Genomic DNA, 57,671 nt, shown 5'->3' with positions numbered 1-57,671 from the left:
GCGACTTCGGGGTCTGCTCCAGGTAGTCGATGGCCACGTCTTCCAGCACATAGCCATTGAGGTCGTTGCCGATCACCGCGATGATCTCGTCGCGGAATTCCTGGCGCTTCTCGAACAGTTCGGTGAAATCGAACTTCTTGCCGACCGTCTTCAGTGCTTCGGAGAACTTGGCGTTGAACAGTTCATCGACGGCGTGCTTGTCCGACGCGCGGTCGGCGCCGATGGCCTTGGCCACGCGCAACACGTCGGCCTGGGTCTCGTTGACGCGCAGGTAGAACGCCACCGCGATGTCGGCGCGCATGTTGTCGCGGCAGATCAGGCCTTCCTTGCCGCGGCGGTCGATCTGCAGGGTGATCAGGCTGATCCGCATCAGCTCGGCGCGGTACAGCACGGGAATGATCAGCGCGCCGGTGAAATGCACCTTCGGGGTGGAGCTCATGTCGTTGACGATCAGGGCCACGCCCTGGTCGACCTTGCGATAGAACGCCTTGAACAGGCCGGCCACGCCGAGCAGGAGGGCAAGCACGCAGCCCACGATGAAGAGGAAGGGGAGCACGGAAGCCAACGTCATTGATGATTCTCCTTGTTGCCCGGAAGCAGGTTGTCCTGGAAGTCGAGGGCGACCGCGTCGGCGCGGACCACCCGGTAATGGTGTTGTGCAGCCACATGCTCGACCAGCACGATGCGCTCGCCGCGCTGCAGTTCGATGTCGCTGCGGATCTGCAGTACCAGGCCGGCACCGCCGTCATCGACGGTGGCATGGCCACTGCGTGCGTCGACCTTCGGCGAGGCGACCACGCCGACCCGCCCCAGCAGCGAGGCCTGCGGCACCGGGCGCAGGCGCAGCAGGAAGCGGCGGATGGGACGCAGCAGCAGCGCGGTGACCGGCACCGCCGGCAGTGGTGCGAGCACCGCCACGACGGTGCCCAATGACCAGCGCAGCAGGTCGGGCAACGGCAGCAGCAGGTACAGATGGATGAAGTAGGTCAGGGTCCAGGCGAACAGGCTCAGCAGCGTCACCACCACCATGAGCGGCACACCGCCCAGCCCCCAGCGCGCCAGCAGGGCTGACAGACCGCTGAGATGGGCATCGCCTTCAAGGGCGCCATCGGCACCGGCCTCGCCGAAACCGTCATCGACCAGGCCAAAAGCGGCAATCCCCCAATACAGAACCGCCACCGCCAGCGCGACGCTGTACGGGAGGGTCGGATAACCGAGCACGACGGTTAGAAATTCCTGCATCGTTTGCCTTCCTGGGCGGGGGCGCCAGGCGCCGTTCGGGGCACGCCAACAGCGGCTCCGTCGATCCTCGTGCCGGCCCTCATGGCCAGCACGCCTGGGATCATCCTATGTGAAGAAGGTGTGCAGACTCAAATGTGAAGGCCGGACACGTTAAAAACTGACAGTGGTTCAATCCAGCACGGCGCAATCGGAGCGGCGGACTTCTTCCACGAACGTACGCATCTTGTAGCCGTCCTTGATGCCCGGCTCCAGTTCGATGCCACTGGACACATCCACGCCCCACGGCAGGGTGGCCAGCACAGCGTCATGTACGTTGTCCGGGGTCAGCCCGCCGGCCAGCAGGAACGGCCGGTGCAGACCGGTAGGGATACGCGACCAGTCGAAGGCCACGCCGGTACCGCCACCGCCGCCCGGAGCATGGCTGTCGAACAGGAAGCCGGCGGCGCTGGGGTAGCGCAGCTGCAGGGTGCGCGCATTGGTCTCTTCGCGCCCGCCCATGGCGATCGCCTTCAGGTATGGCATGTTGAAGCTGCGGCAGAAGCTCTCGTCTTCCTCGCCATGGAACTGCAGCAGTGTCGGCCGCACGGTGCGCAGCACCTCGCGCACTTCTTCCTTGCCGTTGTTGCGGAACAGCGCCACCACGTCGACCATCGGTGCGATCGCCTGGCGCATCGCGCGCGCTTCGGCAGGCGCGACCCGGCGGCTGCTCTCGCGGGCGAAGATGAAGCCCACCGCGTCCACGCCCAGCTCGCCGGCCAGGCGCACGTCGCCGGCGCGGGTCATGCCACAGAACTTGATGCGGGTACGGTAGTAGGAGCGGCTCATAGCGTTACCTCGGCGGGCAGATGCCAGTTGTCGGGGTACAGCGGCCCCAGGAACACCAGTCCCTGCGCAGGAGCGGTGGGACCGGCTACGGTTCGGTCGCGCCCGGCCAGCAGTTCGGCGATCCACTCCACCGGTTTCTCCCCACTGCCAACCAGAATCAACGAGCCGACAATATTGCGGACCATGTGATGAAGGAATGCATTGCCGCGCACCGCCACCTCGATGACGTCGTCGTGGCGGCTGACCTGCAGTGACTGCAGCTCACGCCGCGCATGCAGGGCCTGGCACTGGACCGAGCGGAAGGCGCTGAAGTCGTTCTCACCCAGCAGAGCCTGCCCGGCCAGGTGCATGCGCTCGGCATCGAGCGGGCGGCGCTCCCAGCTGAGGGTCTGCCGGCCCAGCGCCGGGCGAACTTCGCGGTTGAGCAGGCGGTAGCGATAGCGTCGTGCCCGCGCGGAAAAACGGGCATGGAAGTCATCGGCCACCGGCACGCACCAGCGCACTGCGATCGAACGCGGCAAGCGGGTGGTGGTGCCGAGCATCCAGGCGCGCGGATCACGCACCACGTCGGTCTCGAAGTGCACGACCTGGCATTGGCCATGCACGCCGGCATCGGTACGGCCGGCGCAGACCACCTGCAAGGGGGTATCGGCCACCGACGAGAGGGCCTGTTCCAGGCTGGCCTGGACACTGGGTCCACCCTCGCCCAGGTTCTGCCATCCCCTGAAATCGCTGCCGTCGTACTCGACGCCGAGCGCGTAACGCATGTGCTACCTCGATGTTGCGGGTGGGGCGGCGCTCAGGCCGGGTCGCGCTCGGACCAGACCGCCAGTTCGTTGCCACCGGGTTCGACGAACTGGAAACGGCTGCCGCCGGGAAAAGAGAACACGGTTCGCACGATCTGGCCACCGGCCGCACGCACCGCCGCTTCCATCGGCGCCAGCTGATCGGCATACAGCACCAGCAGTGGCGCGCCTTCGCTGGCACGCAGCGGTTGGCCGCGGAAGAAGCCTCCCTGCAGGCGGCCGTCATCGAAGGCGGTGTAGTCGCTGCCGTAATCGACAAATGACCAGCCGAAAACGTCTTCGAAGAAGACGCGACTCGCAGCCGGGTCGCTCGAGGCGAATTCAACGTAGTCGAGACGGCGTTCGCGGGTCATGGCAGACGGGCCAAAAGTTCGCGGGCCTGCGCCTGGCAATGCAGATCGCCGCCTTCGGCCACCTCGTGCAGCAGGGTGCGCGCAGTCTGCGCGTCGCCCAGATCCAGATAGGCGATGGCCAGTTCCAGCCGTTCCTGGCCGACACGCGGGGTCCAGTCATGGCCATTGCCTGCTGGAGACCCGACGACGTCCTCGTCGGCATCATGGTCATGGTCGTCGTGCAGGCCGACCAGTGCAGCCGTCTCATGCTCATGCGGTTCGGCAGGCAGATCGAACACACCGCGGAACTGCGGCTCCTGTTCGGCCTGCAGCGCGTATTCGGGTACGGCCACGTCGGCGGCCTCGATCGGCGTGACCGGGGCTGCAGCATCGTCCCAGCGCGGCAGATCGTTCACCGCAGCAGGCAGTTCAGCCAGCGCGTCTTCATCAAGCTCACCCGCCCGCCACTCGGCCGGCGAGGCATCCTCACGGATTTCCGCATCCGGCGCATCATGGCCGGCGGTGCTGGCCCAGGCCGGCATCGCCGGTTCCTGACGTCCGCCTTCGGCCGCGAAACTCACCCCGGCGTCCTGCTCGGCCAGGGTATCGAGCGCGGCACCTGCCGGCAGTGCTGCGGCCAGGCCGGCGGCATCGTGTTCCTCGCGCAGCGGCGGCAGCGGCGAGGGCTTGCGACGACGCAGCAACCAAGCGCCCAGGGCAACCAGCACGAGCAGCGGCAGGCCCAGCCAGTACCACGGCGTACCGGCACCCGGCGCACCCGGCGCCTGTGCCAGGCGCTGCTGCGCGGCGGCCAGGTCATTGTCCTTCATCGCGATCAGTGACTGCTGCTGCTCCTTGAGCTTCTCCAGCTCAGCCACGCGCTGCTTCAGATCGCCGATCTCGGCATCGCGGGTGGCGATGTCCTCCTTGGCCTGGCGCAGTTGTTCGTTGCCCAGCATGTCACCCTCGCTGCCGGCAGTGGTGCCGGTGGTTGTGCCTGCGTGCGCGGCGTCGGATGCCAGCGCCGGGGCGATTTCAAGTCGTGCCCCTGTGGCCGCAGCCGGGGAAGAAACGGTGCCATCGGCCTTGGCCACCGGCATCGGGGCGCCAGCCGGCTGCGGCACGGTACGTGCCTGCCGCCACTGCGCGGCGTGTTCGCGAACCAGCGCGGCGGCCTCGGCCGCATCCACCGCGGCCAGTGCGGTATCGCCCGGCATGCGCAGCACCGCGCCCTGCTTGAGCAGGTTGACGTTGCCTCGGATGAAGGCTTCGGGGTTGGCACGCAACAGTGCAATCATCGCCCGGTCGCGACTGATCTGATTGCCACGGGCCAGCGAACCGGCAATCTGCGAAAGGGTCTGTCCGCGCTGCACGGTCACGCTGTCGTCTGCGGCCAGTGCTGGTGCTGGTGCAGGTGCCGCCGCGCGCGGGCGCGGTGCCGCCGGTGCGGCTGCAGCCTCGACAGGTGCCGGCTCGGCTGTGGTTGCAGCGGCGGCAGGCGCATCGCGGACGATGGTGTCCGACAGCACGCCGGCCGGCGCGACGATCTCCGGTTCGGCCACGGCCAGTGCACTGGCCGGTGCATCAACCAGCGCCGAGTACTCACGCACCAGCCGGCCCTGGCCCCAGTCGGCCTCGATCAGGAAGCTCAGCGACGGTGTTTCCACAGGCGTCTGCGAGGTAACCCGCACCACCGCCCTGCCCTGTGCGTTGCGGGTCAGCTCGAACTGCAGCTCGCTGACCAAGCCTGCCGGACGCTGCAGGCCAACGCGCTCGAAGGTGACCGGCGAGGCGAGCGCGACGCGCAGGTTCTCGAGTTCGGATGGATCGGCGGAGATCACCGGGATCTCGGCCAGCAACGGCTGTCCCGGCTTGGACAGGACCCGGATGTCGCCCAGGCCCAGGGCCATGGCCGAACTGCTGACCAGGGCCAGCAGCGCGGCGGAGAGACAGGTGAGCGGACGTCGTGCGCCCTTGGCTCGTTTATTCATGGGCGACACTATAAAGCGTGCGGACCAAGGTCCGCACCCACCGGGGAAGCGGCCTGCGATAGTGCCGGCCGCTGGCCGGCAGGCACGGGCATGCGCCGATAAGGCAATGCCGGCCAGCGGCCGGCACTACCGGTCATGCAACAGCGGCGATCAGCGCTTCTCGGCGGCGACCAGCTCGGCCAGCTGCACCGCGTTGAGGGCAGCACCCTTGCGCACGTTGTCCGACACGATCCACAGGTTCAGGCCGCGCGGATGCGACAGGTCCTCGCGGATGCGGCCGACGTACACCGCGTCCGTGCCCGAGGCATGGGTGACCGGCGTCGGGTAACCACCGGCTTCGTGACGATCCACCACTTCGATGCCCGGCGACTGTTCCAGCAGCGCGCGCGCTTCGGCCACGGTCACCTTGTCACGGGTTTCGATCGCCACCGATTCGGAGTGGCCGTAGAACACCGGCACACGCACCGCGGTCGGGTTCACCAGGATGCTGTCGTCGCCCAGGATCTTGCGGGTCTCCCAGACCAGCTTCATCTCTTCCTTGGTGAAGCCGTTGTCCAGGAAGTCGTCGATGTGCGGGATCAGGTTGAAGGCGATCTGCACCGGGAAACGCTGCGGATCGATTTCCTGGAAGCTCAACAGCTGGCCGGTCTGCTTGCCCAGTTCTTCCAGCGCCGAACGACCACCGCCGGACACCGACTGGTAGGTGGACACATTGATGCGCTCGATGCCGTACTTGCGGTGCAGCGGTGCCAGCGCGACCAGCATCTGCATGGTCGAGCAGTTCGGGTTGGCGATGATGCCGCGCGGACGGTTGCCGATCTGGTCCGGGTTGACCTCCGACACCACCAGCGGCACGTCATCGTCGTAACGGAAGGCCGAGGAGTTGTCGATCACCACCGCGCCAGCGGCGGCGAACTTCGGGGCGTATTCCTTGGACACGCTGCCACCGGCCGAGAACAGGGCGATGTCCACGCCACTCGGGTCGAAGGTAGCCAGGTCCTGGATCTTGACCTTGCTGCCGTTGAACTCGACTTCGCCGCCGGCCGAGCGCTCGGAAGCGAGCAGGCTCAGGGTGCCGACCGGGAAATCGCGCTCGGCCAGGATGGCCAGCATGGTCTCGCCGACCGCACCGGTGGCGCCGACGATGGCGACGTGGAAGCTGCGTTGTGCATTGCTCATGGGGGAACTCTCACGAAAACGGGAAGGGGGGAAAACTCACGCACGACAGCTGGGTTCGGGGAGCCTCCTCGGATGGATGCGCGGAGGTTCCCTATCGTTTCCCGCTTTTTTTATCCATCGAGGCGCGCGCGGCAAGGGCCGCGTCGGCGTTGATCGCGCTCGGCATGCGCGCCGGGCTGCCGTCCAGGCCAAGCCCGGCCAGCAGATTGTCCACGGCCATCTGCACCATGGCCGTGCGCGTAGCCAGCGAGGCGCTGCCGATGTGCGGGGTTAGCACGATGTTGCGCAGGGCCAACAGTTCCGGCCGCACGTTAGGCTCGCCTTCGTAGACATCCAGACCGGCCGCCGCCAGACGACCGTTGGCCAGTGCATCGGCCAGCGCCAGTTCGTCGACGATGCCGCCGCGGGCGATGTTCACCAGCGTGGCCGACGGCTTCATCTTGGCCAGCGCGGCGGCGTCGATGATGTGGTGCGAAGCAGTGGTGTACGGCAGTACGGTCAGCAGATGGTCGGACTGCGCCAGCAGCGTGTCCAGATCCACATAGGTCGCACCGAGCACGGCTTCGGTATCGGCCGGCAGCCGCGAACGGTTGTGGTACAGCACCTTCATGCCGAAGCCGTGCGCACCGCGACGGGCGATGCCCTGGCCGATGCGGCCCATGCCGAGGATGCCCAGCGTGCTGCCGTGGATGTCGGCGCCGAGCATGGTCTGGAACGACCACTGCCCCCATTTCCCCTCACGCAGCCAGCGCTCGGATTCGGTGATCCGGCGTGCGGTGGCCATCAGCAGGGCGAAGCCGAGATCGGCAGTGGTCTCGGTGAGGACGTCCGGGGTGTTGCTGGCGAGGATGCCGGCGGCGCTGAGCGCGTCGACATCCAGATTGTTGTAACCGACCCCGACATTCGCGATCACCTGCAGCTGCACGGCATCGGCAACCTGGGCCGCACCGATGCGCTCGTTGAGGGTGATGATCGCGCCGTCAACGTCAGCCAGCTGCGCGGCGATCTGCTGCGGCGACCAGGCGGTGACGGTATCGGTGGTGCGCAGCTGCACACGATCACGCAGCGGCGCGATGGCCGCGTCGATCAGCGGCTGGCTCACCCAGACCGTCGGCCGCGCATCAGCCATCAAGCTGGCCGGGAATGCGCGGAGTGATGGTGCCGACGTCCCCGCACTGCGCGCGGTGGCGCAGCGCCTGGTCCATCAGCACCAGTGCCATCATCGCCTCGGCGATGGGGGTAGCGCGGATGCCGACGCAGGGATCATGTCGGCCGGTGGTGACCACCTCCACCACATTGCCTGCCGTATCCAGCGACTCACCCGGCAGGCGCAGGCTGGAGGTCGGCTTGAGCACCATCGAGGCGACCACCGGCTGGCCGGTGGAGATGCCACCGAGAATGCCGCCGGCATGGTTGCTGGCAAAGCCCTGCGGGGTCAGCAGGTCACGGTGTTCGGTGCCCTTCTGCATGGCGCTGGCGAAACCGTCGCCGATCTCCACGCCCTTCACCGCGTTGATGCTCATCAGTGCGGCTGCAAGCTCGCCATCGAGCTTGCCGTAGATCGGCTCGCCCCAACCCGGTGGCACATTGTCGGCGACCACGTCCACGCAGGCTCCGACCGAATCGCCGGACTTGCGCAGCGCATCCATGTACGCCTCCAGCTCGGGCACCTGTGCGGCATGCGGCCAGAAGAACGGGTTGTCTTCGACCACCGACCAGTCGAAACCGGCCGGGGTGATCCCGCCCAACTGCGACAGGTAGCCGCGCACGGTGATGCCGAAGCGCTCGGCCAGCCATTTCTTGGCGATCACGCCAGCGGCTACGCGCATGGTGGTCTCGCGCGCCGAAGAACGGCCGCCGCCACGCGGGTCGCGGATGCCGTACTTGTGCCAGTAGCTGTAGTCGGCATGCCCCGGACGGAACTGCTGGCCGATGTTGCTGTAGTCCTTGCTGCGCTGGTCGGTGTTGCGGATCAGCAGCGCGATCGGGGTGCCGGTGGTCAGGCCTTCGTATACCCCGGACAGGATCTCGACCTCGTCGGCCTCGCGCCGCGCCGAGGTGTGCCGGCTCTTGCCGGTGGCGCGACGCTGCAGGTCATGGCTGAATTCGGCCGCATCCAGCGCCAGCCCCGGCGGGCAGCCATCGATCACGCAGCCGATGGCCGGCCCGTGCGATTCGCCGAACGTGGTGACGGTGAACAGCTTGCCGAACGAATTGGAACTCACGGGCGCTGTGCCGCCAGTTCGGTGATGCGTGCGCTGTGGGCGATCAGCTCGCGGCACTCGACCGCGAAGATGCCCATCTGGCCGACCTTGAACTCGACCCAGGCGAAATCGACTTCCGGCAGCAGCTTGATCAGGTGCTGCTCGGATTCACCCACTTCACAGATCAGCAGGCCGTCCTCGCTCAGGTGCAGCGGCGCGTCGCGCAGGATCTTCAGCACCAGGTCCAGGCCGTCGTCACCGGCACGCAGGCCCATGTCCGGCTCGTAGGAGTATTCCTGCGGCAGGGCATCGGTCTCGTCGTTGGTGACGTACGGCGGGTTGGTGACGATCAGGTCGTAATGGCGGCCGGTCAGGCCGTTGAACAGGTCCGACTTCAGCAGGGTCACGTTGTGTGCCTGCAGACGTTCCTTGTTCTCTTCGGCCAGCGACAGCGCCTCATCGCTGAGGTCCACGCCGTCCACTTCCCAGTTCGGGTAGTAGTGGCCCATGGCGATGGCGATGCAGCCCGAACCGGTGCACAGGTCCAGCGCGCGGCTGACATCGCGCCCGGCCAGCCACGGCTCGAAGCCGCACTCGATCAGTTCGGCGATCGGCGAACGCGGCACCAGGGCGCGCGTGTCGCTCTTGAAGCTGAGGCCGGCGAACCAGGCTTCACCGGTCAGGTAGGCGGCCGGGATGCGCTCGTCGATGCGGCGCTGGAACAGCTCCAGTACCGCCAGCTTCTCTTCCCGCAGCAGGCGCGCCTGACCGTAGGCCGGGCCGAGGTCGTGCGGCAGGTGCAGGCCGTGCAGCACCAGCTGGGTGGCCTCGTCCAGGGCATTGTCGTAGCTGTGCCCGAAGGTCAGGCCCGCAGCGTTGAAACGGCTGGTGCCGTAGCGGATCAGATCGATGATCGTATGGAGTTCGGCGGCCGTTTCAGCGGTCATGGCGGTACTGCGGGCAAAGTGGCCCCCGATTATAGGGGTTGCCGCCTGCGCCGGCATCCGTTGCGGCAGAAACGATCCAGTCGCAGCCGGTATGATGGTGGCCACTTCCTGCGGCGGAATCCCATGTTCAATCGCAACGTCGGCATCATCCTGCTGATCGCTCTGGCAGCGGGCCTTGGCCTGCTCGCCGCCCAGCAGGTGTTCGCGCCGAAGCCGCCGGCCGGGCAGCCGGCCACCGAAGCGATCACCCTGTACCCGCAGCCGCGCGCCCTGCCCGACTACAACCTGGCCCAGTCCGACGGCACGCGCCTGATTCCCGGCGAGCTGAAGGGCCACTGGACCCTGGTGTTCCTCGGCTTCACCTTCTGCCCGGACGTGTGCCCGACCACCCTGGCCGAGCTGGCCGGTGCGCAGAACCAGTGGGAAGCCCTGCCCGATGGCCTGCGCCCGCGCGTGCTGTTCGTCTCGGTCGACCCGGAGCGCGACACCGCCACGCGCCTGGGCGAGTACGCCCATGGCTTCCACAAGGACACCCTGGCGGCGACCGCCGACATTCCCTCGCTGGAGCGCTTTGCCACCTCGCTGGGGTTCGTGTTCCAGAAGGTGCCGGGCAAGCACTTCGACGAGAATCCCGAGGATTACACCCTCGAGCACTCCGCCAGCCTGGCCGTGCTCGATCCGCAGGGCCGGCTTGCCGGCCTGGTGCGGCCCCCGTTCAACGCGCCGGCGATCGCCCGCGACCTGCAGAAGCTGACCGAGAAATCCGCCCCATGAGTCTGACCACCGCCCTGACGTACGTCCTGCCCCACCGCCTGCTGTCCTCGATGGCGCGTTCGCTGGCGTACTCGGACAACCCGCGCGTATCGCGCTGGCTGATCGACACGGTCACCCGCAAGTTCAACGTCAACCTGGATGAAGCGGCCAACCCGGACCCGCGCAGCTACCCGACCTTCAACCAGTTCTTCACCCGCGCGCTGAAACCCGGCGCACGCGTGGCCGATGCCGATCCGCGCAGCCTGGTGATGCCGGCCGATGGCCGCATCAGCCAGCTCGGAAAGATCGACGCAGGCCGCATCTTCCAGGCCAAGGGCCAATCCTTCACTGCCGCCGAGCTGCTGGGCAGCGCCGAGGATGCCAAGCCGTTCAACGAGGGCCTGTATGCCACGGTGTACCTGTCGCCACGCGACTACCACCGCGTGCACATGCCGTGGGCCGGCACCCTGCGCGAAACCGTGCACGTACCCGGCCGCCTGTTCAGCGTTGGCCCGGCCGCGGTGAACAACGTGCCCGGCCTGTTCGCACGCAACGAACGCCTGGTCTGCCACTTCGATACCAGCTTCGGCCCGATGGTCAGCGTGATGGTCGGTGCGCTGCTGGTGTCGGGTGTGGAAACGGTGTGGAGCGGCGAAGAAATTCCGCATTACGGCGACCGCATCACCCGCAAGGATTACCGGGGCCGCGGCATCACCCTGCAGCGCTTCGAAGAGATGGCGCGCTTCAATTACGGCTCGACCGTGATCGTGCTGCTGCCGCCGGGCGTGGCCGAATTCGCTCCGCATCTGGATGCCGAGCATCCGGTGCAGTTGGGCCAGGCGCTGGCGAAGCTGCGCTGAGGTTCATGTAGAGCCGAGCCGTGCTGGGCTCACGCTTGGCCAGTAGATCCACGCCATGCGTGGATGGCTTCAACGGAATGCCGGCCAGCGGCCGGCACTACCGGGCACTACCGGATGCGGGCGTTACTGCAGGGTCGGCGCCGGGCCGACGTCCATGCCGTCGTAGTCTTCCACGCCCATCTGCGTGGCCAGCGCGCTCAGTTCCTGGTTGCGCTTGTCCAGTGAGGTTTCGTCGTGGACTTCCACGCGCTCCACATGCAGCACGTGGAATGCAGCGTCACCGTCCTCCGGCTCCTGCTCGAACATCTCCACCAGCACATAGCCCTGCGCCTGCAGATGGGTGGCCAGTGCCTGCAGCGGCTCGGCGGTGGAGTGCACGAAGAAGTACCCCCACAGCAACGGGGCATCCAGGTTCCAGTCGGTGTTCTCGCGGAGGTTGGTGAACAGGTTGCGGGTGTCTTCGAGGTCCATGCGATATCCAGAGTGCGGAGAGATTATTTGTCGCAGCCCTGCAGCTTCAGCACCTGGCCGTGGCGCAGGCTGTAGCCGGGGGCCTTGAGGCCATTGGCGCGGGCCAGCACCGGCACATCGCACTGGAACTTGGCGGCGATCCTGCCCAGGGTCTCACCCTTGCCGACCTTGTAGCTGCGGGCCGGCTTGGCACGGGGGGCCGGCGCCGGGCGCGGCGCAGCCACCGGCGTGGCGGGCGTGGTCGGCACGCTGCTGGCGGCATTGGGATCGGCCACCGGCACCACCCCGCCCACGGCCACGCTGCCGGTGTAGATGGCGGCGCTCGGGCGCACGATCGCGGCATTGAGGTCGGCGGTAATCAGGGTACGGGCCAGATCCGCACGCGGGCCGCTGACGCAGTTGCGCGTGTACAGGCCGGCGATGCGGTTGGTGGCGTTGATGAGGGTTCCTGCCGGAATCCAGCCATCGGCCTCATAGCGCGGGTTGAGGTTGCGCAATGCGCGCATGTAGCCATCGCGGGTGCCATGGCTGCCCAGGCAGATGGTCAGTTCGTAGATCGTGGTCGAGCGGGCCAGGCGGATGGTGGCCGGCTGCGCGTTGATCTTCGGGAACTCCACGCCGTACTGCTGGGGGTGCAGGAAGATCCAGGACGCGGCGATCACCATCGGCACGTAGTCCTTGGTTTCGCCCGGGAACTGGTTGTAGACGCTGTCCACCCAGAAGCTCTGGCCCGGGTACTGCTTGTAGACGCGCGCCGCGCGGCCCTCACCGCCGTTGTAGCCGGCCAGCGACAGTTCGACGTTATTGTTGAGTTCGCGCATGCGCTCGTTGAGGTACGTCGCGCTGGCTTCAGCGGCGCTGCGCGCATCGAAGCGGGTATCGAAACCGGTACCGTCCGGGCCCAGGCCGAAGCGGCGACCGGTGGCCGGCATGAACTGCATCAGGCCCGCGGCGCCCGCACGTGAGGACGCATGTACACGGCCATTGGATTCCTTGGCCATGATGCCAAACAGCAGCGCCTCGGGCAGGCCGCGCTTCTCCCATTCCGGCCACATCACCGCGCGCAGGTTCTGGTAGTTCTCGTAGGTGGTCATCAGCGCCGGGCGCATGTCGGTCAGCCAGCGGCGGATGCCGGCCTGCACGGCGGGGTTGTACTCGACCATGTTGTCGAAGGCATGGCGCTTGTCGTTCAGCAGCGCCGCTGCGCGGGCCGCCTCGGGCACGTCGGCAGCCAGCGGGCCGACATGGTCCGGGTCGGCTTCCAGGCGGTCGCCGGCTTCATCGGCCACGTCATCATCGGCGGCGGCATCGGCATCGTGCTTGAGCAGGCGCTTGTAGGTGGCCAGCATGTTGCTCATCTGGCAGCCCTTCTGCTTCACGCACTCGCTGATGACATCTTCCATGTCCTCCAGCGCGGCATCGGCCTCGTTGCGCCCCTTCGGATCGGCGTTGGCCACCAGCAGCACGGCATCGCTGTAGCGTTTCTCGGCTGCAGTCATGCGCTGTTGCAGTGCATCCACCTTCACCTTGTCCCGGGCCGAAACCCGCTGTGCGTGGGCCTCCGGTGCCAGGGAAACCAGGCCAGCCAGGGCCAGCAGCGGCCAGGTGCGGGAAATCAGGACAGGAACGGGCATTGGTGGCACTGTGTATGAAACAGGCAGGCAGAGTAGCGGCGCTGCCAAGGTCGGGGCAAGCCGACCTTCGGCCCGTCACTGTCGGCGGTTAACATTGGCACATTCATCACAAGGGCTGGACCATGGATCCGATTCTGCTCGGCAAAGGCATCACCGACGATGTGGCTGTCACCCTGCTGCCGAAACTCGGCAACCGCCATGGGCTGGTAGCCGGCGCCACCGGCACCGGCAAGACCGTGACCCTGATGACCCTGGCCGAGGGCTTCTCGCGGATCGGGGTGCCGGTGTTCCTGGCCGATGTGAAGGGCGATGTGTCTGGTCTGGCGGTGCCGGGTACCGGCGCTGAGAACCTGCTCAAGCGCGCGGCCGAGATCGGCGTGAGCGACTATACCCCGGCGGCCAGCCCCACTGTGTTCTGGGACCTGTACGGCAAGCTCGGCCACCCGGTGCGCACCACCGTAAGCGAGATGGGCCCGACCCTGCTGGCTCGCATCCTGGAATTGAACGACACCCAGGCCGGCGTGCTCGACATCGTGTTCAAGCTGGCCGACGACCGCGGCCTGCTGCTGCTGGACATGGACGACCTGCGCGCCCTGCTCGGCCTGGTGGCCGAAGAGCGCAAGGACATCTCCACCGAGTACGGCCTGGTCAGCGCGCAGTCGGTGGCGGCCATCCAGCGCGCCCTGCTGCGCCTGGCGCAGGACGGCGGCGAGCATTTCTTCGGCGAACCGGCGCTGGAACTCGCCGACATCATGCGGGTCAACCATGATGGCCGCGGTGTCATCGGCATCCTTGCCGCCGACCAGCTGGTGCTCAAGCCCAAGCTGTACTCCACCTTCCTGCTGTGGCTGTTGTCGGAGCTGTTCGAGCAGCTGCCCGAAGTGGGCGACCTCGACAAGCCGAAGCTGGTCTTCATTTTCGACGAAGCACACCTGCTGTTCGACGATGCGCCCCCCGCACTGGTACAGCGCATCGAACAAGTGGTGAGGCTGATCCGGTCCAAGGGCGTGGGCGTGTACTTCTGCTCGCAGTTCCCCGACGACGTACCGGCCAACATCCTCGGTCAGCTCGGCAACCGCGTGCAGCACGCGTTGCGCGCATTCACCCCGCGCGACCAGAAGGCGGTGAAGACCGCCGCCGAGACCTTCGTGCCGAACCCGAAACTGGATGTGGTGAAGGTGCTCAGCCAGCTCGGTACCGGCGAGGCGCTGGTGTCCACGCTGCAGGACAAGGGCGTGCCGATGCCGGTACAGCAGACGATGATCGCCCCGCCGCGCTGCCGCATGGGGCCGGTCACAGAAGCCGAACGTACGCAGGTGCGGGCCGGTAGTCCGGTCGGCACGCGCTACGACACCGCCATCAACCGCGAATCGGCCGCCGAACTGCTTGCCCAGCGCGCGCAGAAGGCGGTCGAGAAAACCGATGCGCCGGCCGCGCGCAGCCGTGAACAGGACGAGGCGCAGGAAGGTGGCTTCGGGCAATCGATCAAGGATGCGATCTTTGGCACCAAACGTCGCCAGGGCATGATCGAGACGATGGCCAAGCAGACCACGCGTACGGTCGGCACCAAGCTGGGCAACCAGATCGTGCGCGGCATCCTGGGCGGCATCTTCGGCGGCAAGCGCTGAGAGCCCCGGCAGCACCTTCGCGGCGCGCCGGCAACGGCGCGCCGTAGTTGTTTCATCCCGCACGAGAAGCCGCATTACATGTCGCGTTGGCGTCCCCCCGCAGAAAAGAGCACCGCGCTGATCACCGCCGCCGGCCATGCACGCTTGAAGTCCGAGCTGGATGAGCTGTGGCGGGTACGTCGACCCGAGGTGGTCAAGGCGTTGGCCGCGGCCGCGGCCGAGGGCGATCGTTCGGAGAATGCCGAATACACCTACCGCAAGAAGCAGTTGGGCGAGATCGATCGCCGCGTGCGCTACCTGACCAAGCGCCTGGAATCGCTGCGCGTGGTCGACACCACGCCGACCGATCCGCAGGCGGTGTTCTTCGGCGCGTGGGTGGAGCTGGAGAACGTGGACAGCGGGCAGACCAGCCGCTACCGCATCGTCGGGCCGGATGAGACCGATGCAGGGCTGGGCTGGATCAGCATCGATTCGCCGTTGGCGCGGGCCTTGTTGAAGAAGCGGCTGGATGATGAGTTTTCGGTGGAACTGCCCAGTGGTCATCACACCTTTGCGGTGATCGATGTCGAGTACGAGACTGCGGCCAAGGGCTGAGCCTCTGGCGGGCAGCGGCGATCAGCCGGGCACGGGCTCGGGTCTACGGCAGCGGCAGCGGCGGCGGGTAACGACGGCCTTCGCGCAGTGGGCGGAAGTAATCGTCGTTCACGTAGAAGGCTGATGTCTGATCGGTGTGCCAACCCGGAATGCCCGCCAATGGCAGCGGCCGCAGCTGCAGAGGATCGAGCAGCACCCTGCCCTCGTCGATCGCCTGCACAACCGCATCGATGCAGCCCGCATCGTCATCGCCCTGCAGCACGATGCATTTGCCCACCAGAAGCCGGCCCGGCAGCAGCGCCTGTTCCATCAAGGCGTGACCAAATACAGCGGCAATGGCGATCCGCCCTGACTGCCAATGGCTCGGTTCGAACAGCGCGCGCCAATCGTGAACATCCCAGGCTGCCAGCAATGCCCGGTCGCGCACCCGCACCACCATGCCGGTTTCATCGAACTGGGTCAGCGCGGCCTGCGCGCGGTTGCGCTGTCCTGCGGCCATGCGTTCGATGTGCCGGCATTGCTGCGTGTTGAGTGCGCGTTTGATTGGCAGGTAGCACGCCCAGACCAGGGCATTGAACAGGTCGTGCCAGTTGTCGGCACGGGTGGCGATACGCCCGTCGGCGATGCGCGCTTCATAGTGCAGGCCGTCGGCCAGCAGCGCCGCATCCTGTTCAACAAGGCGCTTGCCCGGCAGCGCCAGGCGCGCGTCCAGGTCGGACACGCGCGGCCAGTCCGCTGCGGTCAGCAGATCAGCGAATTCGGCGATACCGGCAAACAGCGGATGATCGAACACAGACCGATCCACCGCCGCGCGCAGCGGTGCCACGAAGCGGCGGGGGCCGCCATCAGCAGCCTCCGCCCCGGTCACAGCACCTTGAGGTCGAATGCCGGGCGCGTGGCCGGCGGCAGTGCGTCGCCGTAGAGGTCGTGCTCGTCGCTCTCGGTGATTTCCACGTCGACGAACTCACCCACGCGCAGCGCCACCTGGTCGGCGTTCTGGATATGCACCAGGCCGTCGATCTCCGGCGCATCGGCCCTGGAACGGGCCACCGCGATATCGCCTTCGATGGCATCGACCAGGCATTGCTGCACCGTGCCGATCTTGGCTTCCAGGCGTGCAGCGGAAATCTGCGCCTGCTTTTCCATGAAGTGCGCCAGTCGTTCCTGCTTCACTTCTTCCGGCACCGGGTCCGGCAGGTTGTTGGCCGTGGCGCCCTCGACGGGCGAGTAGGCGAACGCGCCGACGCGGTCCAGCTGCGCTTCGTCCAGGAAGGACAGCAGCTCTTCGAACTCGGCCTCGGTCTCGCCCGGGAAACCGACGATGAAGGTCGAACGCACGGTGATGTCCGGCGCGATGCGGCGCCAGTTCTGCACGCGCTCCAGGGTCTTCTCGACCGCGCCGGGGCGCTTCATCAGGCGCAGGATGCGCGGGCTGGCGTGCTGGAACGGGATGTCCAGGTAGGGCAGGATCCGGTTCTCGGCCATCAGCGGCACCACGTCATCGACGTGCGGATACGGATAGACGTAGTGCATGCGCACCCACGCATCCAGTTCAGACAGGCCTTCGCACAGTGCCTTCAGGCGGGTCTGGTAGGCCTTGTCGCGCCACATCTTCTCGGCGTACTTCACATCCACGCCGTATGCCGAGGTGTCCTGCGAAACCACCAGCAGTTCGCGCACGCCGCCACGCACCAGGCGCTCGGCTTCACGCAGCACGTCATCCACTGGACGGGAGACCAGCTTGCCGCGCATCGACGGGATGATGCAGAAGCTGCAATGGTGGTTGCAGCCCTCGGAAATCTTCAGGTAGGCGTAGTGACGCGGGGTCAGCTTGATGCCGTAGTCCGGCACCAGATCCACGAACGGGTCGTGCTTGGGCGGCAGCGCGGCGTGCACGGCTTCCATCACGCTCTGGTAATCCTGCGGCCCGGATACCGCCAGCACGTTCGGGTACGCCTCTCGGATCTGCTCCGGGCGCTTGCCCAGGCAGCCGGTGACGATGACCTTGCCGTTCTGGTTCATCGCCTCGCCGATGGCATCCAGCGATTCGGTCACCGCCGAATCGATGAAGCCGCAGGTGTTGACCACCACCACGTCGGCCGAATCGTAGGACGGGACGATGTCGTAGCCTTCCGACCGCAGCTGGGTGAGGATGCGCTCGGAATCGACGAGGGCCTTCGGGCAGCCAAGGCTGACGAAGCCGACTTTGGGGTTCAGCTGGGACATGGAATCGCGGGACTCTGGGGGCCTGGGCCCCTGCCGGCATGGCAGGGGGACCTGGGGGCCGGGGCCTGAAAGGGCGCCAGTATACCGGGGTTGGGGGGCGGCCTCTGAATCGTGTGAGCCGCCCGATCCCGCACAGCCGCTGACATCGCGCTAACCCGCCCAGCACCGACAATGCAGGCCTGTCCCCTGCAACGAGGTACCCCCCGATGTCCGAATGGACCACCCTGGACACGCATTACGGCCCGGTCCGCGCCTGGCAGGCACTGCCCGAGGGCAAACCCCGCGCCGCACTGGTGGTGGTGCAGGAAATCTTCGGCGCCAACCCGCACATCCGCAGCGTGGCCGAACGCTTCGCGGCCGAGGGCTACGCGGTACTGGCACCGTCGTTCTTCGACCTGGTGGACGGCCCCGAGGCCGACCCGGACGCCCTGCCCTACAGCCCCGAAGGCGTGAAGGATGGCCTGCAACGGGTCACCGCCCTGGGCATGGAAAAGGCGCTGGAAGTGATCCGCGCCGCAGCCACCCGGCTGGCCCCGCACGGCAAGGTGGGCACGGTCGGCTACTGCTGGGGCGGCAGCGTCGCGCTGCTGTCCGCGCTGCGCCTGGGCCTGCCCTCGGTGAGCTACTACGGCGCGCGCAACGTGCAGTTCCTGGATGAAGCGCCGAAGGCGCCGGTGATGTTCCACTTCGGCGCGCAGGACAAGAGCATCCCGCCGGAGGCGATCCAGGCCCATCGCGAGAAGCTGCCGCAGATGGCGACCTACGTCTATCCGGCCGACCATGCCTTCAACCGCGAGGTCGGACATGCGTATGATCCAGACAGCGCCGCCTTGGCGCTGCAACGCACCCTGGACTTCTTCTCGGAGCATCTTGGATGAGCGATTTCGAACTCGATTCACGCCTGGCCACCGATAGCGTGCTGGTGGCCGAAGGCCCGTTGTCGCAAGTGCGACTGATGAACGACGAACGATTCCCCTGGCTGGTGCTGGTGCCGCGCCTGGCCGGGGTCACCGAATGGATCGAGCTGGACGGTGAACAGCAGGACAAGCTGCGCACCGAGCTCAACCGCGCCTGCAAGGCATTGAAGGGCTCCGACGGGGTGGAGAAGATCAACATCGGCGCGCTGGGCAACATCGTGCGACAGCTGCACTTCCACGTCATCGGGCGTCATGACGGCGATCCGGCATGGCCCGGCCCGGTCTGGGGCAGCGGCCCGGCGCACCGCTATGAGCCGGCAGCGCTGGACCAGCATGTCGCCTACTGGAAGGAACGGCTAGGATATCCGGCCCATTCCTGAGCCAGTGCCGACCCGATGCGATTCAATATCGTTGCCGCCATCCTGCTGATCCTGATCGGCCTGTTCATGCTGGCCAGCAACCTGGGCTGGACCAACCTGAACCTGTCGCGCCTGCTGTTGACCTGGTGGCCGCTCGGCCTGGTGGCCGTAGGCATCGCGATCCTGTTCGGTCGCGGCAAATAAGCGAAGGCGGCGCATGCGCCGCCTTCGTGATCACGCAGAACGCCGGGCATCGCCCGGCGCTACCTTCAGGTGCGCGGCAGGGTCACGCCGGTCTGGCCCTGGTACTTGCCGCCGCGGTCCTTGTACGAGGTCTCGCACACTTCATCGGACTGGAAGAACAGCATCTGCGCCACGCCTTCATTGGCGTAGATGCGCGCCGGCAGCGGCGTGGTGTTGCTGAATTCCAGGGTCACATGGCCTTCCCACTCCGGCTCCAGCGGGGTCACGTTGACGATGATGCCGCAGCGCGCATAGGTGCTCTTGCCCAGGCACACCACCAAGGTGTCGCGCGGAATGCGGAAGTATTCGACCGTGCGCGCCAGCGCGAAGCTGTTGGGCGGAATGATGCACTCGTCGCCGACGATGTCGACGAAGCTGCCCGGATCGAAATGCTTGGGGTCCACGATCGTCGAGTTGATGTTGGTGAACACCTTGAACTCGCGCGAGCAGCGCACGTCGTAGCCGTAGCTGGAAGTGCCGTAGCTGACGATGCGCTCGCCATTGACCTGCTTGACCTGCCCGGCCTCGTACGGCTCGATCATGCCGTGCTGTTCGGACATCTGGCGGATCCAACGGTCACTCTTGATGCTCATGCTCTGTCCTGGGTGCAAGGGGGCGCGAGGATTCTAGCAGGGGGCCGGGCGTCGCCGCCGCAGCCCCGCCAGCGGGCCCTTACAGCAGCGAGGACAGGATCGGGATCGAGGCGCGCGGGCGCTTGCCCACCTCCTCGACCAGACGCTGGGCAGCGCGATGGTAGGCTTGGGCCGCGGCCGAATCCGGCTGCGCGGCGGTGATCGGGGTGCCGGCATCGCCCTGCTCGCGGATGCCGATCTGCAGCGGCAGCGAGCCCAGCAGCGGCACGCCGTACTGCGCCGCCATGCGCTCGCCTCCCCCCTCGCCGAACAGGTGCTCCACGTGCCCGCAGTTGCTGCAGGTATGCACGGCCATGTTCTCGACCACGCCCAGCACCGGCACCTCGACCTTCTCGAACATCTTCAGCGCCTTCTTCGCATCCAGCGTGGCGATGTCCTGCGGCGTGGTGACGATCACCGCGCCGGCCAGCGGGATCTTCTGCACCAGCGTCAGCTGGATGTCGCCGGTGCCCGGCGGCAGATCGATCAGCAGATAGTCCAGGTCGTCCCACAACGTGTCTTCGAACAGCTGGGTGAGCGCCGCCGTCGCGCGTGGCGCGCGCATGATCAGCGGCGTCTCGTCCTCGACCAGATAACCGATCGACATGGTGTCCACGCCGAATGCCCGCATCGGCTCGATGCTCTTGTTGTCGGGGCTTTCCGGGCGACCGGACAGACCGAGCATCGCCGGCACGCTGGGGCCGTAGATGTCCGCGTCAAGCACGCCGACGCGCGCGCCAAGCTGCTGCAGGGCAACGGCAAGGTTGACCGCCGTGGTCGATTTGCCCACCCCACCCTTTCCCGAGCCCACCGCGATCACGTTGCGGATGCGCGCATGCGGCGCCAGTCCCTTCTGCACCTGGCTGGCATGCGGACGACGGGAAGAACTGTTCACTGCGGACTCCGGGGTGAATCGATAAGAAGAACCCAACATCATACTAGCTGGACGTACGCTGACTGAAATTCAGGATTGCTACAGATTCGTGCACAGATTGTTAAGTTCATGTTACGTTCGCTGAGCACTGGTTTTGGGCTCCGCGGCTGGTTGTTGCAGCACGCACGATGGCGCATGCGCAGTGCCGTACTCGTATTTGCTCTTTGAACGGAACTACATGAAAGACCTTCGCAATTCCGCACGTCGCAATACCCTCGCTGTCGCCTTGATCTCCGCTCTGGTTGCCGCCTCGCCGGCAATGGCCCAGGACAAGGCCACCAACCTGGATAAGATCACCGTCACCGGTTCGCTGATCCCGCAGACCCAGGTTGAGACCCAGACCCCGGTCATGACCATCAGCGCTGAAGCCATCCAGTCGCGCGGCTTCAACAGCGTTGCCGAGGTGCTGCAGCAGTCCTCGCTGACCACCGGCGGCATCCAGGGCGGCCAGACCTCCGCTTCGTTCACCCAGGGCGCTGAAGCCGCTGGCATGTTCGGCCTGAATCCGGGTTACACCAAGTACCTGATCAACGGCCGCCCGATGATGTCCTACCCGGCGCTGTACAACGGCGGCGACGCGTTCAACAACATCAGCGGCATTCCGATCGACATCGTCGAGCGCATCGAAGTCCTGCCGGGTGGCCAGTCCTCCCTGTACGGTTCGGATGCGATCGCCGGCGTGGTCAACATCATCCTGAAGGACCACATGGAAGGCGGCAGCCTGTCCGTGCGTGGCGGCACGTCCACCGAAGGCGGTGGCAGCAGCTTCCGCGTCAGCGGTGCACACGGCTTCTCGGCGCTGGACGACCGCTTCAATGCACTGGTCAACGTGCAGATCGAAAGCAGCAACCCGATCTGGGGCTACCAGCGTGACCTGACCAAGCAGAACAACGCGAACGGCTACACCGCGCAGCTGCCGTCGAACGACTTCGCCGTCATCGACGCCAAGACCAACGCGCTGTACATGATGGACCCGAGCAACTGCGCCAACGTTGCCGGCCAGTTCGACGGCACCACCGTGCTGGCCAACCGCCCGACGGGCCAGTCCTGCGGCTCGGTCTTCGGCGCCGGCTACAAGACTCTGAAGAACGGCAAGGACAGCGGCCAGTTCTACTCGTCGATGACCTTCGACGTGAACGACAACTTCCAGCTGTTCGCCGACGTGCTGTACAGCAAGGAAAAGACCGAATACACCTCGGGCTCCAACTACCTCTGGTGGGGCACCAAGAGCACCATGGGCGGCTTCTATGACCAGGCCTCCGGCAAGCTGGTCAACCTGCAGCGCGCGTTCGCTCCGGAAGACATCGGCGGCGAAGGCTACAAGGGCATCCTGAACAACGACAAGAGCCGTGCCTACCAGGTCACCCTGGGCGGCAAGGGTGCAGTCGGCAACTGGGACTACAGCCTGAGCTTCACCCGTGGCGAATACCGCCTGGATGAGAGCAAGTTCCAGCGCTTCGGCAATGCCATCAACAGCTACTTCGCCGACAAGGTGCTGGGCCCGCAGCTGGGCACCCAGGATGGCTTCGGCATCTACAACACCAACTGGGGCGCGTTCTACTCGCCGATCTCGCCGGAAGATTTCGCTGGCTTCACCGGTTACACCACCAATCACAGCCGCACCTGGCAGAACCTGGCACGCGCGCAGGTCACCAACGGCTCGCTGTTCTCGCTGCCGGGCGGCGATGCCGGCCTGGCCGTGGTCGTCGAAGGCGGCAGCGAAGGTTGGGACTACAGCCCGGACCAGCGCCTGCTGGACGGCGACGTGTGGGGCTCGTCGGCAGTTGCCGGCAACGGCCATCGCAGCAACTACGCGGTGACCAGCGAGCTGCGCATGCCGCTGCTGGAGTCGCTGACGGTGACCGCTTCCGGTCGCTATGACGCCTTCAAGATCGCCGACAACACCGTCGACAAGGCCACCTACAGCGTGGGTGTCGAGTTCCGTCCGATTGAAAGCCTGCTGTTCCGCGGCAAGTACGGTACCGCCTTCCGCGCGCCGACCCTGCCCGACGCGTTCCAGGGCCGCAGCGGCTATTACGCCGCCAACTCCACCGACTACTACCGTTGCGGCGAGCTGGGCTACGTACCGGGCAACACCGACGCCTGCCGCTACGCGGACAGCGTCTCGGTCTACTCCGAACGTGCCGGCAACCCGGACCTGGAGCCGATCACCGCCGACGTCTGGAACGCGGGCATCGTCTGGGCGCCGATGGCGAACCTGTCGATCTCGGCCGACTACTACAACTGGAAGATCGAGAACGAAGTCGACACGGCCAGCACCGACCAGCTGCTGCTGGCCGAATACTACTGCCGCAACGGCCTGCCGAACGGTTCCTCGGCCACCTGCCAGAACGTGGCTGACTGGGTCGTGCGCGATTCGGCAGGCAACCTGAGCTCGCTGTACACCCCGAAGATGAACGTGGCCCGCCAGAACCTGCAGGCCGTAACCGTCGGCTTCAAGTACCTGCAGGACATCGGCCGCTTCGGTTCGCTGCAGTTCTCGGGCAACTACACCAACATGCTCAAGCGTGAAGTGCAGGCGCAGCCGGGCGAGGACTTCCAGGACCTGCTGGGCAACCCCAAGTCGATGTGGAACTACGACAGCTACGCCAAGGTTCGTTCCGACGCGTCAGTGGCCTGGTCGCTGGACAAGTGGACCACCACGCTGTACGCAAACTACATCGGCCACACCCCGAACTACCTGGCGGGCCTGAACGGCTACGAGTACACCCATGGTGCGTCGGGCTACAAGGCAGGCAAGTGGGCTTCGTACACCACTTACAACCTGAGCGTGAACTACCGCGTGCAGGATGACCTGACCCTGTCGCTGATGGTCAACAACGTGTTCAACAAGATGCCCGAGCAGCAGGCCCACAGCTATCAGGGCACCTCCGGCACGCCGTTCAACAACTACCTGTACAACGTCTACGGCCGTACCGTGTACGTGCAGGCCAAGTACGACTTCGGCAAGTAATCCCGTCGCTTTCCGGGTCTGATTCCGGACCAGGCCCCGCTTCGGCGGGGCCTTTTTTTTGGGGGTTGGACACGCCGCGCCAAATGCAGCGATGCCTCAATTGTTAATCAAGAAATATCTACACAACACTCATTCCGCCAAACTCGGCAGAGCTTTCATGATTTCGCAAGACGCTGTTTTTAAAGACATTTTGATTAACCTTACATACCGATCCATTGGAGCGTTACAAGCCGACCTATAGCGTCAGCCTGGAATTCCGTCCGATTGACAGCCTGCTGTTCCGTGGCAAGTACGGCACCGCGTTGCGCGCGCCCACCTTGTCCGATGCCTTCCAGGGTGTCAGTGGCTACTACGCCAACGGCTCCACCGACTACTACCGTTGCGGCCAGCTGGGCTACGACCCGGCCAACACCACCGGCTGCCCGTATGACAGCGTGTCGGTGTTCGGTACCCAGTCCGGCAACCCTGACCTGGAACCGATCACCGCCGGTGTCTGGAACGCCGGCATCGTGTGGGCGCCCATCAACAATCTTTCGGTGTCGGTGGTGCAGGACATCGGCCGCTTCGGTGCGCTGCAGTTCTCCAGCAACTACACCAACATGATCAAGCGCGAACTGCAGCCGCAGCCGGGCGACGACTACCTCGACCTGCTGCGCGACCCGTACGCGATGTGGAACTACGACCAGTACGCCAGGGTGCGCGCCGATGGTTCGATCGGCTGGGCCAAGGACAAGTGGGCCACCACCCTGTATGCCAACTACATCGGAAAGACGCCGAACTACATGGCCTACCTGGGCAACGGCTACGACGACCTCCACAGTTCCGGCTACAAGGCCGGCAAGTGGGGCTCGTACACCACCTACAACCTGAGCGTGAACTACCGGGCGATGAACGACCTGACCCTGTCGCTGATGGTCTACAACGTGTCCAACAAGATGCCTGACAACCAGCGGTACAGCTTCTCCGGCACTAGCGGCCAGCCGTACAACAACTACCTGTACAACGCTTATGGCCGTGCCATCTACGTGCAGGCCAAGTACGAATTCGGCAACAACTGATCCGTCGACGTCTTTTTCTGCAGCAAAAGACCCCGCTCCGGCGGGGTCTCATTGTTTGGGGGAGCGGCCGGGACCGCCATTTTTCACGCCGAGTTGACGGAACCCAGGGCTTCGTTCATCTTCAGGTCATGTTGCCGTGCTCTGCCACAAGGAACCCCTGATGATGCAACCCCGTTACAAGACCGCCCGTCCGGGTACCGTCGCCACGCTGCTGCTGGGCCTCTGCATCGGCCACGCCGCTGCCGCGCCCCTGCCCGCGGAGGATTTCGCCAAGATTCCCGCGCTGCAGTCGGTCACGATGAGTGCCGACGGCAAGCAGCTGGTCGCCATCATTGCCGCCCCTGGCAGCAACAATGCCGATACCGCGCTGGCCAACTGGAACCTGGACAACCTCGCCGCCGGCCCGGTCGCCATCACCCCGTCCGGCGATCGAATGAAGTTCATCGCTGCCAGCGCCCTCAAGGCCGGACGCAACCTGGTCATCAGCCGCCAGGAGTGGACCGGTAAGCTGGGCGGCTGCGGCGAAGGCAACAGTACCGGCGCCACCAAGACCTTCCTGACCAAGGCCTACCTGACCGACGCCAGCCAGGCGAAATTCGACGAGGCGTTTGCCAGCAACACGCGAACGCTGGGCGTCAGTGCCGATACCCTGCGCTGCCTGGAGCTGGCCGGCACCGCTTCGCTGGTGCACCTGCTGCCGCTGGACCCGGACCGGGTCATCATCAACCAGCTCAATGAAGCCACACTGCAGGCCAACTACTACCGCTTCAACCTGCGCACCGGCCAGACCGAACTGCTGTTCAAGGGCAGCTCGCGCACAACCCCAGGGCTGTTCCACCCGCGCACCGGCGAAGTGGTGACTCAGACCCAGATCGAATCCAGCGGCTCGGACGATTTCGAACAGCGCGTGCTGATCAAGAACAGCGCCGGCCAGTTCGAGGTACATGCGCCGCTGACCACCAAGCTGAGCGAACGCTTCACGGTGGACGTGGTCGGCATCGACGATGACAGCGGCAAACTGTATGTGCTGACCGACCAGTTTTCCGATCTGGTACAGGCCCGCCTGTACGACCCGGTCAAGAAAGAGTTCGACAAGGAGCCATTGGCCGCCCACCCGACCTTCTCCATCAGCTCGCTGATCCTCGGCACGCGCAAGAGCAACTTCAACCAGGTGCTGGGCTTCTACATCGATGGACCGCAGCGTCAGGCGATCTATGTCGATCCGCAGATGAAGGGCCTGCAGGAAGGCCTGCAGAAGGCCTATCCGGGCCTGACCGTCTACATCACCGGCTACAACGACGACCTCTCGCGGGTGCTCTTCACCACGGAAAGCAACCGCAACCCGAAGAGCTATTACATCCTGGCCGACCGCAAGGACGTGGTGCCGCTGGGCAGCGAACGTCCCTGGGTGGACAGCAAGCAGATCGGCGAGCAGCGATGGGTGACCTACACCGCCCGCGATGGCCAGCAGATCCCGGCAATCCTCGACCTTCCGGCCGGTTGGAAGCAGGGCGACGGCCCACTGCCGGCACTGGTGCATCCGCACGGCGGCCCGTGGGCGCGTGACTACACGGGCTGGGACGTGTCCGGCTGGGTGCCCTTCTTCACCTCGCGCGGTTATGCCGTGCTGCGACCGCAGTACCGTGGCAGCTCCGGCCTGGGCCGCAAGCTGTGGCTGGCCGGCGATGGCGAGTGGGGCCAGAAGATGCAGGATGACAAGGACGATGGTGCCGCCTGGCTGGTGTCGCAGGGCATCGCGGCGAAGGATCGCATCGCGATCTTCGGCTACTCCTACGGCGGTTTTGCCGCGGCGGCAGCCACCGTGCGCAGCCCCTCGCCGTACCAGTGCGCCATCGCCGGGGCACCGGTCACCGACCTCGGCCGCCTGGGCACGTCCTGGAGCCAGAACCGCCTGCAGCGCATCCTGCAGGGCCGCACAGTGAAGGGCATGGACCCGATGCAGAACACGGCCAAGGCCACCATTCCGTTGCTGACCTTCGTCGGCGACCGCGATGTGCGCACGCCGGCGTTCCATGCCCGCAACTTCTATTCCGGCGTGCAGGGCAAGGTGCCGGCCAGATTCGAACTGATCCCCGACATGCCGCACAGCATGCCGTGGTACCCGCGTCACTTCCAGACGACCCTCACCTTGATGGCCGACTACCTGGCCAAGGACTGTGGGCCAGGCGGCCTGTAACCCCAGCAGAGGGGCCCGATCAACAACCCTGCCAGCTTAACCGGCGGGGTTTTTTAATGCCCATGCGTCTGAATTCCCCCTTAGCAACAATAAGTTACGCAAAGCATCCATTCATGTTGCATTTACTTTACGCCACACATACACTCCATTAACCGAAGCATAACAAACGGGGATCCTAAGAAATGCGCAACGCTAACCGCCACATCAAGCCAAGCCGCGTCCCGCTGACTCTCGCAGTACTGGCCTGCCTGCAGGTCGCACCGGCACTGGCCCAGGAGACCACCCAGCAGGAAGCAAAGGCGTCAAGCGCTTCCTCATCCAACCAGCGTGCGACCGACCTTGACAAGATCACCGTCACCGGCTCGCTGATCCGCCGCGCGGACTATGAGACCACCTCGCCGGTGTTCACCATCAACGCCGAGACCAACGCCAAGCAGGGCCAGGTCAACGTCGCCGAGTTCCTGCAGAAGTCGGCCATCGGTTCGGCTGAAACGCAGATCACCCACCAGTTCGGCGGCTTCGTCGTCGACGGCGGCACCGGCGTGCAGACCGTTTCACTGCGCGGCCTGGGCGCCAACCGCACCCTGGTGCTGCTGGATGGCCAGCGTCCGGGCCCGGCCGGTACCCGCGGCGCCGTCGGCGCCTTCGACCTGAACGTCATTCCCACCGCCATTCTGCAGCGCGCCGAGATCGTGAAGGACGGTTCGTCCTCCATCTACGGCTCCGATGCGGTGGCCGGCGTGGTCAACCTGATCACCAAGAAGAACATCGAGCGTCCGGAGCTGACCGTCACCGGGCGCGTGCCGACCGAGGGCGGTGGCGAGGTATTTGCTGCATCGCTGGCCAACGGCTGGAACTTCGACAACGGCAGCATCGTGGCCGCCGCCGAGTGGTATCGCCACAATGCGCTGACCCGAAATGACCGCGACTACCTGAACTGCGGCAACGACCTCATCAAGGATGCCGACGGCAACCGCATCGACCGTCAGGATCGTTCGATCACTGCCGGCACCGATCTGGCGAACTGCAACAACCTGCTGCACAACGTCGTCGACGTCGGTGCCGTCCGTTATGTTCCTTCGCCGGAAGGAAATACCATCGGCCCACTGCCCGGCTATCGGCCGCGTACCACCCGCACCTATGCCGGTGGCCGCGATGCGATCTACGATGAACCGCTGAACTTCGCGCGCTTCGGCGAAGAGCAGATCATCAACCAGCAGCAACGCAAGAGCGTTTACGTTGCCACTGACTTCGCGTTCGACTCGATCAACTGGAAGACCCAGTTCCTGTTCAACCGTCGTGAAACCGAGACGTTCCGCTGGCGCCAGTTCTTCCCCCGCATCCAGGCACCGGCAGGTTCGGGCTTCACCGGCGTCATTCGTCCGATCATGCCGTTCAAGTCACAGCAGGACGTGACCGTTGACTACTTCTACGGCGCCACCAAGCTGGACGGCCTGTTCAAGGGCACCGACACCTGGGCGTGGGAAGTCAATGCGAACTTCAGCCACTCCAAGGGCAAGTACGGCAACCTGGGCATCCAGGCCTCCAAGACCGGTGACGTTGACTACACTGACGACGCGCCGACGCTGAACTACCTCGACCCAGGCTACCTGAGCGGCGCGAAGGTCGACGAACTGACCAACCTCCTCGGCGTGTGGGACTGGGGCAAGACCATCTACAAGCAGGCCACGATCAATGCGATCGTCAGCGGCGATCTGTTCGAGCTGCCGGCCGGTGCCGTCGGCGTGGCCGCTGGCCTGGAGTACCGCTACTACTCGATCAACGATCAGCCGGGTGAATTGTCCAAGGCACAGGACCTGTGGGGTTCGAGCTCGGCAAACGTCACCAAGGGCGATGACCGCGTGAAGGAAGCGTTCGTCGAGTTCGACGTGCCGCTGCTGAAGGGCCTGCCGGCGATCGAATCGCTCAGCCTGAATGCTTCGGGCCGTGCGTTCCAGTATGACTCGGTGGATGGCACCGACGAGGTCTGGAAGGTGGGTCTGAACTGGCAGGTCATTCCGTCGCTGCGCCTGCGCGGCTCGATTGGCACCTCCTACCGCGCTCCGGGCCTGTACGAGCTGTACCTGGGCAACCAGACCGGCTTCCTCGGCCAAACCGGCATCGACCCATGCATCCGCTGGGGTGAAAGCTCCAACACCAACTACCAGACCAACTGCGCCGCCGCTGGCATTCCGGCCGACTACGCCGGCAACGGCAGCAGCGCCACGGTCTACTCTGGTGGCGGCGCTGGCCAGCTGATTCCGGAAACCTCGCGTGCCAAGACCGCCGGTATCGTGTTCACCCCGACCTTCGCCAACCTGAGCGTGGCAATCGATTACTTCGATTACCAGGTGAAGAACGAAATCGGCCAGATCACCACCGCCGACATCGTCAAGGGCTGCTACGGCGCTGCCGTGTTCCCGAACGCATTCTGCGGCCTGCTGGTGCGCAACCCGGGTACCGGTGACGAGGCATGGAACATCACCGACGTCTTCAATCAGTACGTCAACATCAACAAGCAGCGTACACGTGGCTACGATCTGACCGCCAACTTCGACCATGACTTCTCGTTCGGCAAGTTCTCGGCCGAAACGCAGGTCACCTACACCATCGAAGATACGCAGCAGGTCTTCTCCAGCGCAGAGGAAAGCGGCCTGTCCTCGAACGAACTGCTGGGTGACATCGGCCGTCCGAAGGTCGTGGGGAACCTGGCACTGAGCCTGACCCGGGGTGATTGGACCTTCAACTGGCTGACCACCTACATCCACAAGACCAAGGACATCGATCTGGATCCGGTGTTCACGTACCAGGGCCGTCCGAACTCCTATCGTGACATCACGGTTGATTCGCGGACCTACCACACCGCTTCGGTCAGCTACTCGCAGGCGGATTGGGAAATCCTGGTGGGCGTCAGCAACATCTTCAACAAGACCCCGCCGCTGATCTCCACCGGCGTCAGCGATGCCCGCTACGGCAACATTGCGGCATTCGCCACCCAGTACGATCTGTACGGCCGCACCCCGTTCGTGCGTCTGAAGTACAAGTTCTGATCCTTGCCTGATCGCAGCACCCCGACAGACCCGGCTTTTGCCGGGTCTGTCTTTTTCCGGTGCCGGCAAGGCTCTTGCGCCCGGCCATGACCTTCGACACCCTTGCAGTGTGGGCCGGCGGCGTATCGTTCGGCCCACGGCCGTTCCCCCGGCCCTTCCCTGACTCACTCGGCCTGGAGGCCATTCAAGTGACCCGTACTCCCAAGATCGTGCTGCTGACCCTGGCCGTTTCGGCCGCGCTGGTCGGCTGCGGCAAGAACGAAACCCCGGCAAAGGATGCCACCGCCTCCACGCCGGCTGCGGCCGACGCCACCACCACCTACAAGCTCGACGAGAGCAAGCTGCCGGCCTACAACGCCTTCCAGGCCAGCGACCTGGACAGCAACCTTGACGCCTGCACCGCCTTCGGCGACTACGTCAACGGCAAGTGGCTGGCCGCCAACGAGATTCCGGGCGACCGCACCAGCTGGGGCGCCTTCACCATCCTCGACGAGCGCTCGGTGGCCGTGCAGCACCAGCTGGCCGAGCAGGTCGCGCAGGTCAAGAACCCGGCCGGCATCGAGAAGATCGTCGGCGACCTGTGGGCCACCGGCATGGACGAAGCCAAGATCAACGCCCAGGGCATCGAACCGCTGAAGGCCGACCTGGCTGCGATCGATGGCCTGCAGGACAGGGCCGCCATCGCCAACTACCTGCGCACCAGCGCCGCCAAGGGCGAGAACGTGCTGTTCGGCTTCGGCGCCGAAGCCGACTTCAAGAACTCGGCCGTGAACATGGCCTACGCCAGCCAGGGCGGACTGGGCCTGCCGGACAAGACCTTCTATACCGATGCGTCCAAGGCCGACAAGCTGAAGGCCTACCAGGCCCACGTGGCCAAGGTGCTGGAACTGTCCGGCGTGGCCGCTGCCGATGCCGCAAAGCAGGCTGAGGAAGTCGTCAAGTTCGAGACCCGCCTGGCCAAGGCATCCAAGTCCAGCGTCGAGCTGTCGCGCGACGTTTCCCTGTACTACCACCCGGTCAGCCTGGCCGAGGCCGATGCGCTGACCCCGAACTTCAGCTGGACCGAGTTCTTCAAATCGCAGAATGTGGCCGCGCCGGAGAAGTTCTCGCTGGCCATCCCGGCCTTCCACCAGGAAGTGAGCAAGGCGCTGGGCGACACCGATCCGTCAGTGTGGCGCGCCTACCTGCGCTTCCACACCGTGGACAGCGCTTCGCCGTACCTGGCTGATGCCTTCGTGCAGGAGAACTACGAGTTCTACGGCAAGACCCTCAATGGCCAGAAGGAACAGAAGCCGCGCTGGAAGCGCGTGCTGGGCACCATCGAGAGCGACGCCGGCGAAGCCTTCGGCCAGCTGTACGTGAAGGTCGCCTTCTCGCCGGAAGCCAAGGCGAAGATGGAAGAGCTGGTGAAGAACCTCGCCGCCTCGCTGAAGGAACGCATCCAGGGCCTGTCCTGGATGAGCGAAGAGACCAAGGCCAAGGCCATCGCCAAGTGGGAAACCTTCACGCCGAAGATCGGTTACCCGGACAAGTGGCGTGACTGGTCGGGCCTGCAGACCAACCGTGACAGCTACCTGGGCAACGTGCGCGCGGCCACCACGTTCAACTACCAGTACAACCTGGCCAAGATCGGCAAGCCGGTGGACAAGACCGAGTGGGGCATGACCCCGCAGACGGTCAACGCCTACTACAACCCGCTGCAGAACGAGATCGTGTTCCCGGCCGCCATCCTGCAGCCGCCGTTCTTCGATGCCAAGGCCGACGACGCGCTGAACTACGGCGGCATCGGTGCAGTCATCGGCCACGAAATGACCCACGGTTACGACGACCAGGGCAGCCGCTTCGGGCCGACCGGCAACTTCGAGAACTGGTGGACCGAAGGCGATTCGAAGAACTTCGCTGGCCTGACCGGCAAGCTGGTCAAGCAGTTCGACCAGTACAAGGTCGACGGCCAGGCCGTGAACGGCCATCTGACCCTGGGCGAGAACATCGCCGACCTGGGTGGCCTGGCCACCGCCTACGACGCACTGCAGAAGGCGTCGGCCGGCAAGGAAGACGCGAAGATCGATGGCTTCACCCGCGATCAGCGCTTCTTCTTCAACTGGGCTACCGTGTGGCGCACCAAGTACACCCCGGAGAACGCCAAGGTCCGCCTGGCAACCGACCCGCACGCGCCGGCGCAGTTCCGCGCCATCGGTGCGCCGTCGAACCTGCCGACCTTCACCGCGGCCTTCCAGTGCAAGCCGGGTACGCCGATGTCGCGCACCGGCGACTCGCAGGTGGTGATCTGGTAAGCCACGGCTGAGGCCACGGTTTGCCTGCAGAGGCCCGGGATTTCCCGGGCCTTTGTCTTTTCGCGCTTGCCCGCAGCCACGCATGGCGTGGTTCTACTGACGCCGGCGCTGGCCCAAGCCGTTGATGGATGCCGACCTGGGTCGACGCATGGCGCGAAGGAACCATCGTGATGCGTGCATGGCGCGCCCATGCCACCCGCCCGGTAGCGCCGGGCCATGCCCGGCGGATGCACCGTGATGCGTGCATGCCGCGCCCATGCCCGGCTTGCTATAGTTCGCCCGCCCTCAATCCATCACGGATTCGTTCTACATGCCCAACTTCCGTCCGCTTGCCATCGCCCTGGGCATCAGCCTGGCGACCCTGGTTCCGACCCACGACGCGTTCGCCGCCAAGAAGAAGGCCGCACGCGCCCCGGCCGTCAGTGCACAGTGCAGCGATTTCTACGACGCCACCAACGCGGGCTGGCTGAAGGCCAACCCGGTGCCGCAGATCGGTGCCGCCACCGCGTTGGGCCACCTGGTCGACCGCAGCCGTCAGCAGCAGCGTGAACTGCTGGACGCCTCGATGAAGGCGCCGCAGGGCAACGTGCAGAAGCTGCTGGGCGACTTCTGGGCCAGCGGCCTGGACGAAGCGGCTGTGGAAGCCGACGGCTCCAACCCGATCGCACCGCTGCTGACCCGCATCAACGCGATCAAGAAGGCCAAGGACATTCCGGCCTCGATCGCCGCGCTGCACCAGGTCGGCATCCCGGTGGCCTTCAACTTCGGTCCGGACGTGGACCTGAAGGCGCTGGACCGCCACATCGGTTACTTCATGCAGGGTGGCATGGGCCTGCCTGATCCGGCCTTCTATACCCGCACCGACGCCGACACCGTCGCGTTGATGGGCCGCTACCGCAACTACGTCAAGCAGATCCTCGCACTGACCGGCACCCCGGCGGCCAAGCTGGACGCCGAGTCGCAGGCGGTGATCGCGCTGGAAACCGAACTGGCCCGCAACGCGCAGTCGCTGGCGGGCATCAACAACCCGTTCAACAACTACGCGCCGATCTCCACCAAGGATCTCAACAGCCGCTATCGCAACCTGCAACTGGATGCGTTCCTGAAAGCGCAGGGCGTCAACGATGACCTGGTCTCGCTGGCCGATCCGGCGCTGTTCAAGCAGCTCGACGGCATGGTCACCAAGCTCAAGCCGGACCAGTGGAAGGCCTACCTGCGCTGGCGCGTGGGTGACTCGATGGCGCCTTACCTGTCCAAGGCGTACCGCGATGCGGAGTTCGAGTTCCGTGGCCGCGTGCTGCGTGGCGAGACCCTGCCGCCGCAGCGCTGGGAAAGCGTGCTGGACGCGATCAACGTGGCCGCTGGCCCGATGGTCGGCCGCGAATACGCCGCACGTTACCTGTCCGCCGAAGACCGTCGCCAGGCGGCCTGGATCGTCGACAAGGTGCGTGAAGTGCAGATCGAGGCGGTCAAGAACAACAGCTGGATGAGCGCCGAGGCCAAGAACGAAGCGCAGGCCAAGCTGGCCGCGCTGAAGATCGAGATCGGTACCCCGCTGCGCGACCTGGACTACAGCGTGCAGCCGATGGGCCGTGGTTCGTTCGGCGGCAACATGCTGATCGCTTCGACCTGGCGTCACCGCGAGGAAATGAAGCGCATCGGCAAGGGCAACGCCGACCGCCGCTGGGACGTGCTGCCGCAGCAGCCGTCGCTGGCCTATGACCTGGCGCAGAACCGGCTGATCGTCACCGCCGCGATCCTGCAGGGCCCGGTGTTCAACGCCAAGGCCGATGCCGCCGACAAGTTCGGCAGCTTCGGCGGCCTGGTCGGCCACGAGCTGACCCGCGCGATCGACGCCAAGGGTGCACTGGTTGATGCCAAGGGCGAACTGCGCAGCTGGTGGACGCCGGCCGACAAGACCGCCTGGACCCTGCTCGGCAGCCGTGTCGCCACGCAGTACGGCGCCTACGAGTTCCCCGGCGTGAAGGGGGCCAAGGTCAACGGCACGCTGACCCAGGAAGAGAACCTCGCTGACATCGCCGGTCTGGAACTGGCCTGGGCCGCCTACACCGCGCAGGAGCCGAAGGCCAAGCAGGCACAGCAGCAGGGCTTCTTCCGCGCCTGGGCCGCGCTGTGGCCGCAGCAGCTGTCGCCGAACGAGGCCGCACGCCGCCTGACCGCCGACATCCGTGCACCGGGCCGCTGGCGCGCCAACGGCCCGCTGTCGAACCTGCCGGCGTTCGGCGCCAGCTTCAGCTGCAAGCCGGGCCAGCCGATGCAGCGTACCGACGCCGAGCAGATCAAGGTCTGGCGCTGAGGTTGATGCGATGGCGGTAACGGAAAGGGCGCCTTCGGGTGCCCTTTTTCGTGGTTCTGGCCATCCACGCCAGGCGTGGATGGACCTTACCCGGGTCTCAACGTTCCCCGGTAATGCACGATGCGTCCCACCACTGGCGCACCGATCTCCACGTCGAACACGAATCGCCCGTCCACTTCATACTCGAAACTGTTCTCCCCCGGCATCAGCGCGCGCGGCAACGGCATGCCCAGAATCGACCAGCGTCGCGGCACCAGTTGCAGCCTCCCGTTCTCCACCAGCAACGCCAACGCTACCGACACCACGCCGAAGCGCTCGACCAGCAGTGCCTCGTTGCGTCCCTGCCCCTGCGTCTGCAACGAAGAAAAACGGCGGCCGGCAAAGGTCCGCGTCCAGCGCTCACCACCCGCCTCCGGGCTGAACTCCACACTGACCGGCACACTCGCGCCCGCCGCGGGAAAACCGAACACCTTCCCCAGCAACCGCGACAGCAGTCCACGACCACGTTCGACCGATGCCTTGCCACTCCAGCGCGTGGCGGCAGACGGGGCATGCAGCGCCTGCACGCTGGCCGGCAGTTGTGCGTACGCGCTGCCCAGCACACGTTGATACAGGCTGGCACCGGGCATGTCACGGCGGAAACCGGTATGGATCGTGCGTCCGTCGAACAGCCGGTCGTAGTCGGACAGTTCCAGCGCATGCGTGGCCGCGCGCGCACCGGGCGTCGGCCGATCACCGGCCAGCTGCTTGCGGATTACCGCCTCGATCGCCATCGACGGAATGTACGGGCCGTCATCGGCCTCGGCCAGCAGGTGCCAGCTCTGTTCGATGCGCGCACCATCGCGGGTGCCCACCGCGCGTACGATCATGCCGCCGCGATGTTCACCGAACTTCATCAGGTTCAATACGGTGTAGAACAACCGCGAGCACGGCTCCAGCGACGGTAGTTTCAGATGCAGACGCGCCTTGGCCAGCAGGTTCAGCACGCGATGCAGGATTTCCGGCACCGGGCCCGCCCCCATCCAGATGTCGGTCATCGTCGGATGTTCGGGTGGCAGTACCTGCAGATCGGGAACATCCACCAACGAGAAATGCAGGTTGCGCAGCGGTAGCCGTCCCGGCACCGCGACGGTAAAGCGGCGACTCTCGGCCAGGCCGATGCCGTGCCCATCGCGGCCATTGCGGCGCAGCTTCACCGGCGAACCGGCATAGCCGACGACCGCCCGCATCACGTTCAGGCCGATGCCGGCATACGGCGATGGCGCGATGCCCCCTTCCACGCTGACGATCTCCATGTGCGTGGCCATCTCGCGCAGCACCGCGGCGGTCAATACCGGGAAGCTGCTGACGCCCGACAGCACGTAGATGCCGGCCACCCTGGCCTGCGCGTCGTACTGCGAAACGCCGAATACGAAGTCCGCCGCGTCGGCGAAGTCCAGATAATCAATGCCGGCGGCGATGCAGGCTTCGATCGCGCCGTAGCGATGTTCGCCGTAGTCCTGGAAAGGACCGGAGGCATCCACCACCAGGTCCGGTCGCTCGGCCTGCAAAGCCGCTGCCAGCTGCTGCCGGTCAACCTGCAGTGGGCGCAGTGTCGATTGCCCCACGTAGCTTGCGCAGAACGCCTGTGCCGCCGCCAAGTTGCGGCCACCGATCAGCAGTTCCAGCATCGGCAGGTCCGCCAGCAAGCGGACCAGACGCCCCCCGAACACCCCATATCCACCCAGAATCAGGATCTTCACGCATCGTCCCTGTCGTGTCGTCTGGCCATGGTAGCGCGGCGCCGCCCGCTCCCGCAGTGCAGCACGATCCGGCATTAACACCGCCCATGCTATCGCTGCGCCTTCGTCCACTGCGGAGCCCCCACCATGGCTCACAAGAACACGATCTGCGTCTGGTATGACAACGGTGCACTCGAGGCCGCCACGTTCTATGCGAAGACCTTTCCCGACAGCGAAGTAACCGCCGTGCATCACGCGCCCGGCGATTTCCCCGACGGCAAGCAGGGGGATGTCCTCACCGTCGAATTCACGGTCTGCGGCATTCCCTGCGTCGGCCTCAATGGTGGCCCGACCTTCAAGCACAGCGAAGCGTTCTCGTTCCAGATTTCCACCGAAGACCAGGCCGAGACCGATCGCCTGTGGAATGCCATCGTCAGCAATGGTGGCGAGGAGAGCCAATGCGGCTGGTGCAAGGACCGCTGGGGCATCTCCTGGCAGATCAGCCCACGCATGCTGATCGAAGCGGTGACCAGCAAGGACAAGGCCCTGGCCAAGCGCGCCTTCAACGCGATGATGCCGATGAAGAAGATCGACATCGCCACCATCGAAGCGGCGATCCGCAACGCATGACGACGTGGGACACGATCATCGTTGGCGGCGGCCACAACGGGCTGGTGTGTGCGGCGTATCTGGCGCGCGCGGGGCAACGGGTGCTGGTGCTGGAGCGCCGCGGTGTACTCGGCGGTGCGGCGGTCACCGAGGAGTTCCATCCCGGCTTCCGCAACTCGGTGGCCTCGTACACGGTGTCGCTGCTGCAGCCGAAGGTGATCGAGGAGCTGCAGCTGCATGCCCACGGGCTGCGCATCGTCGCGCGGCCGGCCAACAACTTCCTGCCGTTGCCCGATGGTCGCTACCTGCTGTCTGCACCGGGCCGTACCCAGGCGGAAGTGGCGAAATTTTCCGAGCGCGATGCGCAGGCGCTGCCCGCCTATGAAGCGCGTCTGGAAGTATTTGCCGATGTGCTGCGCGACTGGGCGCTGCGTCCGCCGCCCGACCTCGGGGTGACCGCCGGCTGGCGCGCGCTGCCCGCGCTGTGGCAGATGGGCCGGCTGGGGCGTGAGCTGGCCACACTTGACCCTGCATTGCGGCAGGAACTGCTGGATCTGTTCACGCTGTCGGCCGCCGAGTATCTGGACCGCTGGTTCGAGAGCGGGCCGATCAAGGCGCTGTTCGGTTTTGATGGCATTGTCGGCAACTACGCCAGCCCCTACACGCCAGGCAGCGCCTACGTGTTGCTGCATCACGTATTCGGCCAGTGCAACGGGGTCAAGGGTGCCTGGGGCCACGCCATCGGTGGCATGGGGGCGATCAGCCAGGCCATCGCCGCATCCGCGCGTGCGGCAGGTGCTGAGCTGCGTGTCGATGCCGGCGTGCAGCGCCTGCTGGTTGAAGACGGACGCGTGGTCGGCGTCGCGTTGTCCGGCGGTGAGAGCCTGCGCGCACGTGCGGTGGTGGCCAACGTCAATCCGAAGCTGCTGTACGAACAGCTGCTGCAACCTGCGCAGGTTCCCGCCACCACCCGCGAACGCATGGCGAACTGGCGCTGCGGCTCGGGCACGTTCCGGATGAACGTGGCGCTGTCGCGGCTGCCGGATTTCCGCGCCCTGCCCGGCCCCGGCGATCACCTCAGTGCCGGCATCATCCTGGCGCCCAGCCTGGATTACATGGACCGTGCCTGGCTGGACGCACGTCGCGAGGGCTGGTCGCGCGAGCCGATCGTGGAGATGCTGATTCCGAGCACGCTCGACGACTCGCTGGCGCCACCCGGCCAGCATGTGGCCAGCCTGTTCTGCCAGCACGTGGCGCCGGAGCTGCCCGATGGCCGTCACTGGGATGACCACCGGGATACTGTCGCCGACCTGATGATCGCTACCGTCGATCACTACGCCCCCGGCTTCGCCGACAGCGTGCTCGGTCGACAAGCGCTTTCACCGTTGGACCTGGAACGGACGTTCGGGCTGATCGGCGGCGACATCTTCCACGGTGCGCTCAGCGCCAACCAGTTGTTCTCGGCGCGGCCGATGGTCGGCCAGGCCGGCTATCGCGGCGCCCTGCCCGGCCTTTACCTGTGCGGCGCGGGCACGCATCCGGGTGGCGGGGTGACCGGTGCGCCCGGGCACAATGCGGCGCAGGTGGTGCTGCAGGACCAGTAGATCCACGCCATGCGTGGATGTGGGTGTAACCCCGCCGCCTGCATGACCTGCTGTTGGTAGCCGCGTCAACCTTGGTTGGCGCAACGCGGCAGAGGTGATTGCCAACCAAGGTTGGCATCTAGCGGCGTCACAGCGTGCCAACCAAGATTGGCAGCTATCGCATCAAATGATCCGCAGGATCATTTGATGCTGCGCAGATGGTTCGGGCGCTTCGGCGGGCCAGGCGGACGACGCTTGTTGAACGGCGGTTGGCCGCGCCAGTAGCGGATCAGCAGCCAGCCGAACAGCATGCCGCCGAGGTGCGCGAAATGGGCCACGCCCGGCTGCCAGCCGGTCATGCCCAGCACCAGCTCGCCCACGCCGAACAGGATCACGAACGTACGCGCCTTCATCGGAATCGGCGGGAACAGCAGCATCACCCGCTGGTTGGGGAACAGCATGCCGTAGGCCAGCAGCAGGCCAAACACACCACCGGAAGCGCCCAGCACCGTGGCCGGGTTCTCCAGCATCGTACCGACCAGCAACTGGCAAAGGCCGGCACCAACCACACACACCAGGTAGTAGGTCAGGAAGCGCTTCTCACCCCAGGTCTGTTCAAGCGGCGCGCCGAACATGAAGACGGCCAGCATGTTGAAGAACAGATGGAAGAAACTGCCATGCAGGAAGCCGTAGGTCAGCAGCTGCCAGGGCTGGAAGTTGCCGCCCGGCGAGAACGCATCGAAGCCCTGCTGCAGCGGCTGCAGCATGAACGGCTCGAAGGTCTGCATGCCGAGCAGGAACGGCTGCTGCAGCAGGAACAGGATCGCGTTGGCGATCAACAGGGCCTTGGTGACGGTTGGCAATCGCGGGAACATGGGGGCACCGGCATGGAACGGCCTCCATCATAGCCGCAGCACCGGCCCTTTTTGACCAGAGCAGATGGTCACCCGTTCAGTCGCAGGCAGCGATCAGCCCGGCCCCCATACGGCGGCATCCAGCGCCGCCGCCGGGTCGACTGCGGGCATCCGCACCCGGCCGTTTTCCACGACGACACCCTCCGCCCGCAGCCGCTGTGATTGTTCGCGCCAGCCGGTCGAACCTTCGGCCATGGCGATGCGCCCATCCGAGCGCAGCACCCGGTGCCAGGGCAGCGAGGGATCCTCATTCTGGCCGAGGATGCGCGCGGTCAGCCGGGCCCGTCCGGGCAAGCCCGCGCGCATCGCGACCTGGCCGTAGCCCATCACCTGTCCCGGCGGAATCGCATGGATCACCGCCAGGATGCGCGCACGCGCCTGCGCCGGCGTCAGCGGCGCAGCCGCGTCACCAGCAGTACGCCGAGCAGGACCAGCACGGTGCCGGCGATCTGCGCCGGCCCCATCGGTTCGTCGAGCAGCCATAGGCTCATCACGATGGTGGAAACCGGGCCCAGCATACCCACCTGCGCGGCCAGCGACGAGCCGACGCGCTGCACCGCCAGCATGATCGCCAGCACCGGCAGCACGGTGCAGACCGTCGCATTGATCAGCGACAGCCACTGCACCGCAGCGGGGGCCTGCCACAGCAACGGCAATGGATGGGTAATGGTGAAATGCAACAGCACCAGCACGCTGGCCACGCAACTGGCGTAGGCGGTCAGACGCACCGCGCCGATACGGGCGACCACCTGACCGCTGCCGAACAGATAGAGCGCGTAGCTGAGCGCGCTGCCCAGCACCAGCAGGCTGCCTAGAATGATCTGCCCACCTTCGCGCTGCAGGTCATGGCCGAACGCGATCAGCACGCCAAGATAGCTGAGCACCAGCGCACCGATCTGCCATCGACCCGGCCGCTGCCGCGCCAGCAGCACGTTTATGAGCAGCACCAGGGTCGGGTTCAAGTACAGGATCAACCGTTCCAGGGTCACGCTGATGTACTGCAGCCCCTGGAAATCCAGCAGGCTGGACAGGTAGTAACCAGTGAAGCCGAGCCACAGCACGCGTGCGCGGTCAGCCCAGGACAATCGCTCCGCACGGCGCGAAGCCCACACCGCCATCAGCGCGAACAGGGGTAGCGCCATCAGCATGCGCAGCGCCAGCAGCGTGGTGGCATCCACGCCATGGCGCAGCCCCAGCTTGACGATGATCGCCTTGCCCGAGGCGGCAATGGCGCCGATCGCAGCCAGGCCGATGCCGCCCAGGGCGATACGCGGGGACGTGGTGGCAATGCGGGGGGAAGAGGTAGACATCAGGAAGAAAACGGGCCGCACGGGCGGCTGGAAGGAGCCGGATTGCTTCCAATTGTCTCATGGCACCTCTGGGCGAACGATCCGATTTCCGTTCATGCCCACTGCGATTCCCGATCCACGCATGGCGTGGATCTACGTGTCGACCAAGGTCGACACCTACCAACAGCAACACAGAACGCCGGTCCGACAGATCGCAGCAATCTGTCGAAGGCGGGGTGGGTCCGGTTGCGGGGGCGTGAGCGCCATGGATGGCGCGACCGAGCCTACAGGGACGTATTTACGGCGTCCCCCGCAACCGGACCCACCCCGCCAACCCACGGAATGCCCGCTGTTGCTTCGGCTGTTGCTGTTGAGGTTGCCGGCCAGCGGCCGGCACTACCGTGAGTGTCGGCTCAGCGCATCAACACCACTTCTTCAGCAGACGTCGGGTGAATCGCCACCGTGTCGTCGAACTGGGCCTTGGTCGCCCCCATCTTCACCGCCACCGCGAAACCCTGCAGGATCTCGTCGGCCGCTTCACCCAGCAGGTGTACACCCACCACACGCTCTTCCGGCCCGGCACAGACCATCTTGAACAGACTGCGCTGGGTGCCGTTGGCCAGTGCCTGCAGCATCGGCCGGAAACGGCTGTGATACACCGTCACCTGCTCGAAACGCGCACGTGCGTCTTCCTCGCTCATGCCCACTGCGCCCAGCGGGGGATGCGAGAACACCACGCTGGCCACGTTGTCATAGTCCATCTTCGCGTCCGGGCGGCCACCAAACAGACGATCCATCAGACGACGCGATGCAGCCACGGCAACCGGCGTCAGGCCGACCTTGCCGGCGATGTCACCAACCGCATGCACGCTCGGCACCGCCGTGGTCTGCCACTCGTCCACCTCCACCTGCTGGTGTTCGCCGATCCCGATGCCCAGCGCCTCCAGGCCCAGATTCCTGCTGTTGCCGCGCCGGCCGGTAGCGAAGAACACGGCGTCGAACACGCTGTCGATCGGGCCGTCATGGCCGAACGCGCGCACGCGTTCGCCGTCGCGCTTCAACTCGCGCAGACGGTAATCGAAGTGGATGCGAACGCCCTGCTGGCGCAGATTCTCGGCCAGCTGCGCGGTCAGCTCATAGTCGAAGCGCTCCAGCAGGCGACTGCCACGCACCAGCAGGCTCACCTTGCTGCCCAGCGCCTGCAACAGCCCGGCAAGTTCCACCGCGATGTAGCCGCCGCCGATGATGGCGACCTCGGCCGGTGCCGCACGCAGGTCGAAGAAATCATCGGACACCAGACCCAGTTCAGCGCCTGGAATGTCGGGCCGCTGCGGATGCGCCCCGGTAGCGATGAGGATCTGCGCGGCGCTGTACTGCACGCCATCACTGCACGCCACGGTATGCGCATCCAGCAGATGGCCACGGGCCGGGATGCGCACCACGCCGGTTTCATCCAGGCGCTTGTGGTAACTGGTGTGGATGTTGCTGATGTAGGCCTGGCGATGGATCACCAGCTCTTTCCACGACAGCGCCGGACGCGCCTCCACGTCGAAACCCATCGCACTGGCCAGGCTTATGCGCTCGGCCAGATCGGCCGCCAGCCACATCGCCTTCTTCGGCACGCAACCTACATTCACACAGGTACCGCCCAGTTCACCCGGCTCCAGCAGGGCAACACGCTTGCCATGTTGCGCAGCGCGTATGGCACCGGCCAGGCCAGCGGAACCACCGCCAAGGACGATCAGATCGTAGTCATAAGAGGGAGTGTTCATCGGAATCGCTCGGGTCGACAGGGAACAGGATCGATGACGGGCGCGCCCGCAGAAAAGATCGACGGGCAGCTGGCCGGCGCAGGCGCTCATGCTGCTGCGAGCATGCCATGGTCCGCTGCAGGCCAGACGTGAGGGTGTGCAGCGGCGCGCTTGGCGATGCATGCGGCCGCACAGGCCGATCGGCGCACGGCCTGCACGATCACCCCTGCGCGGCGCCACGACGCATTGCCGGCCACTGCTGGTAGGTCATCGCACGCCACAGCCATTCCATCGGACCGAAGCGGAAACGGCGCAGCCACAGATGGCTGAGGATTACCTGCGCAGCGAACAGCAGCAAGGCGAACAGCAGCTGCCAGGCACGCGGCACTGCATCGAACCACCCCAGCCCGTAGTGATAGAACAGCAACGTACAGACCACCGACTGACCAAGGTAATGGGTCAGCGCCATCCGCCCAACCGGCGCCAGCCAGCCCATGCGCGCACGCCAGTGCACGATCCAGGCCAGGTAGCCCAGGCACATCGGCACGCCGCCCACGGCCACCAGTGCCATGGCCGTGGTGGTCGGCAGGTCATAGACACCCGGCGCCAGATAGGGCTTCCACAGCGCACCGGCCAGGGTGGCCAGCAGTCCCACAGGCAGCGCGACCCAGCGCAGGCCGGCATACAACCGTGGAAAACGCTCCGGCGCGGTCAATGCGCCGCTGCCAGCGAACCAGGCGCCCAGCAGGAACATGCCCAGCACTTCGGGTCCGGAAATGAACATGCCACCCAGCGACGCGCCGAACTCATGCAGTCGCTGCACGTTGGCCTGCATCCAGTCGCCCTGGCCGTACACCAGGCGTTGCTGGTCGATGCCCTGCTGCGCGTCGACCAGCATCTTCTGCAGGTCCTGCGGGGTGGCCATCGACACCATTGCGCCGACCAGCAGCATCAGCACGACACCCAGTGCATACACCAGCAGACCCATCCACGGCAGCCAGCTGCGCGGTGCTTCGCGGCAGGCCAGCAACGGCAGCGAGACCAGTGCATACAGCACCAGGATGTCGCCCGACCACACCAGCAGTGCGTGGCACAGGCCGATCAGCAGCAGCCCGGCGCTGCGGCGCAGGTAGAACGGCGTGAACCGGCGACCTGCCGCTTCAGCACGCTGGGCCATCACCGCAAAGCCCGCCCCGAACAGCAGCGAGAACAGGGTGAAGAATTTTCCCTGCACGAACACATAGACGAAGGCATCAGCCCAGTAGTCGATGCCCTGCCAATGCGCGTCGATGCCCGTAAAGGCCAGGTCCAGCGGCCCGCTGAGGGCCTCGATGTTCATCAGCAGGATGCCCAGCAGGGCGAAGCCACGCAGTATGTCCAGCACGGCGATGCGTTCGCCGGAAGCCACCGGTTGCAGGGAAGGGGAAGCGGTGTTCACGGGGTATCCGGCGTGCAGGTCCGTCATTATGCCGCCGGCCTGCGGGCCATGGACGGCCCCGCCCTGTTCCAGATACGCAACGGCCCGCCGAAGCGGGCCGTTGCTGCCATCACGATCGCGATGCGATCAGTGCTGGTGACCGCCGTCGCCGTGGACGTGGCCGTGTTCGAGCTCTTCCTTGCCGGCTTCGCGCACGTCGACGATCTCGACGTCGAAATGCAGGTCCTTGCCGGCCATCGGGTGGTTCAGGTCGACGTCGACCACGCTCATGCCGACCTTCTGCACGGTCACGGCACGCGGGCCGAAGTTGGTCTGCAGCACGACCTGCTGGCCCGGGACCAGCTTGGCGGTACCGAAGTGCTTCTTCGGCACGCGCTGGGACAGGCCATCACGGCGCTCGCCGTAGGCATCGGCCGCCTTGACGTCGACGTCGAAGGTCGCGCCGGCTTCCCTGTCCATCATGGCGTTTTCCAGGCCCGGGATGATGTTGCCGTGGCCGATCAGGATCGCCAGCGGCTCGCCGCGGTCCTTGGACGATTCGATCGGCTCCTGGCCGGCCTCGGAGACGGTGTAGTGGAAGCGGACAACGCGGTCTTTTTCGATCTTCATGCGCAACTCTGTCTGGATCTGCCGGAGGCAGGCGGGTTGGGGCGGGTTGTCGCCCGGCGGGGACGCCGCCATCATGACGGCCAATCCAAGGTCGCGCATTATCCGGAGAACATGCACATCACGCCAGTTTCGTCCGGCACGCGCCGGCGCATCGCGCCCGCCCTGCTGCTCGCCCTGCCCCTGCTGCTGACCGCCTGTGGCGGCGGCAAGGCCGTCCGTTCCGCACCGCCACCGCCTGCGGCAAGCTGGCCCAGCACCACGCCGGACAACCCCGAGGCCGCCAATTCGGTGCTGATGCGCGCCATCAGCCTGGTCGGCACGCCCTACCGCTACGGCGGCAACACGCCCGAATCCGGCTTCGACTGCAGTGGCCTGGTCGCCTACGTCTACCGTGAAATGCTGGACCTGAAGCTGCCGCGGACCTCACGCGACCTGGCGGCGGTACAGGGCCCGAAGATCGACCCGAAACGCCTGGCAACCGGCGACCTGGTCTTTTTTGGCAGCCGCGGCAATGTCAGTCACGTGGGGATCTACGTCGGCGAAGGTCGATTCGTGCACGCCCCGAGCACCGGCGGGACGGTCCGCCTGGATTCGCTCAGCGGCCCCTATTGGAAGGACCACTACACAGGGGCAAAACGCGTCCTTCGCTAAAATGAACAGGCGATATGTTCAAAAATGTGACAGACATCACTGCGCAACTAACGATTTACTAACGGAATTTTTAACTTATTACTGCTTTTACAGGGCATGATGCCCCATCGTTTTTTCCTTGTGACCGACGCGTGACGACAAACGACCCGACGTGCCAAGGCCAGACCGCCGCTTCTTCGCGTAGTGTCCGCCCGCTTCTGCTGGGCTTGGCATTGTGTCTGACCAGCCTTCCGGCCTGGTCGCAGTCCGCTCCCACCCGTACCGATGCGACCCCGGCTCCGACCGCCGAGACCGCCCCCCGCGCAGCCGCCAAGGCCGACGCCACTGCTCCGCAGCGCAGCCGCGCCGATGCCGCCGCCAGCGCCACCCTGGCCGCCCTGCTGCCGCACCTGGCCGCCAATGACACCATTCCCCTGATGGACCGCTCGGCCATGGTGGCCGGTGACCTCAGCCGCCTGCTCGCCAATTACGACACCAGCAGCGCCGCCAATGGCAGCGTCGTGGTCGGTACCGCTGCAGACAACGGCAAGGTGCAGTCGCTGCTGCGCCGGGCCATGACCTTGCTTGGCACCCCCTACCGTTGGGGTGGCAGCAATCCGGACAGCGGCTTCGACTGCAGCGGTCTGGTCGGTTATGTGTTCCGCTCTGCGCTGGGCATCGAGCTGCCGCGCGTCTCGCGTGAAATGGCGCATGACGCCAATGCCGAACTGATCAACGACCGCGCCGCCCTGGCAGCAGGCGATCTGGTGTTCTTCGGCCGCAAGGGCCGGGTCGACCACGTCGGCATCTATGTGGGCGACGGCCGCTTCCTGCATGCCCCGAGCACCGGCAAGGACGTCCGCGTCGACACCCTGCTCAGTGGCTACTGGGGCAACAAGTTCATGCAGGCCCGCCGGGTCGACCTCTGATTCGAGGCCGTCCGCGCGTGACATGACAAGCCGCTGCCCTGCAGCGGCTTTTTTGTTGGGCCGGCGATGGCCGCTGATCGACGCTTGCTGCGTTGGTCATTGATGCCACGGTCCTCCTGGGCCGCGACCGGCCACCCACGTGCGGCCGCAGCATCCCGGCGTGGGGCGGCACGCCGATGATGGCCCGTCTGCCGCTCGCGTTGCCCGGATGCTGGGGAGAGGCATGGCGGCAAGCCTGGAAATTCCATCGCGCTGTGTGATCTGGTTCGGCCAGCCACAGGGGACCGAGCGCAGTGCGCTGGCAGCCGCAGGGTGGCAACTGCGCTGTGTCAGCCCGGCGCCCGCCATGGCCATTGGCCTGCGCGGTCGCGATCATCTGGTCGCCGTCGTCGATCTTCGCCATCTGGATGCAGAGGCGGCGCAGCTGTTGCTGCCGTGGGTCGAGCAGCACCATCACCTGCCGTGGCTGGCCGTGCTGCCTGCGGGGCTGGGCAGCCCTCCTCCTGCCTGGGGCGCGCTGCTGCGGGCCTGCCAGGATCAGTTCTCGCTGCCGCTGGAGCTTCCAGACCTGCTGTCGGCGATGCAGCGCCAGTGCGACGGCGATGACCTGCCACCTGCCGCGACCCACAACGGCGGCGGTCTTCCTGCACTGATCGGCAACAGCGCCCCCCTGCTGGCCGTCCGCACTGCCCTGCACAAATTCGCCCCGGTCGAGCTGCCGGTGCTGGTAACGGGCGAAACCGGCACCGGCAAGGAGCTGGCCGCGCAGGCGCTGCATGCGCTGTCCGGGCGCGCAGGAAAGCCCTTCCTGGCGGTGAACTGCGGTGCCATTCCCGCCAACCTGGTGCAATCCGAACTGTTCGGTCACGAGCGTGGCGCTTTCACAGGCGCTTCCCAACGTCGCATCGGCCTGTTCGAAACAGCCCATGGCGGCACCGTATTCCTCGATGAGGTCGGCGACCTGCCTGCGGATGCACAGACCAGTCTGCTGCGGGTGCTGCAGGAGGGCACGCTGGAACGGGTGGGCAGCAACCAGCCACTGCGGGTGGATGTGCGCGTACTGGCGGCCACCCATGTCGAACTTGAACAGGCGGTCGCCCAGGGCCGCTTCCGGCGCGATCTCTACTACCGCCTCAATGTGCTGCGCCTGCCGATGCCATCGCTGCGCGAACGTGGCGCCGATGTCCTGTTGCTGGCCGAACACTTCCTGCGCGCATTCCGCCAACGTCATGCCGGCCGTGCACGTGGCTTCGATCCTGGCGCGCACCAGGCGATGCGTGGGTTCGACTGGCCGGGCAACGTGCGCGAACTGTTGAACCGCGTACAGCGGGCGGCGATCGTGGCGGAGGGAGAGCTGATCAGCGCGGCCGACCTGGATCTGGCCGAACCCGATGCGCCCGCACGGCGTGCGCTGCTACAGGATGCACGTGGCCAGGTGGAACGCGACGTGCTGCTGCAGGCCCTGCGCCAGCATGGCTACAACGTGTCGGCGTGCGCGCGGCACATGCAGATCTCGCGGGTGACGGTCTATCGGTTGTGCCGCAAACATCATCTTGAGCTGCCGGCGCAGCGCTGACCGCTGGCAGCTTGAAGCAGCCGGGCATGGCCCGGCCGCCCTGCTTACAACATGTACGGCACCTTGAAGGCCAGCGTGAAGTCCGGCGCATCCGGGGTCAGGCCGATGCCCAGCATCGTCACCAGCGTGGTGTGCTGGTTCAACGCGTAGGTCACGCCGAGATTGAGCGACGCCGCATTGGCATCGCTGCCAATCACCTTCACCCATTCACCGCCCTTGAACCGGGTCGAGGCGCGCGTGCTGATCTTGTCGCTGAAGGAAATGCTCAGGCTGGTGCGCTCGTTGAACGCGAAGGCCACGCCGGCACCGAAGTACACCGAACCGCCCAGCTTCACGTCACCGGGGTTGACCGTATCCGGGTTGCTGTCGATATCGCTGAAGCCGCGCGGGAACGAATGGATGTAGCCGGCGTTGGCGAACAGGATGGCCGGATCGGCGGTCTTCACCATCGATACGCCGAGGTTGGCCTGCCACACCCCATTGCCGGTCGGCTGTTCCTGCGGCACCGCGAAGCGGATGTAATCATCGTCGTCGCGCTCGATTACTTTCCAGTCCAGGCCGTAGGGTGCGCGACCGGTAGGCGCGGTAACACCACCGGTCAGCACCGTCTCCGGGCGCCAGCCGCGTTCGGCGAACAGCCGGTAATTGGCACTCAGGCTGACATCGCCGATGCCGCTGCCGTTGGTTTCTTCCTGCGCGATCGCCGCCGCCGCACCGCCGGCACCGCCCTTCTGGTAGACCGTGCGCCGCGCCAGGTATGGCACGTCCAGGTTCAAGGTGAGGTTGGGGCTGACGCCCCAGCGCGCGGCCAGGTTGTAGGTCAACGAATCGGATTCGACGTTCTCGATCGCGATGTTGCCGAGAAAGATCGCATCCAGGGCAAGGAACCCGTTGAGCGTGAGTTGCTTGCGGTCGTAGCGCGCATAGGTGAGGCCGTTTTCGATGGTGAACCGGCGCGAGAACAACGCCGCCTGCTGCTGCTTGACGTCGTCCACGCTGCGCCGTGCCTCCTGCTTGGCCTGCTGTGCCTCGGCCGCGCTGCTGGCATAGCCTTCGCTGCTGGGCGGAACAACGGATGCAGCAGCGGGCGCCAACGGCGCAGCGGGGGTCGCAGCGGGTCCTGCGCGACCACTCAGCCGCGCCTGCATCGCCTGCACCTGCATGTCCAGTTCGCGCAGGCGGCGTACCTCCTGTGCGTAATTGGCTTTGAGCTGTTCCAGTTGCGCGATCAATGCCTGCATGTCGGCACCGTCACTGGGTGCAGGCTGCTGGGCGAAGGCAGTGGCCGCCAGCGCCGCCAGCGCCAGCGGAGTAAGCCGGAAGAGAATGTGCATGTCGGTGACCTGCGTTGTACGTCGATTCCCCCTGACCAGGCCGTGTTACTGGCCCGGGCCCATGCCGCGGTTCATCCCGATCGCCTGGGCCACGTTCTGGCTCAAGGGCAGGTTGTTGGCCGCGGTGTTGCGTATCAGTTCCAGCTGCAGCCGATTGCTGGCAGTCTGCCCATCGCCGGCCAGGGCAATGCCCTGCCCCACGCTGCCATTGCGGATCCATTGCTGTACCAGGCTCTGCCCGTCGACCTGCAGCAACAGGCGCGCCTGGTTGCCATCAAGCATGGCCGTGGCGGTAGCGCCACCCTGCTGTGCCTTCGCCATGCGGCTGCCGTCATCGGTCATCGCTGTCGGCACCGCGCCATCACGCACGGTCAGCATGGTCACATTGCGCGCGGTGTTGCCATCGCCGGCCACCTGCACGCTCTGCACCAGTCCACTGGCATTGGCCAGGCCGGTACTGTCGATGCTGCGCCCTGCCGTCGTCGGCAACGGTGCATCAGCGGCGGTGACGTGGACGCTGGGCCGGAAGCTCAGTTTGGGTGTCCCGCCATTGCGGAAATCCATGCCCAGGGTGAGTGCACCCTGCACCACCGCACCGTTGGGTCCCTGCCATTGCGAAATCATCGTCACCCCGAACCAGGCCACGTTGTTGCCACCGACGGTGTAGCGGCCACGCATCAGGTTCAGCTCGGGATCGGGTATTTCCTTCAGGCCACGCCCCGGTGCACCGTCTGCCGCCATCAACGGCGACACCGACAGCATCAGCAGCAGGGCGAGTACCACACGTTGGCATTGCATGATCGTGCCTCCTTCAGAACAGGTCGGCGTGGCTGAAGCCGAAGTCGACCAGTTCGGCATCGGTGATCGGTCCCTGCCGCGCATACAACGCGCGGGCACTGGGCCGTTCGCTGGGTTGCAGCAGCACCGTGTTGCGATCGAAGTCGCTGCCGATCACGACGAAAACAGCACGTGACGGCCAGGCGGCGCTGAACTCTGCCAATGACATGCTGCGGTTGCCCAGGATCGGATCGGCCACTTCCACCACGCCGTCGCGCACCTGCTTGAGCACGACGAAATGCCGGAAGCCGCGTACGTCCATCAGCACCAGTCCAGGAACCCGCAACGTGCGCAGGCGCGATTCGTCGATGCGATAGCCGCGTCCACGCATGCCCAGCGATTCGACATAGCGTTTGATGTCCAACAGCGAGAATCCGCGTTCCTTGACCAGCTGTGGATCCGATACCCCCATCATTCCCTCGATCACCGTCGCCTCGGTGGTGTCCAGGTGGTAGGCATAACGCAGGATGGTGGCCAGAGCGGCCGCCCCACAGCTGTAGTCGGTGTGCTGCCGCACCAGGTTGCGATACCGCCGCTCCTGCATGCTTTCCACCTTCTGCTGCAGCAGCGCGCCATTGGGCAGCACCCCGCTGAACACCACCTCGCCTGCCCAGCCACATGCGCTGGTCAGCAGCAGCAGGCAGGGCAGCAGACGCAACCACCAGCGATGACCGGCCATGCCGTTCTCCACGAGAAAGAAGGAGCCCCTGCCCCAAGGGGGAGGAGGGACAGGGGCTCCCGGGGGAACCCGGCCAATGGCGGATGGCCGGGCTTGTTGCGCTCAACGCAGGTTCGCTGCGAAAGCGGTCACACCGTGGATCATTCGCCGCCGCCGGTCCCACCGCCGGTGCTCGGCTGTGCCACGGCCAATGCCAGGCTGTTGGCCTGCAGGTTGCCGGTACCCGATGCCACGTTCACGCCGATGTTGCCGGACGCGCCGGAGAACGCGCTGCCGGACAGTGCCGAGGTGTTGGTCGCATTGACGTTCACCCAGCGGGTGGTGCTGACCGTGCCACTGAGGCTGGCATACAGGTCGGCCACGCCCAGCTCGACGAACTGGCTGGTGCCGCTTTCACGCGTATCGAAGCCCAGGCCACCCACGCCCGGCCGGTTCGGGTTCATCGTTGCGTTCTGGATCTGGTTGTCCAGATCGATGTGCCCGGTCGCGTTGCCACCCGGATGCGGCAGATCGCCACTCCACGTATCGAGGTAGTAGTTGGCCATCTGGTAGGCATTGCCGGTGCCGCGATAGGTACCGGCACCCACGGCCAGGGTACCGCCAGCGACGCGACCGCTCAGGCCAACCTGCACCGTATCGGTGTAGGACTGCACGAAGCCGGCGTTGGACACGGTGTTGCCGGTGGACACCTGGTTGGAGCTGATGCTCGACTGCGCCATCGCACTGGTGGCCACCGAGGCAGCAAGTGCGTTCTTCTGCTCGTTGTTGTTGCCCGAGGCGATGTTCACACCGATGTTGCCCGATGCACCGCCGAAGGCATTGCCACCGAGGCCAGCGGCGTTGGTGACGCCGGAGTTCATGGTGGTGTTGCCGAAGCCGGCCTGGTTGACGAACACCTCGGCGTCGGCCATGCCGAAGCTGAAGGAGGCATCCGCAGCGGACAGCGACGCAGCATTGTCCTGCGCGTTGTTGTCGCCGGCCACCACGTTGAAGCCAAGGTTGCCGGAGGCACCGGCGCCGACATCATCGGCGATCGAAGCGCTGTTGGTGACCAGGCTGTTGCCGGTGAGGTTGTTGCTGATCGACTGACGGTTGTCGATCACGGCGATGGCTGCCGAATCCAGATCGATGTCACCGGTGATGGTCGGATCGCCGGAGAAGTTGATGTCCGAACTCAGCCGCAGGTCCTTCTCCAGGTTCACGTCGACGCCATGGTTGTTCTTTTCCTTGCGCTCGTCGGCCTGGATGTTGCTGTTCTTCTGCACCTGCTCGTTGACGTTCACCGTGCGGGTGCGGCTCACGTTCGAGGTGTCGGTGTTGTTGCGTACCGTGGTGTTGGTGCGGGTCCAGTTGCGGACTTCGTTGTCGGTATGGTTGTGCGTGTCGGTGCGGGTTTCGGTCACGACATGGTTGTGGTTGATGTTCGCATTGGCATTCTGGTTGTCCCAGCCATTGGCCGCAGCAGCGGTCGAGGCAGTGGCAATTGCCATGGCGAGTACGGTCTTTTTGACAGTCGCTTTCATGGTGCCCTCTCTCTCATCAGGTGATTGGTTCGGGTGGGTTGTACTCACGGGTTGCCCTGCACGACCAGGCCCAGAACATTGGCCGTATCGTTTCGCGCTCCCGCGATCTGATTGAGTTGCAGGACACCGTCGAAGCCCCGCAGTGCCGTCGACGAAACGCCGACACTGCGGATACCCGCCGCAACACCGTCACCGGTATCGCCCTGCCCCCCTGCTGACGCGATGTCCGAGGCGGCCAGCGCCGTGTCATCGGACTCGCGTATTCCTTGCCGGGCCAGCGTCGCGCTGACGACATTGAGCGTCGTGTTGGCGATGCCGCTGGCCTGGTTGATCGATGCAATGCCGCTGGCCCCTGCCAGCGCCTGTCCGGCGATGTGCGCGCTGGCTTCCAGTGGTGCCGACAGCACGACATCGTTGCTGTGCTGCTGCCGTGTGGCGATGGCCACGTCGCCGCGGTCACCGCTGGCCATGCCATGCAGGTTGGCCTGGATGTTGAGATCGCCCGCCGCCTGGTTGATGGCGATGGCACCACTGGCACCGGCCAGCACGCGGCCGTCGATGCGGGTCACATCGAGATAGGCCAGCATGCCGCTGTAGTCGTCGGCCAGGGCTACGGCCGGCACTGCCAGCCAGGCCGCCAGCAGCACTGCGCGCTTCACTTGCCACCCGCCTGCGCCGGTGCGCCCAGCGGGAACTGCGACAGTGCGCCGCGCACGGTATCGCCGATGCCGCGTGTGGTGTTGCCGACCGCACCCAGCGGGCCGCTCATCGCACCGCTGAGGCTGCTGCCACTGATCATCCCCTCGCCCGAGCGGCCAAGGGTTCCGCCCAGCGCCTGCTGGGTCACCCGCTCGACCGTGGTAACACCGTGCGCGTGCACGCTGCCGGACTGACCGGCGCCGAGACCGGCGTAGTCGTCGTCACTGAGTTCATCCATGCCGCTGGCGGCGGCGCTGCTGCCGAGTGCGGCGGCGATCTCATGCTGCGGTTTCGGATCGGCGATCAACGCCACGCCGGGCGGCGCCATGCGATAGGCCGGGCGCGTGGCCACGTCACGCAACAGGACGATTTCGCCAGGCTGCGCCTTCACTCCTTGCCGCGCACCCGAAGCAGCGGCCGCCAGCGGAACGGCCAGCACCAGCAGCAGCGCAAGCTGCCGGCCAGAAACAGTGAAAAGGGTGGTGCTGCCGTCCATGCCGCTCTCCCGTTGCATATGCGCAGGGTGAGAGCAGCTTTCGTGCCAACACCGGGAGGCCGTCGCAGCGGGGGTTTGACGGGTAACACTGCGGCAGCATGACGCCGCAGTGTTACAACTTCGTTCGGATTCCGTTCGCCTTAACGCGCAGGAAACACCACTGCGCAAGGCGCCATCGGGGCTGTATCAGTGCTGTTACAGGGACTGATACAGCCCGTTGCAGTGCCGCTTCAGGCGCGCGGCGGGCTCGGGTCGGGATCATCGATGCCGACGTTGGTGGACGGGTTGTCGTACACCGTCTGGTCGAGCAGGCCGGTTTCCTTGGCCACCAGCACCGGCACCAGCATCTGACCGGTCACGTTGGTCATCGTGCGCATCATGTCCAGGATGCGGTCGATCGCGTACAGATAGCCGATGGTTTCCAGCGGAAGGTTGGCCGCGCTCAGCACCACCGTCGCCATGATCACCGCCGTACCCGGCACGCCGGCGGTGCCGAAGCTGCCCAGCACCGAAGCGATCAGCACCACCACGTACTGCTCGGGCGTCAGCGGCACACCGCTGTACTGGGCGATGAACACCGCGCACAGCGCCGGATAGATCGCGCCGCAGCCGTCCATCTTGATGCTCGCGCCCAGCGGCACCGCGAACGAACCGTAATCCTTGTTCACGCCCAGGTTGTGGGTGATCGAACGCAGCGCAACCGGCATCGCCGCGAAGCTGGAAGAGCTGACGAAGGCCACCTGCATGCCCGACGCCGCGCCGCGGAAGAACTTCAGCGGATTCAACCCGTGCGCCAGCAGCAGCGCGCTGTACACCACCACGATGTGCAGCGCGCAGGCCACGTACAGCGCCAGCACGAAGTGGCCCAGCGGCAGCAGCTTCTCGAAGCCATAGCTGCCGACCAGGCCGGCAATCAGGCCGAAGGTGCCGATCGGGGTGACTTCCAGCACGAAGCGGGTCACCTGGATCATGATGTCGCTCATCTGCCCGACCAGCTTGCGCGCTTCGGTCACCTTCTCGCCAAGCTTGACGATGGCAAAACCAACCAGGCCTGCGAAGAAGATCACCGGCAGGATCGAACCACGGCCCGCCGCCAGCACGGTCTCACCAGCGGCATTGACCTTGGTGCCGATACCCGACAGCGCGTAGAACACGTTGGACGGCACCACATCCAGCAGCACCTGCACCACGCTGGGCACTTCGCGCGGAACATAGTTGCTGGCCATCGACAGCTGCAGGCCGCCGGCGCCGGGCTGCAGCACCGTACCCACGCCCAGGCCCACGCATACCGCGAGCGCGGCAGTGATCACGAACCACAGGAACGTGCGCCCGCTGAGTGCGGCCACCGATTTCTGGCCATGCAGCGAAGAGATCGCGTTGATGACCGCGAAGAACACCAGCGGCACCGCGATCATCTTGATCAGGGTCACGTACAGCTCGCCGAGCGGGCCGAACCAGGTTTCAGCAGCCGGGCCAAGCGCCCAGCCGGCCAGCGCACCGAGCACGAAGCCACCGACCACGCGCTGCCAGAATGGAATCCGCAGCCAGGCAGAGACCAGCTTCATAGGCAATCCAAGGGGGTAGGAAGGGATGCTGGCACGATAGCCCAAGGCGGGCCGCAGAACGACCGCTCGGGTGGCAAATCAGTGTGTCATCGGCGTGCCTTGCGAGGCCGGGCATAATGAACGTCCCGTTTCACTTTGTGAGATCCCAGCGTCCATGCGTCGTTCCGTCTCCCTGTTGGCCGCCTGCGCCACGACCCTGCTGCTCGGCGCCTGCGCCAGCACCGCCCCCGCGTCCGCTCCGGCCGGCCTGAAGGTCAGCGTCGCCCCCGTCGCCCACCCTGCCGGTGAAACCCCGCAGTGGTGGTACCGCAGTGGCGCTGCCCAGGCGGCCGCCAACGGCGCGATGGCCGGCAAGGCCAAAAACGTCATCCTGTTCCTGGGTGATGGCATGAGCCTGACCACCGTGGCCGCCTCGCGCATCTACGAAGGCCAGCAGAAGGGCGGCTCCGGCGAAGAGAACCTGCTGTCGTGGGAGCGCTTCCCGGCCACCGCGTTCAGCAAGACCTACAACACCGATTCGCAGACGCCGGATTCGGCCGGCACCATGACCGCCATCACCACCGGCGTGAAGACCCACATGGGCGCGATCGGCGTCAGTGCCGGCAGCCGCACCGACTGCGCCGACAGCCTGTCCAAGGGCCTGCTGACCTGGCTGCAGCTGGCCGACAGCGCCGGCCTGGCCACCGGCGTGGTCTCCACCGCACGCCTGACCCATGCCACACCGGCCGCGACCTATGCGCACTCGCCCGAGCGCAACTGGGAAAACGACACCGACCTGACCGAAGCGGCCAAGGCCGCCGGCTGCAAGGACATCGCCCAGCAGCTGCTGTCGACCTCGCGCTACGGCCGTGGCCCGCTGGTCGCCCTGGGCGGCGGTCGTGGTGAATTCACCACCGTGGAAGAGCGCGACCCCGAGTACGACGACAAGGTCGGCCAGCGCCTGGACGGCCGCAGCCTGGTGCAGGAATGGCAGCAGGCGCACCCGCAGGGCGCCTACGTGTGGAACAGCAAGCAGTTGCAGGCCGCCGCCAACGCACCGGCAATCCTCGGCCTGTTCGAGCCGGACCACATGCGCTACGAGTACGAACGCCCGCAGGACCCGGCCGGTGAGCCGAGCCTGGCCGAGCTGACCGCTGCAGCGATCAAGAACCTGTCGCGCCATCAGGAAGGCTATGTGCTGATGATCGAAGGCGCGCGCATCGACCACGCCAACCACAGCGGCAACGCCTACCGTGCACTGACCGAAACCGTGGCCCTGTCCGATGCCGTGCGCGTGGCCAACGAGCTGACCTCGGCCGACGACACGCTGATCATCGTCACCGCCGACCATTCGCACACCCTGAACTTCGTCGGCTACCCGGCCCGTGGCAACCCGATCCTGGGCAAGGTGAAGGACAAGGGCGGCGAAGACGGCGCGGGCAAGCTCGACCTGGCGCTGGATGGCAACGGCCAGCCCTACACCACCCTGAGCTATGCCAACGGCCCCGGCCACACCGGCACCAGCAACCAGCAGCCGGCCGGCCCGAAGCGCTACCCGCACAACCCCAGCAGCTTCGAGCCGGCCAACGGCCGCCCGAACCTGCACGATGTCGATACCGAGCATCCGGATTACATGCAGGAAGCGCTGGTGCCGATGAAGTCCGAATCGCATGGTGGCGAAGACGTCGGCATCTGGGCACGCGGCCCCGGCAGCAAGGCGATCCGTGGCACCCTGGAACAGAACGCGATCTACCACATGATCGTGCAGGCCACCCCGGCCCTGCGCGACCGCCTGTGCAAGGCCGGCACCTGCGACGACAAGGGCGTACCGGTGGAACTGCCGGCACCGGCCACCTTCGAACGCAAGGCTGACAGCAAGTGATGGCGCGGCCGGCACGCTCTGCTCTGGCCTGCCTCCGCCGTGCGCGCTGGCTGGCCCTGCTGGGCGTGCTGGCCAGCCCCTGGGCGTCGGCACAGGGCCCGGCCTGCAAGGTCATGACCGAAGAGCACGGGTTGTGGATGCTGCCCGGCTGCGAGGTCGTCAATGACAAGCCGCAGATCAGCGCGGAGACCCTGCAGCATCTTCCCTACGACGGCGATGGCTTGGCGCTGGTACAGACCGCCGACGGCTTCCACTATGTCGACCGCCGCGGCCGCAGCCAGGCCGTGATCCCCTGGGACAACGGCGCAGATCCGCTGCAGGAAGGCCTGTTCCGCGGCCGCGTCGGTGATCGCGTGGGCTACTTCAACGCCGCCTTCGAGCAGGTGATTGCGGCCACGTTCGATTTTGCCTGGCCATTCCAGGACGGCGTGGCCGAGGTCTGCAACGGCTGCCGCCGAGGCACGCCCGATGGCGACGGGCATACGCCGATGGAAGGCGGCGAGTGGTTCCGTATCGATCGTCAAGGTCGTCGGGTGAAGTAAGGGTTTTTCGGCAGGGCTGCGCCCTGCACCTGCCGAAGCAACAGCAACGGCCGAAACAACAGCAACAGCGGCATTCCGTGGGATGGCGGTGCACTGTGGGTTTGCGGGGACGCCGTGAATCCGTCCATGGAGACTTGGTCGCCGCATCCATGCGGCTCACACCCCGCAAACCCACAGTGCCCCGCCTTCGACAGTTGGCCGGTGGCCAGTAGATCCACGCCATGCGTGGATGAATCTCTTTCAGATATCCAGATATCGAATGAAATTCTGGGGTCAGATCCGTTTCCTACGGAAAACGGATCTGACCCCAAGAGCCATTCCAACAGATCGCGGAGATCTGTCGAAGGCGGGGTGGGTCCGGTTGCGGGGGTGTCCGCGGCATGGATGCCGCGGCCAAGCCCCCATGGACGGGTTTACGG

At 65.8% G+C, this 57,671-nt stretch carries 49 protein-coding genes and 1 pseudogene (1 of these 50 running past the window's edge); 20 read left to right on the top strand and 30 right to left on the bottom strand.

The window, feature by feature from the left end; genetic code table 11:
- The 10 genes from WKB25_RS16250 to prmB form a co-directional block, all read right to left on the bottom strand.
- A protein-coding gene (locus tag WKB25_RS16250; RefSeq protein ID WP_340571794.1) for a hypothetical protein crosses the window boundary here: on the bottom strand, positions 1 to 571 show its beginning. It extends 1,448 nt beyond the left edge of the window; the window shows 571 of its 2,019 coding nt (coding positions 1-571); it begins with the start codon at positions 569 to 571; its stop codon lies off the left edge, out of view.
- A complete protein-coding gene (locus WKB25_RS16245; RefSeq protein WP_089236317.1) occupies positions 568 to 1,242 on the bottom strand; it encodes a DUF1449 family protein in 675 nt (224 codons plus the stop codon). The genes WKB25_RS16250 and WKB25_RS16245 overlap by 4 nt, the downstream gene beginning before the upstream one ends.
- A 168-nt stretch (positions 1,243 to 1,410) precedes the next feature.
- Positions 1,411 to 2,067, bottom strand: coding sequence for a phosphoribosylanthranilate isomerase (locus WKB25_RS16240; protein WP_340571793.1), 657 nt, complete (start codon positions 2,065 to 2,067; stop codon positions 1,411 to 1,413).
- Positions 2,064 to 2,834: a tRNA pseudouridine(38-40) synthase TruA gene (truA, locus tag WKB25_RS16235; RefSeq protein WP_099819039.1), complete on the bottom strand. Its 771-nt coding sequence runs from the start codon at positions 2,832 to 2,834 to the stop codon at positions 2,064 to 2,066. Before truA ends, WKB25_RS16240 begins: the two co-directional genes overlap by 4 nt.
- Positions 2,835 to 2,866: 32 nt before the next feature.
- Positions 2,867 to 3,226 (bottom strand): VOC family protein, encoded by a 360-nt coding sequence (locus tag WKB25_RS16230; RefSeq protein ID WP_230109732.1) that lies wholly within the window; start codon positions 3,224 to 3,226, stop codon positions 2,867 to 2,869.
- On the bottom strand, positions 3,223 to 5,196 hold the full coding sequence (locus tag WKB25_RS16225) for a FimV/HubP family polar landmark protein (protein WP_340571792.1): 1,974 nt from the start codon (positions 5,194 to 5,196) through the stop codon (positions 3,223 to 3,225). The genes WKB25_RS16230 and WKB25_RS16225 overlap by 4 nt, the downstream gene beginning before the upstream one ends.
- 150 nt (positions 5,197 to 5,346) lie before the next feature.
- On the bottom strand, positions 5,347 to 6,375 hold the full coding sequence (locus WKB25_RS16220; protein WP_265953188.1) for an aspartate-semialdehyde dehydrogenase: 1,029 nt from the start codon (positions 6,373 to 6,375) through the stop codon (positions 5,347 to 5,349).
- A 91-nt stretch (positions 6,376 to 6,466) separates the two neighbouring features.
- Entirely contained in the window at positions 6,467 to 7,504 is a 1,038-nt protein-coding gene (locus WKB25_RS16215) for a D-glycerate dehydrogenase (RefSeq protein WP_340571791.1), read from the bottom strand.
- Positions 7,497 to 8,600 (bottom strand): chorismate synthase, encoded by a 1,104-nt coding sequence (aroC, locus tag WKB25_RS16210; RefSeq protein WP_340571790.1) that lies wholly within the window; start codon positions 8,598 to 8,600, stop codon positions 7,497 to 7,499. Before aroC ends, WKB25_RS16215 begins: the two co-directional genes overlap by 8 nt.
- Positions 8,597 to 9,526 (bottom strand): 50S ribosomal protein L3 N(5)-glutamine methyltransferase, encoded by a 930-nt coding sequence (prmB, locus tag WKB25_RS16205; RefSeq protein ID WP_100461075.1) that lies wholly within the window; start codon positions 9,524 to 9,526, stop codon positions 8,597 to 8,599. Before prmB ends, aroC begins: the two co-directional genes overlap by 4 nt.
- A gap of 123 nt (positions 9,527 to 9,649) precedes the next feature.
- Between prmB and WKB25_RS16200 the strand changes: the two genes are divergently transcribed.
- Entirely contained in the window at positions 9,650 to 10,300 is a 651-nt protein-coding gene (locus WKB25_RS16200; protein WP_025876141.1) for an SCO family protein, read from the top strand.
- Positions 10,297 to 11,139 (top strand): archaetidylserine decarboxylase, encoded by an 843-nt coding sequence (asd, locus tag WKB25_RS16195; RefSeq protein ID WP_340571788.1) that lies wholly within the window; start codon positions 10,297 to 10,299, stop codon positions 11,137 to 11,139. Before WKB25_RS16200 ends, asd begins: the two co-directional genes overlap by 4 nt.
- Before the next feature lie 123 nt (positions 11,140 to 11,262).
- Here the strand turns inward: asd and WKB25_RS16190 are convergent, their stop codons facing one another.
- Together WKB25_RS16190 and WKB25_RS16185 are read right to left on the bottom strand one after the other, a co-directional pair.
- The gene (locus WKB25_RS16190) at positions 11,263 to 11,610 is read right to left on the bottom strand and encodes a ribonuclease E inhibitor RraB (RefSeq protein WP_180166314.1); all 348 of its coding nucleotides are present in this window, start codon (positions 11,608 to 11,610) and stop codon (positions 11,263 to 11,265) included.
- A 23-nt stretch (positions 11,611 to 11,633) separates the two neighbouring features.
- Entirely contained in the window at positions 11,634 to 13,244 is a 1,611-nt protein-coding gene (locus WKB25_RS16185; protein ID WP_340571787.1) for a transglycosylase SLT domain-containing protein, read from the bottom strand.
- Between the two features lie 122 nt (positions 13,245 to 13,366).
- On the opposite strand from WKB25_RS16185, the gene WKB25_RS16180 reads away from it, so the two are divergent.
- Positions 13,367 to 14,872: a helicase HerA-like domain-containing protein gene (locus WKB25_RS16180; RefSeq protein WP_340571786.1), complete on the top strand. Its 1,506-nt coding sequence runs from the start codon at positions 13,367 to 13,369 to the stop codon at positions 14,870 to 14,872.
- A gap of 78 nt (positions 14,873 to 14,950) precedes the next feature.
- Positions 14,951 to 15,466: a transcription elongation factor GreB gene (gene greB, locus WKB25_RS16175; protein ID WP_340571785.1), complete on the top strand. Its 516-nt coding sequence runs from the start codon at positions 14,951 to 14,953 to the stop codon at positions 15,464 to 15,466.
- A 43-nt stretch (positions 15,467 to 15,509) separates the two neighbouring features.
- Here the strand turns inward: greB and WKB25_RS16170 are convergent, their stop codons facing one another.
- Entirely contained in the window at positions 15,510 to 16,334 is an 825-nt protein-coding gene (locus WKB25_RS16170; RefSeq protein ID WP_340571782.1) for a DUF3025 domain-containing protein, read from the bottom strand.
- Positions 16,331 to 17,692 (bottom strand): 30S ribosomal protein S12 methylthiotransferase RimO, encoded by a 1,362-nt coding sequence (rimO, locus tag WKB25_RS16165; protein ID WP_340571781.1) that lies wholly within the window; start codon positions 17,690 to 17,692, stop codon positions 16,331 to 16,333. The genes WKB25_RS16170 and rimO overlap by 4 nt, the downstream gene beginning before the upstream one ends.
- Positions 17,693 to 17,898: 206 nt before the next feature.
- Here rimO and WKB25_RS16160 point away from each other — a divergent pair, with 206 nt between their 5' ends.
- From WKB25_RS16160 to WKB25_RS16150, 3 genes are read left to right on the top strand one after another with little or no spacing between them, the layout of a single operon-like run.
- Positions 17,899 to 18,570: a dienelactone hydrolase family protein gene (locus tag WKB25_RS16160; RefSeq protein ID WP_340571779.1), complete on the top strand. Its 672-nt coding sequence runs from the start codon at positions 17,899 to 17,901 to the stop codon at positions 18,568 to 18,570.
- Positions 18,567 to 18,989 (top strand): HIT family protein, encoded by a 423-nt coding sequence (locus tag WKB25_RS16155; protein ID WP_049447711.1) that lies wholly within the window; start codon positions 18,567 to 18,569, stop codon positions 18,987 to 18,989. Before WKB25_RS16160 ends, WKB25_RS16155 begins: the two co-directional genes overlap by 4 nt.
- A gap of 15 nt (positions 18,990 to 19,004) precedes the next feature.
- Positions 19,005 to 19,172 carry a DUF5668 domain-containing protein gene (locus WKB25_RS16150; RefSeq protein ID WP_025876120.1) on the top strand — a complete coding sequence of 56 codons (168 nt, stop codon included), beginning with the start codon at positions 19,005 to 19,007 and terminating at the stop codon, positions 19,170 to 19,172.
- Positions 19,173 to 19,237: 65 nt separating this feature from the next.
- Here WKB25_RS16150 and dcd read toward each other — a convergent pair whose 3' ends face one another.
- Positions 19,238 to 19,804 (bottom strand): dCTP deaminase, encoded by a 567-nt coding sequence (gene dcd / locus WKB25_RS16145; protein WP_089236335.1) that lies wholly within the window; start codon positions 19,802 to 19,804, stop codon positions 19,238 to 19,240.
- Between the two features lie 79 nt (positions 19,805 to 19,883).
- Complete coding sequence (gene apbC / locus WKB25_RS16140; protein WP_089236336.1) at positions 19,884 to 20,738, bottom strand: iron-sulfur cluster carrier protein ApbC; 855 nt, start codon at positions 20,736 to 20,738, stop codon at positions 19,884 to 19,886.
- Between the two features lie 217 nt (positions 20,739 to 20,955).
- On the opposite strand from apbC, the gene WKB25_RS16135 reads away from it, so the two are divergent.
- The 6 genes and pseudogenes from WKB25_RS16135 (at position 20,956) to WKB25_RS16110 (ending at position 34,667) form a co-directional block, all read left to right on the top strand.
- A complete protein-coding gene (locus WKB25_RS16135; protein ID WP_025876113.1) occupies positions 20,956 to 23,751 on the top strand; it encodes a TonB-dependent receptor in 2,796 nt (931 codons plus the stop codon).
- A 227-nt stretch (positions 23,752 to 23,978) separates the two neighbouring features.
- A pseudogene (locus WKB25_RS16130) lies at positions 23,979 to 24,809 on the top strand (TonB-dependent receptor); the annotation flags it as partial.
- A gap of 160 nt (positions 24,810 to 24,969) precedes the next feature.
- Positions 24,970 to 27,006, top strand: a complete 2,037-nt coding sequence (locus WKB25_RS16125; RefSeq protein ID WP_340571778.1) for a prolyl oligopeptidase family serine peptidase — start codon at positions 24,970 to 24,972, stop codon at positions 27,004 to 27,006.
- Positions 27,007 to 27,188: 182 nt separating this feature from the next.
- Positions 27,189 to 30,056: a TonB-dependent receptor gene (locus tag WKB25_RS16120; protein WP_340571776.1), complete on the top strand. Its 2,868-nt coding sequence runs from the start codon at positions 27,189 to 27,191 to the stop codon at positions 30,054 to 30,056.
- A 188-nt stretch (positions 30,057 to 30,244) separates the two neighbouring features.
- Entirely contained in the window at positions 30,245 to 32,350 is a 2,106-nt protein-coding gene (locus WKB25_RS16115; RefSeq protein WP_340571775.1) for a M13-type metalloendopeptidase, read from the top strand.
- A 310-nt stretch (positions 32,351 to 32,660) separates the two neighbouring features.
- Positions 32,661 to 34,667: a M13 family metallopeptidase gene (locus WKB25_RS16110; RefSeq protein WP_340571774.1), complete on the top strand. Its 2,007-nt coding sequence runs from the start codon at positions 32,661 to 32,663 to the stop codon at positions 34,665 to 34,667.
- Positions 34,668 to 34,753: 86 nt separating this feature from the next.
- Here WKB25_RS16110 and WKB25_RS16105 read toward each other — a convergent pair whose 3' ends face one another.
- Positions 34,754 to 36,409: a DUF4166 domain-containing protein gene (locus WKB25_RS16105; protein WP_340571773.1), complete on the bottom strand. Its 1,656-nt coding sequence runs from the start codon at positions 36,407 to 36,409 to the stop codon at positions 34,754 to 34,756.
- A 126-nt stretch (positions 36,410 to 36,535) separates the two neighbouring features.
- On the opposite strand from WKB25_RS16105, the gene WKB25_RS16100 reads away from it, so the two are divergent.
- Positions 36,536 to 37,018, top strand: a complete 483-nt coding sequence (locus WKB25_RS16100) for a VOC family protein (RefSeq protein WP_340571771.1) — start codon at positions 36,536 to 36,538, stop codon at positions 37,016 to 37,018.
- Complete coding sequence (locus tag WKB25_RS16095; RefSeq protein ID WP_340571770.1) at positions 37,015 to 38,601, top strand: NAD(P)/FAD-dependent oxidoreductase; 1,587 nt, start codon at positions 37,015 to 37,017, stop codon at positions 38,599 to 38,601. Before WKB25_RS16100 ends, WKB25_RS16095 begins: the two co-directional genes overlap by 4 nt.
- A 179-nt stretch (positions 38,602 to 38,780) precedes the next feature.
- On the opposite strand, the gene WKB25_RS16090 is transcribed toward WKB25_RS16095, so the two are convergent.
- From WKB25_RS16090 to WKB25_RS16065, 6 genes are all read right to left on the bottom strand, one after another.
- Entirely contained in the window at positions 38,781 to 39,455 is a 675-nt protein-coding gene (locus WKB25_RS16090; RefSeq protein ID WP_340571768.1) for a rhomboid family intramembrane serine protease, read from the bottom strand.
- Positions 39,456 to 39,548: 93 nt separating this feature from the next.
- On the bottom strand, positions 39,549 to 39,977 hold the full coding sequence (locus tag WKB25_RS16085) for an MGMT family protein (RefSeq protein ID WP_340571767.1): 429 nt from the start codon (positions 39,975 to 39,977) through the stop codon (positions 39,549 to 39,551).
- Positions 39,884 to 40,804, bottom strand: a complete 921-nt coding sequence (locus WKB25_RS16080) for a DMT family transporter (protein ID WP_165377749.1) — start codon at positions 40,802 to 40,804, stop codon at positions 39,884 to 39,886. Before WKB25_RS16080 ends, WKB25_RS16085 begins: the two co-directional genes overlap by 94 nt.
- A 392-nt stretch (positions 40,805 to 41,196) precedes the next feature.
- The gene (gene gorA / locus WKB25_RS16075) at positions 41,197 to 42,555 is read right to left on the bottom strand and encodes a glutathione-disulfide reductase (RefSeq protein ID WP_340571766.1); all 1,359 of its coding nucleotides are present in this window, start codon (positions 42,553 to 42,555) and stop codon (positions 41,197 to 41,199) included.
- A 199-nt stretch (positions 42,556 to 42,754) separates the two neighbouring features.
- Positions 42,755 to 43,999, bottom strand: coding sequence for a DUF418 domain-containing protein (locus tag WKB25_RS16070; RefSeq protein ID WP_340571765.1), 1,245 nt, complete (start codon positions 43,997 to 43,999; stop codon positions 42,755 to 42,757).
- A gap of 99 nt (positions 44,000 to 44,098) precedes the next feature.
- Positions 44,099 to 44,581 (bottom strand): peptidylprolyl isomerase, encoded by a 483-nt coding sequence (locus tag WKB25_RS16065; protein ID WP_340571764.1) that lies wholly within the window; start codon positions 44,579 to 44,581, stop codon positions 44,099 to 44,101.
- Between the two features lie 111 nt (positions 44,582 to 44,692).
- On the opposite strand from WKB25_RS16065, the gene WKB25_RS16060 reads away from it, so the two are divergent.
- From WKB25_RS16060 to WKB25_RS16050, 3 genes are all read left to right on the top strand, one after another.
- On the top strand, positions 44,693 to 45,232 hold the full coding sequence (locus WKB25_RS16060; RefSeq protein ID WP_340571811.1) for a C40 family peptidase: 540 nt from the start codon (positions 44,693 to 44,695) through the stop codon (positions 45,230 to 45,232).
- Between the two features lie 200 nt (positions 45,233 to 45,432).
- The gene (locus tag WKB25_RS16055) at positions 45,433 to 46,140 is read left to right on the top strand and encodes a C40 family peptidase (RefSeq protein WP_340571810.1); all 708 of its coding nucleotides are present in this window, start codon (positions 45,433 to 45,435) and stop codon (positions 46,138 to 46,140) included.
- A gap of 223 nt (positions 46,141 to 46,363) precedes the next feature.
- A complete protein-coding gene (locus WKB25_RS16050) occupies positions 46,364 to 47,716 on the top strand; it encodes a sigma-54 dependent transcriptional regulator (protein WP_340571763.1) in 1,353 nt (450 codons plus the stop codon).
- Positions 47,717 to 47,760: 44 nt separating this feature from the next.
- Here the strand turns inward: WKB25_RS16050 and WKB25_RS16045 are convergent, their stop codons facing one another.
- The 7 genes from WKB25_RS16045 to WKB25_RS16015 form a co-directional block, all read right to left on the bottom strand.
- Positions 47,761 to 49,050, bottom strand: coding sequence for a transporter (locus WKB25_RS16045; protein WP_340571762.1), 1,290 nt, complete (start codon positions 49,048 to 49,050; stop codon positions 47,761 to 47,763).
- A gap of 45 nt (positions 49,051 to 49,095) precedes the next feature.
- On the bottom strand, positions 49,096 to 49,848 hold the full coding sequence (locus tag WKB25_RS16040; protein ID WP_340571760.1) for a hypothetical protein: 753 nt from the start codon (positions 49,846 to 49,848) through the stop codon (positions 49,096 to 49,098).
- Between the two features lie 13 nt (positions 49,849 to 49,861).
- The gene (locus tag WKB25_RS16035) at positions 49,862 to 50,566 is read right to left on the bottom strand and encodes a C39 family peptidase (protein ID WP_340571759.1); all 705 of its coding nucleotides are present in this window, start codon (positions 50,564 to 50,566) and stop codon (positions 49,862 to 49,864) included.
- 140 nt (positions 50,567 to 50,706) lie between these two features.
- A complete protein-coding gene (locus WKB25_RS16030; protein ID WP_340571757.1) occupies positions 50,707 to 52,089 on the bottom strand; it encodes an adhesin in 1,383 nt (460 codons plus the stop codon).
- A gap of 44 nt (positions 52,090 to 52,133) precedes the next feature.
- Positions 52,134 to 52,748 carry a hypothetical protein gene (locus tag WKB25_RS16025; RefSeq protein WP_340571755.1) on the bottom strand — a complete coding sequence of 205 codons (615 nt, stop codon included), beginning with the start codon at positions 52,746 to 52,748 and terminating at the stop codon, positions 52,134 to 52,136.
- Positions 52,745 to 53,284 carry a hypothetical protein gene (locus WKB25_RS16020; protein ID WP_340571754.1) on the bottom strand — a complete coding sequence of 180 codons (540 nt, stop codon included), beginning with the start codon at positions 53,282 to 53,284 and terminating at the stop codon, positions 52,745 to 52,747. The genes WKB25_RS16025 and WKB25_RS16020 overlap by 4 nt, the downstream gene beginning before the upstream one ends.
- Before the next feature lie 230 nt (positions 53,285 to 53,514).
- A complete protein-coding gene (locus WKB25_RS16015; protein ID WP_340571753.1) occupies positions 53,515 to 54,849 on the bottom strand; it encodes a dicarboxylate/amino acid:cation symporter in 1,335 nt (444 codons plus the stop codon).
- A 154-nt stretch (positions 54,850 to 55,003) separates the two neighbouring features.
- On the opposite strand from WKB25_RS16015, the gene WKB25_RS16010 reads away from it, so the two are divergent.
- Entirely contained in the window at positions 55,004 to 56,710 is a 1,707-nt protein-coding gene (locus tag WKB25_RS16010; RefSeq protein WP_100553149.1) for an alkaline phosphatase, read from the top strand.
- Positions 56,707 to 57,252, top strand: coding sequence for a WG repeat-containing protein (locus tag WKB25_RS16005; RefSeq protein ID WP_340571752.1), 546 nt, complete (start codon positions 56,707 to 56,709; stop codon positions 57,250 to 57,252). The genes WKB25_RS16010 and WKB25_RS16005 overlap by 4 nt, the downstream gene beginning before the upstream one ends.
- Positions 57,253 to 57,671 lie beyond the last annotated feature (419 nt).

The sequence above is a fragment of the Stenotrophomonas sp. G106K1 genome (genome assembly GCF_037969685.1).
Lineage (GTDB): Bacteria > Pseudomonadota > Gammaproteobacteria > Xanthomonadales > Xanthomonadaceae > Stenotrophomonas > Stenotrophomonas lactitubi.
This window is presented reverse-complemented; position numbering and strand designations above follow the sequence as displayed.

Excerpts from the sequence above, each read along its gene's own strand:
- WKB25_RS16245 (WP_089236317.1), bottom strand. The coding sequence starts at position 1,242 with ATGCAGGAATTTCTAACCGTCGTGCTCGGTTATCCGACCCTCCCGTAC.
- WKB25_RS16240 (WP_340571793.1), bottom strand. The coding sequence starts at position 2,067 with ATGAGCCGCTCCTACTACCGTACCCGCATCAAGTTCTGTGGCATGACC.
- truA (WP_099819039.1), bottom strand. The coding sequence starts at position 2,834 with ATGCGTTACGCGCTCGGCGTCGAGTACGACGGCAGCGATTTCAGGGGA.
- WKB25_RS16230 (WP_230109732.1), bottom strand. The coding sequence starts at position 3,226 with ATGACCCGCGAACGCCGTCTCGACTACGTTGAATTCGCCTCGAGCGAC.
- WKB25_RS16225 (WP_340571792.1), bottom strand. The coding sequence starts at position 5,196 with ATGAATAAACGAGCCAAGGGCGCACGACGTCCGCTCACCTGTCTCTCC.
- WKB25_RS16220 (WP_265953188.1), bottom strand. The coding sequence starts at position 6,375 with ATGAGCAATGCACAACGCAGCTTCCACGTCGCCATCGTCGGCGCCACC.
- WKB25_RS16215 (WP_340571791.1), bottom strand. The coding sequence starts at position 7,504 with ATGGCTGATGCGCGGCCGACGGTCTGGGTGAGCCAGCCGCTGATCGAC.
- prmB (WP_100461075.1), bottom strand. The coding sequence starts at position 9,526 with ATGACCGCTGAAACGGCCGCCGAACTCCATACGATCATCGATCTGATC.
- WKB25_RS16200 (WP_025876141.1), top strand. The coding sequence starts at position 9,650 with ATGTTCAATCGCAACGTCGGCATCATCCTGCTGATCGCTCTGGCAGCG.
- asd (WP_340571788.1), top strand. The coding sequence starts at position 10,297 with ATGAGTCTGACCACCGCCCTGACGTACGTCCTGCCCCACCGCCTGCTG.
- WKB25_RS16190 (WP_180166314.1), bottom strand. The coding sequence starts at position 11,610 with ATGGACCTCGAAGACACCCGCAACCTGTTCACCAACCTCCGCGAGAAC.
- WKB25_RS16185 (WP_340571787.1), bottom strand. The coding sequence starts at position 13,244 with ATGCCCGTTCCTGTCCTGATTTCCCGCACCTGGCCGCTGCTGGCCCTG.
- WKB25_RS16180 (WP_340571786.1), top strand. The coding sequence starts at position 13,367 with ATGGATCCGATTCTGCTCGGCAAAGGCATCACCGACGATGTGGCTGTC.
- greB (WP_340571785.1), top strand. The coding sequence starts at position 14,951 with ATGTCGCGTTGGCGTCCCCCCGCAGAAAAGAGCACCGCGCTGATCACC.
- rimO (WP_340571781.1), bottom strand. The coding sequence starts at position 17,692 with ATGTCCCAGCTGAACCCCAAAGTCGGCTTCGTCAGCCTTGGCTGCCCG.
- WKB25_RS16160 (WP_340571779.1), top strand. The coding sequence starts at position 17,899 with ATGTCCGAATGGACCACCCTGGACACGCATTACGGCCCGGTCCGCGCC.
- WKB25_RS16155 (WP_049447711.1), top strand. The coding sequence starts at position 18,567 with ATGAGCGATTTCGAACTCGATTCACGCCTGGCCACCGATAGCGTGCTG.
- WKB25_RS16150 (WP_025876120.1), top strand. The coding sequence starts at position 19,005 with ATGCGATTCAATATCGTTGCCGCCATCCTGCTGATCCTGATCGGCCTG.
- dcd (WP_089236335.1), bottom strand. The coding sequence starts at position 19,804 with ATGAGCATCAAGAGTGACCGTTGGATCCGCCAGATGTCCGAACAGCAC.
- WKB25_RS16135 (WP_025876113.1), top strand. The coding sequence starts at position 20,956 with ATGAAAGACCTTCGCAATTCCGCACGTCGCAATACCCTCGCTGTCGCC.
- WKB25_RS16125 (WP_340571778.1), top strand. The coding sequence starts at position 24,970 with ATGATGCAACCCCGTTACAAGACCGCCCGTCCGGGTACCGTCGCCACG.
- WKB25_RS16120 (WP_340571776.1), top strand. The coding sequence starts at position 27,189 with ATGCGCAACGCTAACCGCCACATCAAGCCAAGCCGCGTCCCGCTGACT.
- WKB25_RS16110 (WP_340571774.1), top strand. The coding sequence starts at position 32,661 with ATGCCCAACTTCCGTCCGCTTGCCATCGCCCTGGGCATCAGCCTGGCG.
- WKB25_RS16100 (WP_340571771.1), top strand. The coding sequence starts at position 36,536 with ATGGCTCACAAGAACACGATCTGCGTCTGGTATGACAACGGTGCACTC.
- WKB25_RS16095 (WP_340571770.1), top strand. The coding sequence starts at position 37,015 with ATGACGACGTGGGACACGATCATCGTTGGCGGCGGCCACAACGGGCTG.
- WKB25_RS16090 (WP_340571768.1), bottom strand. The coding sequence starts at position 39,455 with ATGTTCCCGCGATTGCCAACCGTCACCAAGGCCCTGTTGATCGCCAAC.
- WKB25_RS16085 (WP_340571767.1), bottom strand. The coding sequence starts at position 39,977 with ATGGCTGCTCGACGAACCGATGGGGCCGGCGCAGATCGCCGGCACCGT.
- WKB25_RS16080 (WP_165377749.1), bottom strand. The coding sequence starts at position 40,804 with ATGTCTACCTCTTCCCCCCGCATTGCCACCACGTCCCCGCGTATCGCC.
- gorA (WP_340571766.1), bottom strand. The coding sequence starts at position 42,555 with ATGAACACTCCCTCTTATGACTACGATCTGATCGTCCTTGGCGGTGGT.
- WKB25_RS16070 (WP_340571765.1), bottom strand. The coding sequence starts at position 43,999 with ATGACGGACCTGCACGCCGGATACCCCGTGAACACCGCTTCCCCTTCC.
- WKB25_RS16065 (WP_340571764.1), bottom strand. The coding sequence starts at position 44,581 with ATGAAGATCGAAAAAGACCGCGTTGTCCGCTTCCACTACACCGTCTCC.
- WKB25_RS16060 (WP_340571811.1), top strand. The coding sequence starts at position 44,693 with ATGCACATCACGCCAGTTTCGTCCGGCACGCGCCGGCGCATCGCGCCC.
- WKB25_RS16050 (WP_340571763.1), top strand. The coding sequence starts at position 46,364 with ATGGCGGCAAGCCTGGAAATTCCATCGCGCTGTGTGATCTGGTTCGGC.
- WKB25_RS16045 (WP_340571762.1), bottom strand. The coding sequence starts at position 49,050 with ATGCACATTCTCTTCCGGCTTACTCCGCTGGCGCTGGCGGCGCTGGCG.
- WKB25_RS16040 (WP_340571760.1), bottom strand. The coding sequence starts at position 49,848 with ATGCAATGCCAACGTGTGGTACTCGCCCTGCTGCTGATGCTGTCGGTG.
- WKB25_RS16035 (WP_340571759.1), bottom strand. The coding sequence starts at position 50,566 with ATGGCCGGTCATCGCTGGTGGTTGCGTCTGCTGCCCTGCCTGCTGCTG.
- WKB25_RS16030 (WP_340571757.1), bottom strand. The coding sequence starts at position 52,089 with ATGAAAGCGACTGTCAAAAAGACCGTACTCGCCATGGCAATTGCCACT.
- WKB25_RS16020 (WP_340571754.1), bottom strand. The coding sequence starts at position 53,284 with ATGGACGGCAGCACCACCCTTTTCACTGTTTCTGGCCGGCAGCTTGCG.
- WKB25_RS16015 (WP_340571753.1), bottom strand. The coding sequence starts at position 54,849 with ATGAAGCTGGTCTCTGCCTGGCTGCGGATTCCATTCTGGCAGCGCGTG.
- WKB25_RS16010 (WP_100553149.1), top strand. The coding sequence starts at position 55,004 with ATGCGTCGTTCCGTCTCCCTGTTGGCCGCCTGCGCCACGACCCTGCTG.